35 protein-coding genes (1 of these 35 running past the window's edge) are annotated in these 57,671 nt (G+C 55.8%); 16 read left to right on the top strand and 19 right to left on the bottom strand.

The genetic code is table 11. The features are described from left to right. Positions 1–177 precede the first annotated feature (177 nt). The 9 genes from CHB83_RS20815 to CHB83_RS20855 all read right to left on the bottom strand — a co-directional run bounded on the left by CHB83_RS20815 (position 178) and on the right by CHB83_RS20855 (position 20,451). Positions 178–2,241: a glycoside hydrolase family 65 protein gene (locus CHB83_RS20815; protein ID WP_218823218.1), complete on the bottom strand. Its 2,064-nt coding sequence runs from the start codon at positions 2,239–2,241 to the stop codon at positions 178–180. A gap of 34 nt (positions 2,242–2,275) precedes the next feature. Further along, positions 2,276–4,045, bottom strand: coding sequence for a glycoside hydrolase family 13 protein (locus CHB83_RS20820; RefSeq protein WP_089334102.1), 1,770 nt, complete (start codon positions 4,043–4,045; stop codon positions 2,276–2,278). Positions 4,046–4,150: 105 nt separating this feature from the next. After that, positions 4,151–5,713, bottom strand: a complete 1,563-nt coding sequence (locus CHB83_RS20825; RefSeq protein ID WP_089334103.1) for a RagB/SusD family nutrient uptake outer membrane protein — start codon at positions 5,711–5,713, stop codon at positions 4,151–4,153. A 21-nt stretch (positions 5,714–5,734) separates the two neighbouring features. Next, on the bottom strand, positions 5,735–8,779 hold the full coding sequence (locus tag CHB83_RS20830) for a SusC/RagA family TonB-linked outer membrane protein (protein ID WP_089334104.1): 3,045 nt from the start codon (positions 8,777–8,779) through the stop codon (positions 5,735–5,737). Positions 8,780–9,352: 573 nt separating this feature from the next. Beyond that, positions 9,353–10,228, bottom strand: coding sequence for a carbohydrate kinase family protein (locus tag CHB83_RS20835; protein WP_245855400.1), 876 nt, complete (start codon positions 10,226–10,228; stop codon positions 9,353–9,355). Between the two features lie 159 nt (positions 10,229–10,387). After that, positions 10,388–11,710: a sugar porter family MFS transporter gene (locus CHB83_RS20840; protein WP_089334105.1), complete on the bottom strand. Its 1,323-nt coding sequence runs from the start codon at positions 11,708–11,710 to the stop codon at positions 10,388–10,390. A gap of 204 nt (positions 11,711–11,914) precedes the next feature. Next, the gene (locus CHB83_RS20845; RefSeq protein ID WP_089334106.1) at positions 11,915–14,659 is read right to left on the bottom strand and encodes a hybrid sensor histidine kinase/response regulator transcription factor; all 2,745 of its coding nucleotides are present in this window, start codon (positions 14,657–14,659) and stop codon (positions 11,915–11,917) included. Between the two features lie 520 nt (positions 14,660–15,179). Further along, positions 15,180–17,525, bottom strand: a complete 2,346-nt coding sequence (locus tag CHB83_RS20850) for a sensor histidine kinase (RefSeq protein WP_089334107.1) — start codon at positions 17,523–17,525, stop codon at positions 15,180–15,182. Between the two features lie 199 nt (positions 17,526–17,724). Next, positions 17,725–20,451 (bottom strand): PAS domain-containing hybrid sensor histidine kinase/response regulator, encoded by a 2,727-nt coding sequence (locus tag CHB83_RS20855; RefSeq protein WP_089334108.1) that lies wholly within the window; start codon positions 20,449–20,451, stop codon positions 17,725–17,727. Between the two features lie 629 nt (positions 20,452–21,080). Here CHB83_RS20855 and CHB83_RS20860 point away from each other — a divergent pair. Further along, positions 21,081–21,779: a siderophore-interacting protein gene (locus CHB83_RS20860; RefSeq protein ID WP_179225590.1), complete on the top strand. Its 699-nt coding sequence runs from the start codon at positions 21,081–21,083 to the stop codon at positions 21,777–21,779. 547 nt (positions 21,780–22,326) lie between these two features. Here CHB83_RS20860 and CHB83_RS24330 read toward each other — a convergent pair. The 3 genes from CHB83_RS24330 to CHB83_RS20870 all read right to left on the bottom strand — a co-directional run bounded on the left by CHB83_RS24330 (position 22,327) and on the right by CHB83_RS20870 (position 24,685). Next, entirely contained in the window at positions 22,327–23,151 is an 825-nt protein-coding gene (locus CHB83_RS24330; protein ID WP_317044813.1) for a GH39 family glycosyl hydrolase, read from the bottom strand. Next, on the bottom strand, positions 23,090–24,040 hold the full coding sequence (locus CHB83_RS24335; protein WP_317044814.1) for a GH39 family glycosyl hydrolase: 951 nt from the start codon (positions 24,038–24,040) through the stop codon (positions 23,090–23,092). The genes CHB83_RS24330 and CHB83_RS24335 overlap by 62 nt, the downstream gene beginning before the upstream one ends. Before the next feature lie 174 nt (positions 24,041–24,214). After that, positions 24,215–24,685 (bottom strand): nuclear transport factor 2 family protein, encoded by a 471-nt coding sequence (locus CHB83_RS20870; protein WP_089334110.1) that lies wholly within the window; start codon positions 24,683–24,685, stop codon positions 24,215–24,217. Positions 24,686–25,000: 315 nt separating this feature from the next. On the opposite strand from CHB83_RS20870, the gene CHB83_RS20875 reads away from it, so the two are divergent. Together CHB83_RS20875 and CHB83_RS20880 are read left to right on the top strand one after the other, a co-directional pair. Further along, positions 25,001–25,837, top strand: a complete 837-nt coding sequence (locus CHB83_RS20875; RefSeq protein WP_089334111.1) for a helix-turn-helix domain-containing protein — start codon at positions 25,001–25,003, stop codon at positions 25,835–25,837. Between the two features lie 170 nt (positions 25,838–26,007). Next, positions 26,008–26,742 carry an SDR family oxidoreductase gene (locus CHB83_RS20880; protein WP_089334112.1) on the top strand — a complete coding sequence of 245 codons (735 nt, stop codon included), beginning with the start codon at positions 26,008–26,010 and terminating at the stop codon, positions 26,740–26,742. Between the two features lie 239 nt (positions 26,743–26,981). On the opposite strand, the gene CHB83_RS24425 is transcribed toward CHB83_RS20880, so the two are convergent. Together CHB83_RS24425 and CHB83_RS24260 are read right to left on the bottom strand one after the other, a co-directional pair. Next, positions 26,982–27,254, bottom strand: a complete 273-nt coding sequence (locus tag CHB83_RS24425) for an ATP-binding protein (RefSeq protein WP_089334113.1) — start codon at positions 27,252–27,254, stop codon at positions 26,982–26,984. Between the two features lie 122 nt (positions 27,255–27,376). After that, a complete protein-coding gene (locus CHB83_RS24260; RefSeq protein WP_262490742.1) occupies positions 27,377–27,505 on the bottom strand; it encodes a hypothetical protein in 129 nt (42 codons plus the stop codon). Positions 27,506–27,716: 211 nt separating this feature from the next. Between CHB83_RS24260 and CHB83_RS20890 the strand changes: the two genes are divergently transcribed. Further along, positions 27,717–28,052 (top strand): Dabb family protein, encoded by a 336-nt coding sequence (locus CHB83_RS20890; protein WP_245855401.1) that lies wholly within the window; start codon positions 27,717–27,719, stop codon positions 28,050–28,052. Between the two features lie 622 nt (positions 28,053–28,674). Here the strand turns inward: CHB83_RS20890 and CHB83_RS20895 are convergent. Continuing rightward, on the bottom strand, positions 28,675–29,637 hold the full coding sequence (locus CHB83_RS20895) for a site-specific integrase (RefSeq protein WP_089334115.1): 963 nt from the start codon (positions 29,635–29,637) through the stop codon (positions 28,675–28,677). Between the two features lie 1,346 nt (positions 29,638–30,983). Here CHB83_RS20895 and CHB83_RS20900 point away from each other — a divergent pair. The 3 genes from CHB83_RS20900 (at position 30,984) to CHB83_RS20910 (ending at position 33,626) form a co-directional block, all read left to right on the top strand. After that, entirely contained in the window at positions 30,984–31,748 is a 765-nt protein-coding gene (locus tag CHB83_RS20900; RefSeq protein WP_045689760.1) for a ParA family protein, read from the top strand. Further along, the gene (locus CHB83_RS20905; RefSeq protein WP_089334116.1) at positions 31,745–32,131 is read left to right on the top strand and encodes a hypothetical protein; all 387 of its coding nucleotides are present in this window, start codon (positions 31,745–31,747) and stop codon (positions 32,129–32,131) included. Before CHB83_RS20900 ends, CHB83_RS20905 begins: the two co-directional genes overlap by 4 nt. Positions 32,132–32,444: 313 nt before the next feature. Beyond that, positions 32,445–33,626, top strand: coding sequence for a replication initiation protein (locus CHB83_RS20910; RefSeq protein ID WP_089334117.1), 1,182 nt, complete (start codon positions 32,445–32,447; stop codon positions 33,624–33,626). Positions 33,627–34,008: 382 nt separating this feature from the next. Here the strand turns inward: CHB83_RS20910 and CHB83_RS20915 are convergent, their stop codons facing one another. Then, positions 34,009–34,884, bottom strand: a complete 876-nt coding sequence (locus tag CHB83_RS20915) for a helix-turn-helix domain-containing protein (RefSeq protein WP_045690812.1) — start codon at positions 34,882–34,884, stop codon at positions 34,009–34,011. A 568-nt stretch (positions 34,885–35,452) separates the two neighbouring features. On the opposite strand from CHB83_RS20915, the gene CHB83_RS20920 reads away from it, so the two are divergent. From CHB83_RS20920 to CHB83_RS20960, 9 genes are all read left to right on the top strand, one after another. Further along, positions 35,453–37,285: a sodium:solute symporter family protein gene (locus tag CHB83_RS20920; protein WP_089334118.1), complete on the top strand. Its 1,833-nt coding sequence runs from the start codon at positions 35,453–35,455 to the stop codon at positions 37,283–37,285. A gap of 91 nt (positions 37,286–37,376) precedes the next feature. Further along, entirely contained in the window at positions 37,377–38,603 is a 1,227-nt protein-coding gene (locus CHB83_RS20925; RefSeq protein ID WP_089334119.1) for a glycoside hydrolase family 130 protein, read from the top strand. Positions 38,604–38,669: 66 nt separating this feature from the next. Continuing rightward, on the top strand, positions 38,670–39,869 hold the full coding sequence (locus CHB83_RS20930; RefSeq protein ID WP_089334120.1) for an AGE family epimerase/isomerase: 1,200 nt from the start codon (positions 38,670–38,672) through the stop codon (positions 39,867–39,869). A 1,236-nt stretch (positions 39,870–41,105) separates the two neighbouring features. After that, positions 41,106–44,306, top strand: a complete 3,201-nt coding sequence (locus CHB83_RS20935) for a SusC/RagA family TonB-linked outer membrane protein (RefSeq protein WP_089334121.1) — start codon at positions 41,106–41,108, stop codon at positions 44,304–44,306. Positions 44,307–44,334: 28 nt separating this feature from the next. Beyond that, positions 44,335–46,029 (top strand): RagB/SusD family nutrient uptake outer membrane protein, encoded by a 1,695-nt coding sequence (locus tag CHB83_RS20940; protein WP_089334122.1) that lies wholly within the window; start codon positions 44,335–44,337, stop codon positions 46,027–46,029. An 85-nt stretch (positions 46,030–46,114) separates the two neighbouring features. Continuing rightward, the gene (locus tag CHB83_RS20945; protein ID WP_179225592.1) at positions 46,115–47,239 is read left to right on the top strand and encodes a glycan-binding surface protein; all 1,125 of its coding nucleotides are present in this window, start codon (positions 46,115–46,117) and stop codon (positions 47,237–47,239) included. Between the two features lie 156 nt (positions 47,240–47,395). Then, positions 47,396–48,625, top strand: a complete 1,230-nt coding sequence (locus CHB83_RS20950) for a glycoside hydrolase family 27 protein (RefSeq protein ID WP_089334124.1) — start codon at positions 47,396–47,398, stop codon at positions 48,623–48,625. A gap of 156 nt (positions 48,626–48,781) precedes the next feature. Next, positions 48,782–50,737 carry a glycoside hydrolase gene (locus CHB83_RS20955; RefSeq protein ID WP_089334125.1) on the top strand — a complete coding sequence of 652 codons (1,956 nt, stop codon included), beginning with the start codon at positions 48,782–48,784 and terminating at the stop codon, positions 50,735–50,737. A gap of 105 nt (positions 50,738–50,842) precedes the next feature. After that, positions 50,843–52,597, top strand: a complete 1,755-nt coding sequence (locus CHB83_RS20960; RefSeq protein ID WP_089334126.1) for a glycoside hydrolase family 9 protein — start codon at positions 50,843–50,845, stop codon at positions 52,595–52,597. Positions 52,598–52,733: 136 nt separating this feature from the next. Here the strand turns inward: CHB83_RS20960 and galA are convergent, their stop codons facing one another. From galA to CHB83_RS20975, 3 genes are all read right to left on the bottom strand, one after another. After that, a complete protein-coding gene (galA, locus tag CHB83_RS20965; protein WP_089334127.1) occupies positions 52,734–55,604 on the bottom strand; it encodes a beta-galactosidase GalA in 2,871 nt (956 codons plus the stop codon). A 127-nt stretch (positions 55,605–55,731) separates the two neighbouring features. Beyond that, entirely contained in the window at positions 55,732–56,691 is a 960-nt protein-coding gene (locus CHB83_RS20970; protein ID WP_089334128.1) for an ROK family protein, read from the bottom strand. Between the two features lie 76 nt (positions 56,692–56,767). Continuing rightward, on the bottom strand, positions 56,768–57,671 hold the 3' portion of the coding sequence (locus CHB83_RS20975; RefSeq protein ID WP_089334129.1) for an SGNH/GDSL hydrolase family protein. The gene runs 161 nt beyond the window's last position; only the last 904 of its 1,065 coding nucleotides appear in the window; its start codon lies off the right edge, out of view; its stop codon occupies positions 56,768–56,770.

Consider the following 57,671-nt stretch of genomic DNA (forward strand, 5'->3'; position numbering starts at 1 on the left):
GTATTTTATGCCAAGTACGTTTAAAATAGTGATAGTATACCCTCGGTAGTAGGTGCTGGTACTCACATTGGGCACGTTGCGCTTATTGAGGCTAAAGGGTAGCCGTTTCCTGGCTACTGAACCGAAGCCGCGCAGCAGCACCAGTAGTGCACGTGAGGGGGCCTACCTTAAAATTCCTCAGCGACTTACCGAATAGGTTTTGCGCTGTACGCCCACCCCGGTAATCTTCACGGACTGCCAGCCGGTGGGTAAGGTGGTTTTGCTTTGCACAATGCCGGTGGGCGTGATATTGAGTCCCCCAAAACCCATCAGTACGGCTTGCAGCACTCCGCCTGCACCCGTAGCAAAGTAAGGGTTGGTGCCACCTTTGGTTTCGGCAATGACACGGAAGGGAGGTAGCAGATTGGGTTCGTAGGCATCCTTAAACCAGATTTTAGCCTTTTCAGCATTGCCAAGACGCGCGTAAAGCAAGGCAAAGATGGCCTGGGTCATGGCTGGAGTGCCCGCCGTGGGCACCCGGGTTTCGTAGTACTCTAAGTCTTTCCTGATTTGGGCCGGGGCCGTGACGACGTTCAGGGGGTAGGCCAGCAAGTTTACGTCGCCCTGCTTGATGCCTTCGCCCTGGTAGGTGGCGTGCTCGCGGGTAGTGCCATCCGCCATTTTCAGAATCGGAATGTTCTGGGCTACGTGCAGCCAGTCGGGATTGGCGCGCAAGCCCAGCAGCTTGGCGGCAGCGACGGCGTTGCGCAGGTTTACCTGGGCGGCGGCGTTGGTAAAGGCGTCGTTGTCCACGTTTTCGGCCCATTCATCGGCGGCAACTACGTTGCGAATGTCGTAGCGCCCGGGGCCGTTGCGCTCCACCCGGCTGGCCCAAAAATCGGCCGTAGCGGATAGGATTGGCCAGCCTTTCTCCCGCAGCCAGCCTTGGTCCTGAGTTACACAGTAGTACTGCCAAGCTGCCAGGGCCACGTCGGCCGAAATATGGTGCTCAAAGGGTCCGCTCAGGGCCCACACGGGCGTTTCTTCCACCCCCATATCGGCGCTTTCCCACGGGTACATGGCTCCCTGGTAGCCATGAGAGAAGGCGTTGCGCTGGGCTGGCTCCAGCCGCCGAAACCGGTACTCAAGTAAGGATTTGGCAATTTCAGGGTGCAAGACCAGTAAAGCCGGAAACATCCACACGTCGGTATCCCAAAACACGTGGCCGTTGTAGCCCAGGCCCGAGAGGCCCATGGGCGAAGGCGAGTAATCGGTGCCAGCGCGCGAGAAGCTGTACAAGTGGTAGAGCATGCTGTGTACGTCCTGCTGGGCCTGGGCATCGCCCTGAATCTGAATGTCACTTTTCCACAACTCATCCCAGGCTTTGGCGTGGAAGCTCAATAGGCGCTCCTTGCCCTCAAGGCGGGCAAAAATGGTCAGGCGCTCGGCTTCGTTGAGGGGGTCGGCATGGTGGGCAGAGGTGATGGACGAGCCTGCCACCGCGTAGCTGTAGGTTTGCCCGGCTTTCAGCACCTTGTTGAACTTCATCAGGTGCATGTTGCTGTCCCACATTTCATGAATGACCTTGGGCTCCTGTCCGTGCGGCTCGCTGAAAAGAAAGCTGTTGGAAGCGCACAGCTGGAGCTTGCCCGTGCTGCTGTGCGCCGACGACGTGAGCAGGCTGAGCGTGACGTGCGGACGGTCTATTTCGTTGTAGTAGTTTTGAACCTCGCGCAGAGCGTCAGGGGCGTCCATGACGCTAGCGGCGGTGAGGGACACGTCTTTTTTGGCCGTTATGGTCACGTCCACCAGTACCGTGTAGGGAAGCTGGCGCAGGGCATAATGCGTGTAGCGGATAGTAGCCTTATCGGCGTAATCGAAGGAAGTAGTCAGCCCAGCATGCTGCATATCCAGCTCCTGCCGGAAGTTGCTCACGTCCTTGCCGGAGAGGCGCTGCCCATCTACCTCCAGGTACATGTTCAGTAGGTTGAAGCTGTTGAGGAAGTTGCTCACCCGACCCCGCCCGTACTGGTCATAGGCGCCGGCCAGCACCACGCTTTTCACCTGAAACGGCTCAGGCGAAGAAACCACGCCCAGCATCCCGTTGGCTACCGTGACTCCGTAGTAGTTGCGCGGGTCAACTTGGGCGGCAGTTAGGCGCCAAGGGTCGGGCGTTTGGGCTGCCGCCGGGCGCCACGCAGCCCCTAGGAATAAAGCGAGGGCACAGAGCAGCCTAGGCAAAGTGGGAAAGTGGGTGGTCATGGGAAAGAGGGCGAAAGAACGGGTGGGGTGGGGTTCAGCGCAAGGGTATTACCACGGCCTGCCAGGGCTCCAAGGCTAAGGTAGAGGCGGAAGTAAAGGTAGGGTAGTTATTGAGCCAGGGCATACCGTTGAGAGTCAGACCCGCTGGCACCGGCCACTTGCGCTTTTCCGAAGAGAAGTTGAGCACTACCAAAGCCTTGTCGGGGCCGAGGGTGCGGGTGTAGGCGTAGATGTGGGGGTTGGCTTCGTCCAGCAGGTGGTAGGCCCCGTACACCAGCACCTTGTGCTGCTGCCGCGCAGCCGTGGCCCGCCGGAAGTAATTGAGGACGGAGTTAGGGTCTTTCTCCTGAGCCGCCGCGTTCAGTTGCGGGTAGTTGGGGTTTACCGCAAGCCAGGGCGCACCAGTAGTAAAACCCGCATTGGCCGATGCATTCCACTGGAAAGGTGTGCGCGCATTATCCCGGGCACTGCGCTTAGCTGTGGCTAAGAAGGCCGCTAGGTCGCCGCCTTGCTGTTGCAGGCGCGCATACTCGTTGCGGGTAGCCACGTCGCGGTACTGCTCAATTCGGTCGAAGCGGATATTGGTCATGCCTAGCTCATCGCCATTGTAGTAGTACGGCGTGCCGCGCATGGTCAGGATAAAGGTAGTCAGTAGCTTGGCCGAGGGCTCCCGGAAAGCGGGCCGGTCGTCGCCGAACTTGCTCACCATCCGGGGCACATCATGGTTGGCTAGGAAGATAGAAAGCCAACCCTTCTGAGCAAAAGCACTGTCCCAACGGGTATATACCCGCTTGAAATCCTTGAGCTGGTAGCCCCCGGGGCCATTGCCCAGGTCAACCCCTTCAAAGTGATACGCCATGTTCAACTCGTGGCGCGCGGGGTCTACGAAGCGCATGGCGTCGGTGGGGCCCCGGCCGGCACCCTCGGCCACGGTCATGACGTTGTACTTGCTCAGCACCTCCCGGTTCATTTCCTGGAGGTAGTCATGCAGGTGCGGGCCCTCCCCGTAGTAGGCAATGATGTTTTTCTCGTAGCCTGCCGGTAATACGGGAAAGGTCGTGTCTTTCGACACAAACTGGAACGCATCCATTCGGAAGCCGTCGATGCCCTTGTCCAGCCAAAAACGCATCAACTGGTACACTTCCTGCCGCAACTTGGGATTTTCCCAGTTCAAATCGGGCTGCTTGCGCGAGAAGTAATGCAAGTAGTAGGAGTTGGTGAGCGAGTCATACTTCCAGGCGTCGCTGTTCACGTCAAAAAAACTCCAGCGCGGCGTTGGTTTGCCTTTTTCCGCCGGCCACCAGTGGTAATAGTCTCGGTAGGGATTGGTGCGCGAGCTACGGGCCTGCTTAAACCACTCGTGCTCGTCGCTACTGTGATTAACCACCAGATCCATCACGAGCTTGATGTTGCGCTGATGCAGGCCTTTGAGCAGGGCATCGAAATCCTGCATGGTGCCAAATGCCGGCATAATCTGCCGATAATCGGAAATATCGTAGCCGTTGTCGTCGTTGGGCGAGGCGTAAATTGGATTCAGCCACACCGTACCCACGCCCAGGCTCTTCAGGTAATCTAGCTTGGAAATGATACCGCGCAAGTCGCCCACGCCATCACCATTACTGTCTTGAAAGCTGCGCGGATAAATTTGGTACACAACAGTTTCTTTCCACCACTGGGCATTTTGCTTTTGGCTTGTCGGCTGGGCTCGGGCCGCCGGGCGGTGGTTAGAGGAGACGGATTGCGCCCAGCTGCTGGTTGAAATGAGAAGCAAGGCCACCAGGGCAGTTTGGATGATGTTCTTCATTGCGCAGAAGTAGGGCCCGTTTTCCGCGTGCAGGCTGCTGGCCGCTACTGAGTAGCAGCAACCAGCAGCCTGTTGGTGGGCGCGGTGGCCAGTGAAGTAAAACGATTAGTACCCGGGGTTTTGCGTTAGATTCGGGTTAACGGCCAGCTGTTGATTGGGAATGGGAAAAATCAGATACTTGGCTTCGCTGCTGGTTGGGCCCTGCTCAATGGGCCCCAAGAATTTGCCAAAACGCACCATGTCCTGCCGGCGCCACTGCTCCAGGTACAGCTCCCGCCCCCGCTCGTCGAGAAGGGAGTTTAAATCTAAGCTGGTTAGTGCACCAGCGTTGCGCGACGAATGCGTGCGGATGGAGTTGACCAGCGCCAGCGGGGTAGTGCCGTAAGTACCGGCCGAAGTGGGGGTGCCGCCGCGCAAAATAGCCTCCGCCTTCATCAGCAGAATATCGGGCAGTCGCAGGTGTACCATGTCGTTGTCGGTAGTGCCGGCTCCGTTGTTGGTAAAGTCGGGTGGGTATTTCATTGGGCGAATTCCCGTGACTTCCAGGTTAGCACCGGTTTCAATGATGCGCACTTCCCGGGTGAAAGCCAGGGGGGCTCCCGTGCGGTCAGTCAGGGGGGCGTCGGTTGTTAGGTTGTACTGCTGTCCGAGGAGGAAGCCCACGTTCTGACGCTTGCCGGGATTCAGCGGGCCATTCTTGTAGGTATACACTGTACCCCGTCTGATGTCATTCGCCCCAAACTTGTCGTAGAAGCTGGGTAGCGCAGCCGGCCCGTTGTAGCCACTAGGCGACATGTTGTAGTGGGAAATAAACCGCCACAGGTCAAACTGGGCGCCGCTGCTCACGCCGCCAATGTTTAGCTCCGTAAAAATGTTCTCCGTGCCGATGGCCGTGTTATCGGGGGCGAAGTTGTCAAAGTAGTTGGTGGCAAACTGGTAGCGCCCGGAGTTGATAATCTGGTCGGCCAGGGTAATCACCTGGTTCATGTCGGCGGCGGCAAACGTGGGCGTCTGGCGGTTGGCGTACACGCCCCGGTTGAGGTAGCACTTCATAAGCAAGCCCCGCGCCGCATCCTTATTGGCCCGGTAGGCCGGCCCGTCGGGCAAGTTGGTCAGCACGGCATTCACCTCACTAATAATGAAGTCGAGGGCTTCCGTACCCTTGCGCACACGGGCATTAGCAGCCACACTCTCGCCGGGCTCCCGGTAGGGTACTTGGTCAAATAGGTCCAGCGTCCAGTACATGGCCCAGGCCCGCAGGAAGCGAGCTTCGGCCTGCTGCTGGACAGAGGCACTAAACTCGGGCCGCAGCACGTCGTTGGCGGCAAATACTACCCCGCCCAGGTTGGCAAAGGCGTCGCGAATTTGGCTGTGGTTGGCGTCCCAGGTGTGCAGGTGCAGTTGGCGCCACACGCCGTTGTCGTCCCAGTCGCCGGCCCGGGTAGGCATAATGCGCTCATCGGTGGTTACTTCCGAGAGGGCAAATACCTGAGTAGCGCCCTGAAACGGGCTACGCATGGAGGTGTACACGCCATCGAGTAAAGAAGCCGCGTTACCTGTCCTCACCTGGTCGGGTGTAAGAGAGCCCTGAAATTCTTCGTTTATCTCGCAGCTGCCAGCTAGTTGAAGCACAGTCAGCAAAGCCGCCGCGCTGAGTATCTTTTTCATAAAAAATGGATCAGGGGTGGTTTACAGAGAGAAATTGACGCCGAACGTGAAGGTGCGCGCCGTGGGGTAGCCCGTGTAGTCGATGCCAGCCGAAGGGACCACACCAAATGCCTTATTGGTGTTTACCTCCGGGTCGAAGCCGCGGTACTTGGTAATGACAAAGAGGTTCTGGCCGATGGCATACACGCTGGCACCCTTAAAGGCTTTGCCCAGGTCGCCGAGGGCGTAGGACAGCGTCACGTTGGAGAGGCGCACGAAATTGCCGTTTTCTAAGTAGCGCGTGGAGGGCGTAACGGCATTGGCCAGCGACTCCCTCGTGCCCGACTCGTATTCGGCCAGGGCAATGTTGCGGCCCGCACGAATCTGGCTGACGTTCAGTACGCTGTTAAAAGTGTTGTTATAAATCTTATTGCCGAATACCCCATTGAGATTGGCCGTCAGGGAAAGCTTGGCAAAGCGGGCAGTTGTGCTCAGGCCCGCCAGCGTGGTGGGGTTAGGGTTGCCGGCGTAGCCCGCGGCCCCAAATTCGTTGTACAGCCCTGTGCTGGCGTTGATACCGTTATAGGTGGGCAAGTAGAAGCCGTTCAGCGGAGAGCCGTTCTGAATGGTTTCTATCGTTACGCCCGAGAGGCCCTGCCCGCTAAGCGTACCCGTTTGAATAACCAGGGTAGCTGGCAGCCCCGATACCTCATTTTTTACGAATGTCGCATTGGCCGCAAAGCTCAGCCCGAAGCGTTGCGTGTCGAAGGCCGTGATGCCTGCCAACAGTTCTACCCCCTTGTTAACAATGATGCCGTCGAGGTTGGCCCAGATAACACTGCTCCCACCAGGCGCCGCCGGATACCCGGGAATATTGGGGTAAAGCAGGTCGGTTGTGCGCTTGTAGAAATAGTCAGCCGTCAGCGTCAGGCGGTTGTTGAATAAGGCGAAGTCGAGGCCAGCGTTGTACTGCTCGTCGGCCTGCCACTTTAGGTCCGGGTTTGCGTTGGTAATCTGGCCTAGGCCACCGCTATTGGACAAGAAGGCAAACTGCCCCTGCGCCGAGCCTGCCGGGAACTCCTGGTTGCCGGTGCGGCCGTAGCCTACCCGCGCCTTCAGTTGGTTGATGGCCTCAACGGCAAAGAAGCTTTCCTGGCTGATGTCCCAGGCTGCTGATAAGGAAGGGAAATAGCCGTACCGGTTGTTGGCGCCGAACTTAGTGCTACCATCTGCCCGCAGGGTTGCCGTCAGTAAGTAGCGGTTTTTGTAATTTACAATGGCCCGGCCGAAGTACGACTGCAGTTCGGTTACGGGGTCCACAAACGAGGAAATGTTGCGGGCCGACGGGTTGGAGTATTGTAGGTAGTTGGTGTAATCCAGCCCATAGGTGCCAAAGCCGCCGGCTGGCCCCAGTGCATTGATGGTTGAGCCAGAGTTAGCAAACTTCTGGTACTCGTACCCCAGCAGCGCATTCACGTTGAAGTCGGGGCTGACCTGCCGGTTGAAGCTCAGCGTGTGCGTCATTTGCTGGGTGAGCAGCTCGTTGTTGCCGATAAGCGCAAACCCCCGCCCAACGTAGTCCTCAATGTTGAGGCGCTGGTCGATGGACGTGCGGCGGACCCCAGTGCTATAGTTAGCCGAAATCAGGGCCCGGTATTCCAGCCAATCGGTGAACTTATAGTACGGTGAAATCGAAGCCAACGCAGTGGTTACCCGGGAGTTGTCGTTGTAGTACTCTAGTTGGGCTACTGGGTTGATGATGGTGCCACGCCGGACGAACGGGCTGCCGTCAGAATTGTACAGCGTATCGGTAGGGTTGTACTGCAAAGCCTGGCCGATGAGGCTGCCGCGGAAGTCGCCGTTGTTGGTGATGGGTGCCAGCTGCTCCCGGAATTGGCTCGTAGTCAGGTTTACGTCGGCCCCCAGGCGCTTGCTTTCCAGGAACTTTAGGTTGGTAGAAAGGCTAGCGGTATACTTTTTAAACCCGGTTTTCCGAACAATGCCCTTCTGATCGAGGTAGCCGAGCGAAAGGCGGTAGCGGCCGTTGTCGCTGCCGCCGCTCAGGGCCACGTTGTAGTTCTGGAGGGCTGCCGTGCGCAGAATAGCATCTAGGGGGTCGTTGTTTAAGCCCTTGTCGTTGGTAGTGGGCGCATCGTAGTAGCGCAGGGCCTGCCGGTATTGGTCGGCGTCAAGCACGTCAATCTTGCGCATAATCTGGGAAAAGCCTCCTGAGACGCCCACATCCAGCCGGGGCTCACCCGATTTGCCGCGCTTGGTAGTAATGATGACTACGCCGTAGGCTGCCCGGGACCCGTAAATGGCCGTAGCGGAAGCGTCCTTGAGCACGTCAATGCTTTCAATATCAGCCGGGTTTAGGAAGTTGAGCGGGTTGCTGTCGGGGCTGCCACCCAGGGCGGTGTTCAGGCCGGGCCGGGCCGAGCGACCATCCAGGGGTACGCCATCAATGACGTACAGCGGCTGGCCCGTACCGGTCACGGCCGAGTTACCGCGGATGCGGATGGTAGCGGCGCCGCCGGGCTGCCCGCTGTTCTGAGTTACCTGCACGCCCGAGGCTCGCCCCTGAATCAGTTGGTCGGGTGAGGTGAAGGTTCCCTTGTTAAAGTCTTTGGGGCTCAATGAACTTACGGCTCCGGTGAGGTCTTGCTTACGGGCCGTGCCGTAGCCTACCACCACCACGTCGCCCAGGGCCTGAGCGTCTTCGCGCAGCGTCACTTGCACCGTAGATTTGCCCGTGATGCTGACTTGCTGAGACGCAAAGCCCACAAAGGATACGGTTAGGGTGGTGGCATCAGTGGGTACTTGCAGGGTAAAGCTGCCGTCGCCGCTGGTGCTTGTTCCTACCGACGTGCCGGGCACAACGACCGTCACGCCCGGTAGGCCGTTTGAAGTAGCGTCAACTACTCTGCCCGAAACAGACCGCGTAGCCTGCGCTTGGCTCAGTATAGGAGATAATGCACATAGGCTGGTGAAAACCAGAGCTTTCACTAATGCAGGAATGCTTCGGCCGGATAGCCCGGCGGATGATTGCTCAGCCAATGTGTAGCGTTTGTACCAGTTATTGTCCATGAGTGAAGGAATAGAGTGTGGGAATTCTACAGGCACTTAGCTAAGCGTAAGCCGGCTGCCGCTACTCGGCAGAAAAGCAAGGCAAACGGCTCGGCTTTGCTGAGTGCAACTCGGGAAAGGCACTATGGGTGCAGGCAGTTAGCCACTGAGGAGCAGAGTATTGCGTAATGTTGAGCTGAGGAGAGTTAGGTTGGTAGCATAGGAAAGGAAGGGTTATGTGGGAAGGCAGATAAGATGGAAAAGCATGAAAAGCCAAGTGTGGCCGAAGTCAAGGGCAGGCTAAGATTGGTAAGCTGAGACAGGTGAAATGCAGCCCTTGAAACAGATATGGTGAGTGCGCTATCCTAGGTAGGCTCTACTAGCACTGATCATCCACTGCGGCGGTGCGTACTAGAAGAATCAGGGGCCCATGACCTCTGGCGGCCAATGGTTAGGATGAGGTTGCTAGCCTAGTGCTGCTAGGTTAGGCCCTTGTATTCAGGTGTGCCCTAGCCTAGATATTGGGGTAGTTGGTGTAGAAGGCCATCAGTTTAATTGTCTTGTTTTCATGGGTTGACAGCAGCAAAGGGATGCTCAAACGGCGGCCAACGCCAGCACCTGGGCCTCAGATATGGGTGGGGTAGCGCCCTGGTAGCTGGCTACTAGGGCACCCGCGGCGCAGGCAAAAGCCAAGTAGTTGGGAGGCGCCTGCCTCAGCAGCAACCCCCGAAGCAAAGCAGCAAGAAAAGCGTCGCCGCTACCGATGGTATCTTGCACCTGCACCACTAAGCTTGGGCTGAAATACAGCTGGTGGTCGACCCACAAGACTGCTCCATCGGCTCCCTTCGTGACGCACACGGCTTGCAGATGAAAGCGTTCAGCCAGCCACTGTAGGGCCGTTTCTTCACTCGGGGCCACCCCAAACCACCCCATGATTTCCGTTAACTCGTGGTGGTTTAGTTTTACCACGTCGGCTTGGTTGAGTAGGTAGCTCACTACGTCGCGGGAGTAGTGGGGGGGGCGTAGGTTTACATCAAAGACCTTGAGGCGGGCTTGTTGCAGTAGCCGGTACAACGTTTCGCGGGAGGGTGCGTGGCGGGCCGCGAGGCTGCCATATACGAAGGCCTCGGCCGTTTCTACCAATTCTCGTACCTCGGCCGTGTACTGGATGTAGTCCCAGGCCACGGGCTTCACAATCTGGTAGGTTACTTCCATCGTGTTGCTCACGTTGGCTTTTACCACGCCTGTCAGGTGAGTTTCGCCGTGCTGCACGTAGTGGGTGCTGATGTTCTTTGACTCCACGAAAGCCCGCAACTCGGTACCTAAGTCATCATGACCAATACGGCTGATAATTAGAGCATTCAGACCGAAGTTGTGCAGGTGCACGGCTACATTCAGGGGGGCGCCGCCGGGCTGCCGGCCGGTGGGTAGCATGTCCCATAGCATTTCTCCAAAGCAAGCAATTGGCATGGGATGAGATGGAAAAGAGTTCCTGAAAACACTACCTCGCTACAGCCACCGAAATGCCTTTCAGCCCTACTGCTGGGGGCGCCAGTGGCTGTTTAGGAAATGCTGGTCTGGCTGGTCTAAAGGCGTTATTTTTTACGCCCGACACTAACCGCAGCACCCTTAGTGCATGACCAGCGTGTTCTCCATTTGCTCCAAACTACTACCCTTGGTTTCGGGCATATAGCGCAGCACAAACAGGAGTTGCAGCACCATCATGGCGCAGAAAAAAGAGAATGTATGCCCACCGCCCAAGCGCTCGGCCAGGTAGGGAAAAGAGAAGGCAATAACCGTAGCCATTACCCAGTGGGTAGAGGAGCCCAATGCTTGTCCCTTGGCCCGCACCGCGTTGGGAAATATCTCGGAGATGAACACCCAGATGACGGCTCCTTGCGAGAAAGCAAAGAAGCCGATGTACACGAACAGCAGCACCGGCACGAGGTAACCGCTGAACTGCTGGGTATAAAAGGCTCGCGCTACCAGCGCTAGCGTGGCAATGAGGCCAAAAGACCCTACCAGCATGAGTTTGCGCCGCCCAAACCGGTCGATGACATTGACCCCCAGAAGAGTAAAGGCAAAGTTGACCAGACCAATACCCGCCGACGAGAGCAAGGCCGCGCCCTGACCCAGGCCGGTCATCTCAAAAATGCGCGGGGCATAATAGATGATGGCATTGATGCCCGACACCTGATTGAAAAAGGCAAAGGCCACGGCAAGCAGCACCGGCGTGCGGTACTGAGTTGCCCACAACGACTCCCCGCGGCCGGTGCCAAGAAACTGAGCGTTCAGGATGGCGGCTACATCCTCCTGCACGGTAGCGGGGCTAATAATGCTTAGCACGTCGCGGCCTTCATTCAGGCGGCCATGCAGTAGTAGCCAGCGGGGGCTTTCGGGTACTTGAAATAGGAAGAGCAGGAAGGCCGCCGCTGGCAGAGCCTGCACGCCCAGCATTAGGCGCCAAGAATCTTCACCGGCATTGGCAAGCAGGTAGTTAGAGAGGTAGGCTGCGAGAATGCCAAAGACAATGTTGAACTGAAACAAGCCCACCAGCTTGCCGCGCGAGTTGGCCGGCGAAATTTCAGAAATGTAGAGTGGAGCCGTTACGGAGGAAGCCCCCACGCCCAAACCACCTAAAAAGCGGAACACCATGAAGGGTACCCAACTCGGCGCTAGCGCCGCGCCTACGGCCGACACCAAGTACAGCACCGCAATCCAGCGCAAGGTTTGCCGCCGCCCCAACTGGTCCGAAGGGATACCCCCGAACATAGCACCTAGTACTGTACCAATCAGGGCAATCGAGATAGTAAAGCCGTGCTCGAAAGCCGACAACTGCCAGAGGTGCTGAATGGACCTTTCGGCTCCTGAAATCACGGCCGTGTCAAAGCCAAATAGAAAGCCGCCCAGTGCCGTGACGATTGACCAGAAAAGAACTTTGCGCTGAATCATGGAAAACCGGGGTGAACGTTTCCCAAATCTTGCCTTCCGTTACGGCTACAGTCTGCTGCATTCTTTCAAATGCATGCAAAATTCTTGCAGATCATTATTTGTTACGTAAGATGCTGATAATAAGTAATTTAATAGCGTATATCTAGTTCTTGAACAGGGCTATATCCTTAATAATTCGACAGCACTTGCAGAATTTTGACAGGGTTAGTGGCCTGTGTGCAGAGCTTTAAACTCGGAGGGAGATACTTGGTACTTGCCTTTGAAGAGGGTGGCAAAGTAGGAAGGAGAAGAAAAGCCGGTTTGATAAGCTACCTGAGCAATGGTACTACCTTCCTGAAGCAGCAGTTGCCGGGCCTTGGTAAGGCGTAGGTTTTGGATGCAGTCAATTACACCCGTGCCTAACAGGGCTTTCACTTTGCGGTACAACTGCATCTGCGAAATGCCCATACTGCGCGCAATATCATCCACGCTCAGGCTGGACCGGTCGAGGTTGGCTTCGATGATGGCCATGAGGTCGGCCAAAAACTTTTGGTCTACGCGCTGGGGCGCTACCGTAGCGGTATCCACCGACAGCTCCCGGCGGAAGTGCTCCCGCTGCTGGTCGCGGTTGCGCAGTAGTGTGCGCAGGCTTTCTACTAGGAAGGTGGGGTTGAAAGGTTTGGTCAGGTAGAGGTCGGCCCCGGCCTGCACACCCTCAATCTGCTGTTCGGGGGCATTGCGGGCCGTGAGTAGCACCAGGGGAATGTGGGAGGTGCGCCAGTCGCCTTTCAGGGCGGCCACCACGTCAAGGCCACTGAGCTCCGGCAAGTTTACATCACAAACAACCACATCGGGAATGGTCTCACTGGCCTGGCGTAAGCCGGTAGCGCCATCGGCGGCGGTACTTACCTGGAAGTGAGGTTGGAGCTTCTGCACCAGAAAGTTGCGTACTTCTTCCTGATCTTCAATTATGAGTACGGTAGTGGTTGTGCGGGCCAGCGGGCTCTCGTCGAGCAGAGGCGCGGGCTCGTCGTCGAGCAGGTCATTCGGCGCGTGCGTATTGTGGGCTAGCTCCGCATCCAAGAAAGTAGTAGGCTTCTCCAGGGGCAGCGTCACCGTGAACGTGCTGCCGTGGCCGGGCTGACTCCGAAAGGATAAGGTACCCTCGTGCAAGCGGGTTAGACCGTCGGCCAGGGCGAGCCCCAGCCCCGAGCCGTTGGCAGATGGCTGGCTACCCTGGTAAAACCACCGCATGATGTGCGGCTGATCTGTTTCGGCAATGCCGCGCCCGTTGTCTTCTACGCTTATCTGCACGGTATTGGTGCCGGCATTGCGCTGCATGCTTACCGTAATGTGGCCGCCATCGGGGGTGTACTTGAAGGCGTTGGAAAGTAAGTTGGAAAACACCTTGTCTAGAATGTCGCCGTCGAACCACAGGCTGATAACAGGTTCGGCTGGCAAAAACCGGAAGGTGATGCCCCGGCGCAGCGCGGTTTTCTCGAATACATCCATGAGCTCCCGCACGAAAGCTACCAGGTTGCCCTGGGTAGCGCGCACGGCCATCTTGCCCACGTCGATTTTGCGGAAATCCAACAACTGGTTTACCAACTGTAGTAAGCGCTGGGTGTTGCGGCGCACCAGCTGCAAGTCGTGGCGCTGGGCAGCAGTTAGCTCACTAGGGTTGGTGAGCAAGTCTTCTACTGGGCCCAAAATGAGGGTGAGCGGGGTGCGCAGCTCGTGAGAGAAGTTGGTGAAAAAGCGCAGCTTGGCCTCCGACGACCGACGGGCTTCCTCGGCCAGTTGTGCAATCTGGTTGTGCTGGGCGCTAATTTGGGCGTTCTGCCCCTCTAGTACTTCCCGAATGCGACGGTTCAGGCGCGAGGACCGCCACGCTAGAGCCCCCAGCAGCGTGGCCACCATCAAGCTTGCCAGAAGCAGATAAACTGTGATTTTCTGGCTGGCATAACGGCGCATCTGTTCTTTCAGGCGCAACTGCTGCCGGCGCAGGTCCTGCCGTTGGGCAACCAAGGCCTGTGTTTGGGCGCGCACAGTACCTACGTTCAGCGAGTCAATGACCATCGTGCCCAGTACGTTATCTTTCACGTAGGGCTCATGGCGCAGAATACGCAGGGCCGTGCGGATGGCTTCTTCTCCTCCGGTAGGGTACAGCAGGGTCGCCTTTAGCACGCCATCTTCCACCAACTGCAAGCCATTGCCCGGCCCCGGAAGGCCATCTACCCCAATTATGTGTAGGCGCTCGGCTCGGCCGAGCTGCCGGGCTACTTGGTGGGCCGCCCGCGCCATGGGGTCATTGTGAGCAAAAATCAAATCAACCCCGGGATGCGCCCGCAATACGGACGGCAAGCGGGCTAGTACCGAAGCGGGCTGCCAGTCACCCAGCACCTGGGCAACTACTTGCACGGAGGCGTGGGACGACAAAGCTTGCCGGAAGCCCAGGGTGCGGTCGGTGGCTGGGGAGGAGCCAGGAGTGCCCGTAATTTCGAGCACCTGGCCGCGGCCGCTTAACAATTGGGCAGCGTACTGCCCCGCGGTGCGACCTACCTCTTGGTTGTTGCCGCCCACGTAGGCGGTATAAAGGCGCGAGGTTGTGCGTCGGTCAAGAATGACAACCGGAATGCCTTGATTGTAAGCGGCTTCTGCTATGGCCGTTAAGGGCCCCGACTGATTAGGGGAAATCAATAGTAAGTCTACCTTCTGCCGAATCAGTTCCTGCACCTGCTGGCGTTGCAGGGCGCTATTGTTCTTGGCGTCCAGCATCTGGAACTGCACGTTCGGGTGAAAGCTCAGTTCCTTTTCCATGCCGGCCAGCATGGCTCGGCGCCAGGCGTCGTTGGTGGTACACTGCGAGAAGCCTATGCGGTACACCGGCTCCCGGGTATCCGTCGTGCAGCTGACCAGCAGAGCTAATACACCGAAAGTCAGAAATCGGAACCAGTCATGTTTAGTCACTGAAAAGTTCAAAGGGTGGGAGTATGGTTGGGTAAGGGCAGGTAGGGTCGGCGTGGCACCAGTACCCCGGCGCAAGCGTGGGTGCTTGCTGACGACGGGCACGGATGAGCTTGTAAATTACTACAGAATAATTTGACTTATTTCCTTGATATAGGGAGACTTGTACACCTTCTTATTAGCGCCTACCCAGATGTTACCTACTATTAATAAAGGCGCTGGTGCAGCCGTGTTCTTCCTTAGCAGGGGGAGAAGGTAAGGCACCTACTTGAGGTTGACCACCAATTGCGAGAGCAGGCACAGTAATAATACTATGGTAATCAGACTAGTAACTACTGATTGCCCGAGTGGGGCCAGTAGCCGAGGCTGCTACTTTCAGTTGTAAGGATAAGTCGGGCGCCCGCCTTTCTGAGCCGCGGCACGTCTAGCCTGCTCCCTTGCGCAGCCTTAGCAGGCTAGAAGTGCCGTGCTTCCCCTAGTGCCTAGGCCGAGTAGCAACGTAACGCTCCTACGCCGGAAAGAGCTAGGGTAGGGGAATGCAAATGGTGATGAGCGTCCCCTGACCCAGAGCCGATTCTAGTTGAAGCGTTCCGTTCAGCAGCGTTACCCGGTCTTCAATAATCTTCAGGCCAATACCCGTGAAGGGTGTGCGGGTGACAAGACCAACGCCGTCGTCCTGGGCTTCTATGCAGAGGCCGTGGGCATCGCGAGTTACTTCCAAGCGGGCCCGGGTGGCCTGGGCGTGCTTGATGATATTGTTGATTAGCTCCTGCGCTATGCGGTAGATGGCCGTTTCCAGGTAGGGGGAGAGGCGTTCTGTCAGCCCATGGCACGAAAAGGCAATACCACTACTTGCAAAATGAGAGCAGAAGTCTTTAAGGGCCTTGTCTAAGCCGTATTCCTTCAACAGGATGGGAATCAGTTCGTGCGAAACCCGTCGGGTTTCGGCAATGGCAGTGCCGAGTAGGTGCTCTGTTTTCGCTACCATAGCCGAAAGAGCACCCTCGGGCGCTGGGAGCAGGTGGGCAACCCGGTGAAGGTTTAGCTTGGTGGCGTACAAAAGCTGGCCCACCCCATTGTGTAAAGACTCAGCTATTCGATGGCGCTCTTCTTCCTGAGCATCAAGAATGGCAAACAACAGCTGGTTTTGTTGTTCCAGGCGCAGGCGTAGGTTTTCCTGCTCTAGGCGAATAACTTCACTGACGTCCATATCCACACCCAGCACACGTACGGGCTGCCCGGCCGTATTACGCAGCACCGTGGCTCTTATCTTCAAGGACGTAACGCCCCCCCGAACGTTGATACGCACGGTTTCTTCCATGGCCTGGGGGCTGTGCTGTAACTGGTGCATTAGCCGCTGGGCTAGCTGCCGGTCTTCTGTCAGCACGTAGTCGAGGTAGGTCGTGAGTTGTACGGGTGTACCCACTGGTAAATCGAACAGGCGGTACATGCCCGCCGACCAGCGTAGTGTATCCGTAGCGGGCTCATACTCCCAACTACCTAGCTGCGCCACTTGCTCCGTTTGTTTTAACTGCTGCAAGTTCTGGCGCAACTGCTGCTCGGCCTCTTTGCGCCCCGTAATATCGGCCGTGGTGGTGGCTACGCCATCGTGTAACTTCACGGTAGACTGGTGAAACCAGCCATCGAACTGCTCCTGGGCGTAGTACCGCTCGCTCTGGTCGGGACACCCGGTTTCTACTACCCGCTTGAAGGTGTCGAATATGCCAGCTGCCACCACGCCGGGGTTTTGGGTTAGCAGGAGCTGGCCAATTACGTCGCCGTAGATGTTCTCCGCAGCCTGGTTATTGAGTATCCACCGAAAGTCCACGATTTCGCCTTGCTCGTCGCGTACGGCTTCAAATACCTGCACCATGCTCGGGGAGCTGTCGAGGGTAGCCTGCAGGAGTTCCCGGCTCGTCTGCAACTGCTGCTCGGCTTGTTTGCGGGCGTTGATGTCCTCGGTGTGCATCACAAAGCCGTCGCCCATTTTCACCAGCGTTTGGTGAAACCAGCCATCGAATTGCTCATGGCTATAGTAGTGCTCGTGGTCGACGGGTACGCCGGTATGCGTCACCTGCACAAACTGCTCAAACAGGCCATTAACAACCACACCGGGGTTTTCCGTGAGCAGGCTTTTGCCTACCGGCTCCCCGTAGCGGTCCGTCCAGGCTTTGTTGGCATACACCCACGTAAAGTCCACAATGTGCCCGTTGTCGTCACGTACTGCCTTGAAAGCCTGTACCACATAGAGCGAATTATCCAGGCTCACTTGCAGCTGCTCCTTGGCAGTCAATAGCTCCTGCGCCGCATCCCGCGCTTCCGTTTGGTCTTCTACCACGCTCTCTAGCCGAATGGCCGTGCCGGCAGCATCGCACACTACCCGACCGTGCGAAACCAAGTTGCGCCACTGTCCATCGGGGCGCCGGATGCGGCGGCTGTACCAGTAAGGTTGCCGATTGCGTCGGGCCTGGGCGAGAATCCGCCGGATGGTAGGCACATCGTCTGGGTGAGTTCGGGAATCCATCCACGCCACCGACGGTGTACCCATCTGTGGTGTCTCGCCAAAGAGCTGATACATACCCGCAGAAAACTGCACCGCCCCGCTGCGCAGGTCCAGCTCATAACTACCCAAGTGAGCTATGGCTTCGGCCGCTTGTAGGCGAGCTTCGCTAGTGGCTAGTGTCTGCTGAACAGTGTGCAAGTGCCGATTCTCTTCTAGCAATACTTCCTGCTGGGCTAGCAACGCGGTTAGCAACTCCTGAGCCTCCGCCAAGCTGGTAGGAGGAGCGCTGGCCCGGTGCTTCAACTGCTCCCAAGCAGTAGCAGGACTACTGCTGGCAGGTACATTAGCTGGCAAGATGTTTTCCATGAAGATGAAGGCAAGGGAAATACTCGTGTCGTAGTTAGCCTTCCAGAAAATAGTCGTCAGCCCAAGCAGGTAAGAGAACCTGGTGCCGCCTCAGGTGGCTATGCGCGCATAGAACGGCGCTGCAAGCAACAAGGATAACCAGGTCGCCTCGGTAGGCCAAAAGGCCAGCGCGTTTGGGCAAGCGTGTAGACCAGGCCAGTCAACCGTTTCGTAGAATAGGCTGCGTGAGTTGCAACAGCAATAGGCACAGATCGTCTTCCGCAAATGGCTTGGTCACGCACCCGTTCATGCCGGCCGCCAAGTACGTAGCTTGGTCTGCCTCAAACGCGTTGGCCGTTAAGGCAATAATGGGCATAGTGGTGCGGGTTGGGTTTGGTAGCTGACGGAAAGCCCGGGTTACTTCCAGCCCGCTCATGCCGGGCATTTGAATATCGAGTACCGCCGCGTCGTAGGGCTGCGCCTCAAGCGCAGCCAGTGCTGCTACTCCACTGTCCACCACATCAACGACTACGCCCCGCTGCTCCAAAATCACCCGGGTAATCCATTGGTTGATTAGGTTGTCTTCGGCCAGCAACACCCGCAGGCCCCGTAAGGCCGCGTAGCTTGCCTTCGGCGGTTCGGCTGGTACGAGGGTCGTGGTGTCCTCACTCCGCGGTAGCGTCAGCACAAAGAAAAAAGTGGAGCCTTCGTGCAAGGTGCTACTTAGCCGTAGCACGCCCCCCATCTGCCGCACTAGTTGGTCGCTGATGGCCAGCCCCAGGCCCGTTCCGCCCAAACCGGACGACGAGACCGCGCTACCTTGGCTGAAGGCCTCGAAGATACCTTCCTGTTCCTCGGGGGCAATGCCAATACCCGTATCCTGCACCCAGAAGCGTACGGTCACGTCATCCAGGGTTTGGTTGACCAGCGTGGCACCCAGGTGAATGCTACCCTGCTCCGTAAACTTAAGGGCGTTGCCCAGCAGATTGAGCAGTACTTGGTGGAGGCGGGCCGCGTCGCCGAGCACTGCGAGCCCCTGGAGCGCATCTGCCGCCACGGTTACGGGGAGGCCTTTTAGCGTGGCTAGGGCGCCTACCGTCTGCTGGGCACCTTGCAGGGTACTTAGCACATCGAATGGGGCCTGAACCAAGGGCTGAGGCCGGGAGGTGATTTTAGTTAAATCAAGTACGTCGTTGATCAGCATCAACAGCTGATGACCAGCTTGCTGCATCGTGGTCAGGTAGTCTTGCTGCTGGGTAGTAAGCGGTGTTTTTTCCAGTAGCAGCGCCATACCCAACACCCCGTTCAAGGGCGTTCGGATTTCGTGACTCATGCGCGAGAGAAACATTTCCTTGGCCTGGGCATTTTCTTCGGCCTGCTGCTTGGCGTGCTGGGCCTCCTGCTCAGCCACTACCCGCGCCGTAATGTCGGTGTGCAGCGTTAGTACCTCCAGCCGGCCGTCTGCTCGTTGTAGGGGGCGTTTGTCGGTTTGGAAGTAGCGCACCTGTCCTTCCTCGGTTGTAAGCGAAATTTCACGACGAAGGATTTGCTTGGTTTCGAGCACCTGCCGGTTCCAGGCGCAGAACTGATCATAGTCGCGCTGGTGGTCGGTTCGTTGAGGTCGGTTGAAGCCCCGGCTCTGGAAGAAGTCTCGAAAAGCTACGTTGGCAAACACTACTTCGTTGGTAGAGCTTATCACGCAGAGCATGTTAGGTATCGTGTCTACGATCTGCTGGATGAAATGCTGGTGTTCCTGCAAGGTCATTTCAGCCTGCTGCCGCTCGGTAATATCAATGCCTAGGCTTAGCACCATGCGTAGCGTGCCATTGGGGGCGAACAAGGGACGGAAGCGCCGTAGGTGATACCGCTCCCCCAACTGGGGGTCCCACAAGGTTTCCTCCCACGTAACCTCCTGCCGCTCCCGCAAGGCTTGTTCAAACAGCACCTGGCGGCGCTCTGCCATAGCGCGGGGCCGCCCCCGCTGGGCGCACGATTCAAAGTTGTTCTTGCCAATCAGCCAAGCTCGCGTAGCTGCATCGGGTTCCACTACAGCGTTTACGTACAAATAGCGGTGTTCGGCATCGAAGGCTATGACGCCAGCGGGCGCGTGGGCGAGTATTGTTTCATAGAAGGCCTCCTGCTCACTGAGTTGAAGCTGCGGCCAGCAAACGGCCCGCGCAGTTAGGTACAACGTAAGGTGCGCCTCTCCCAGCCCGGCCACTGCAGTAGCCTGGTAGGAGTTTCCGGCCAGCGTAGCCTCCTGCGGCTGGCCGGTTTGTAAGGCTTGCTGCCCTAGGTGTAGCAGGTGCTGCCCATCTACTTGTTGCACCGCGTCGGGACTGGCCACTAGTAGGGAAGCAGCGGCCGGGTTTGCGTAGCATACCTCACCCGCAGCAGAAAGCTGCATTACAGGTTGTGGATTCTGCTCGAGTAAGCTGGCACGGGCCTGCACTTGGGTCTGGCGCTGGTGGCGCGCGGTAATATCGCGACCCATAATCAGGCGTTCCGAGCCTTCTGATTCTAGTACCAGGTAGTCAAGTTCAATTACTCGACCGTCGGCCAAGGCAAACTCCTGGCAGAGTACTGTTTGCTCTGCTCTGTGAACCGTTTGCAGCCACGTGTGAAAAGTAGCTGGGGTATGAAAAGCCGCCGCAATCCAGTTGATTTCTGCTACCGAAGGCTGGGGGCTGAGAGCGAATAGGCGCTCCGCAGAAAGGCCCAGTAAGGTGCAGAAAGCTACGTTGAGAGCTTGAGTTTGACCGTCCGTGTCAATCAGCCATCCTCCCGTGGGCAGCTGTTGCAGGAAGGCCACCGCAAGGGGACGATTAGCGGAATGTGCTGCCTGCTGCAAGGCAGTAATCTGAACTTGGGCGGCAGCCAGGGCGAGCTGGCACTGCGCCAGTTGATCCGCTAGACTAGCCGTTCCATCTAAGGGGGAAGAGGACATATTAGCAGAGATAATAGGTATTCGTAAGCAAAGTAGAAGATAACGAAGGAGTGCTGCCCTACGCAACAGGTGCCGGGCAGAACTGTCGGTAGTATTTCAGTAACACGTACGGAATAACTAGGCAAAGTACACTTTTTCGGAAGGGGGTGCCTACACCCACCTGCTTGCATCTTTGCGTACTGCTTTAGCTGCTGATAAGTTTGCTGCTGACAATCAAAAACTTAGTATTCATGTAATGCTCCTGGCTTGGCATAGAGGGCCGATAAACGTTGCCGATTCTGTTTGCGCTACTTTATCTCAAGGCCACACGGCCGGGGTGAGCGGGCGTTTGAACATGTGCCGCTCAGTAAGCTGTTCAATAGCAAAGTGAATCTGTTGCCCGCTGAATTTTGCGCGTCTTATGTAATCCGGAGGGTTGCGGCCTATAGCGTGATTAGCAGTTTGGATTCACTTTTAGAACGTCTGCAATTACCCGTGTTCCTACGGTGCTGGTAGCGTACGGCTAGTTTTTGATTTGACTGCTTTATTGGCGCCCGATCCAGCAGAAAATGCTGGATCGGGCGCTTACCTGTTGCGGTGCCGTAAGGTATTTACTAGCCGGGTTCGACTACCTGAGTAAATCTTACCTTATGAGTCTTCTGACTTCTTTAGCGCGGCAGGTCACCCAACACGTTACCGTGGCCCGCGCCGAGCGCATTGCTTCCTATGCCTACCGCATTACCCTCACGGGTCCGACTCTCGCCGGTTGGACCTACACGCCCGGCCAAACGCTGAACGTCTTTTTCGGGCTAGGTGCCACTGGCGCGGCGGCAAGCCTGCGCAAGCGCACGTATTCAGTGTGGGGGTACGACGCTGACCGCCTGGAGTTGGAGCTAGCCATCTGCACATTCTCGGATGGTCCCGGTGCGCGCTGGGCGGCGCAGTGCCGGCCCGGCGACGCGGTCCATTTCTACGGCCCGGGCGGCAAGTTCCTGCTGAATCCAACCGCCCCCGCGCATGTGTTCCTGGGCGACGTTTCCTGCCTTTCCCACTTCTATGCGCTGCGAAGGCAAGTGCCGCCTACCGTGCCCGTGCTCAGCGTCATCCACGCCCATCACCACGACGAGGTATTTGCGGACTTGGACGGTACCCGGCCTTTGCACGTGGAAGCTGCCGATGCGCTTTCTGCCTTGCAGTATCTACAGGCGGCAGAAGTTCAGGGCCTACGGGCCCTGCCGGGGGCGCAGGTGTATTGGGGTGGCTTGGAGGCGACGTGCATTGCCGGCTATAGATTGCTACAACGTGAGTGGCCTACCCTCACTGTCAAGGCCAAACCCTTCTGGAAATAGCCGTAGTAAAGAGGTCCCGTGGCGGGCAGACCACGATGACCAGCTAACGATGCTTGTAGCGCCAGGACCCCCGGTGAGTATTTTGTATAAACTAGGCCCGAGGCCAGAATAGTACGGGCTAGCCATGCCCATGCAGGTTCTTCCTACCCGGCGGGTGAGTGAGAACCTAAGGTGAGTCTGAAATTGCCGACCATCTTGGCATTTCTAAACGCACCGTGGAAAACTAGATTACGACCGCCTTGCCGCATCTGAAGATTTCCTTCAAGAACGATATGGGTTTGCTCTTCCTGCTAGGAAGTCAGTCTTAGTAAAAGTTGAGCGCATACGGGTACAGTAGTGCTTGTTTTTAGGCGCGTGTAAAGCGCGTTGCTCGGATTAGAAATCGTTAGGTGCTACTAATCCTTTCAAGAACTCTTCTCTCTACTAGCTGCGTGCTGCTAGGTGGCATCTCTTCGTCTTAACGACCAGGGCTTAAGCACAAATGCCATTAACGCCGCTATTTTCCTAGCCCATTGGATCACGAATCCTTTACTCCACAAAGTGTGACCTACCAACTGAGCTGAACTAGGGATACGCCTTGGCGCGGCAACGTGAAGTTCAGTTCAGCCTGTCCGTTCCGGAGTTTGAGTTGAGTGGGAGGCGCTAGTTGGGCCAACTGGCCGGCTTGCGCTAAGGCAACTTGCTGGCTTTCGGTAACTTGCTGAGGCGACCCCAGCGCCCGCCAGGCGGTGTAGGCGTTGCTGTGTTGCTCATCAATGCGGTAGTGATGCAGCGTGGCGCGCTTGGCATTGGCAGGTAGGCCGTGCAGAGTCAGGGTCACCTCGGCGGCCGGGGCGGGCAGGTTGTCGTTGTGGTAGTTCCAGACCAGAATGCTAGCCGAGTGGGCGTCGGCCGAGGCCAAGGCGCTAATGTCGGCCCGTTGGCTCTGAGCTTGCGCTCGGATGTCGGCAATGGTAAGGGGCGCAGCATTGCGTACGGTTACGCGGGGGCCGCGCATTCGACCCAGCATCCGAAACACGTTGAGTACGGGCTTGTCTACGCCATGAGTAGCTAAGTCGCGGAAGCCTGCAAACCAAGGCTGGTTTTCAAACTCAAACGACCAACTCACGGCCCCCTCAAGGTTGATGTGGTGCTGCGCGGCTAGCTCGTAAAGGCGGGCGTAGGCCGCGGCCGTGTAGCTTGAGTACATGGTACCGTTGCGGTAGTCGTTTTCGGGATTTGTTTGCACGCCGCAGGCAGCACAGCCCTCGGGGTCGTTTTCGCCGATGATGACGGGTAGGTGGCGCAACGTGGGAAAGGAAGCTACAATCTTAAAGCCTTCTTCCAGGTCGCCAAACTGCGTACCCATATTCATGCGCACATGGCCATCCACGAGCTTGGGGCCACCTTTGGCATGGAAGGAAATAAAATCGAGGCGAGTAACCCGTTTTGCCGGTTACGTAGTTCGTACCAGTAACACAGTGCTGTAGGAAACCGCGCAGATAGTCGGCAGCCTTGTTCCAGCCCGGACCCGTCGTTTCGGGGCCGCCCAGCAGTGCCGCCGGCAGGGCGCGGTGCACGGCTGCCTCGGTATAGTCGTAGAGTTGATTGTATTCCTGCGGGGTGCCTTTCCAGTAGCCAATGTTGGGTTCGTTCCAAAGCTCCCAACGCCAGGTTTTTACTTCAGCCTCTCCATAACGGGCCACGCAGTGTCGCACCCATTGGTACACCAACTCGCCCCATTTTTGGTAATCTTTGGGCGGATAGGCCCATCCGGTGTAAATAGACTCGTAGGGGTCGCCTGGCTTCCAGTAATGGCGGTAGGGTACGGGACGGGTAGAGAGGGCCTTAGGCATGAAGCCTAGCTGGGCAATGGGCTTCATACCACGACTGACGAACGCATCAAAGATGCGGTCCACGATTTTCCAGTCGTATAGCGGGCGGCCCTGGGCATCTTCAGAATAGGCATTGGTAGACCCCCACTTTAGGGCCGCCTCCCCGTTGCCCGTAGTCAGCAGGTTGTGCACCCGTACGTACACGGACGTAGGGCTAAGGGCAGCAAGCTCAGTAAGCAGCTTTTGCCCATCGGGCATGTATGAGTAATTCGGCTCGTCGTACCCGAAATAAGCCCACACTGGCGGCATGGGCCCGATGGGTTGGGCGAGGTCTACGGCTAAAGCTACCGGCTCAGTGGAGGTGGGTGCTGAGGCTGGCCGTTGAGCTTGGCTGGCAGCGGGTAGACCCAACACGCACAGCAAGCCTAGTAAAGGAAGAATACGCATGGGGTAAGTGAAAAGCAGTAGAAAAGGGACGAGGGGTGAGAGTAGGAAGACTGATTACAGGCCTATCCATCTGCGGAATGAAACGAGGCGGAAACCAGCTTTCTAGGCGTGATATGTAGCACATGCCACAAAATCAGCCTGTTCAGAAAGAGGGAATAACGGTAGGCACGTTCCTTACAGCCCTAGTTCCGTCAGTCCGGGATGATCAACGGGCCGCGGCCCTAGCGGCCAGTGAAACTTACGCGCTGCTTCGAGAATAGCCACATCATTGATGCTGGCCTCACGGCGGCGCATCAAGCCCTGGTCATCAAATTCCCACTGCTCATTGCCGTACGCACGAAACCATTGCCCTTGCGCGTCGTGATACTCATACTGAAAGCGCACTGCAATCCGGTTTTCGTGCACGCCCCAGACCTCCTTGATGAGACGGTACTCGTGCTCCTGCTCCCATTTACGCGTGAGGAATGCCACAATGGCCGCCCGGCCCACCAAGAACTCACTACGATTGCGCCAGGAGCTGTCGGGGGTGTACGCCAGGGCAACTCGTTCGGGCATACGGGAATTCCACGCGTCCTCGGCTAGGCGAGCTTTTTGGCGGGCAGTTTCTATAGTATAAGGAGGTAAGGGCGGACGGACGTCGGACATGGAAAGCAACGGAGGTAAAAGGCGGGAAAGGAACGGGAGTTACACAAAAAAACTGACCTGCCATTCCAAACCCTGATCAGCTCCCTCTAAAAACATGCAAAGCCCAGACTACAGCATAAACCTATTGCTGCGTAGCTGCAATGAAGCAGGTTTGGGTAGGGAAATCGGATGAGGGCCAGCGTGTGCTTGGCGTAGTGGCAGACGGTTTAGGTGAGCCATTGAACAAAGCAAATTCGGCCTTTTAAACAAAGTGCCTCGGTTTGGGGTGAACTACTTTTGTTTAAGCAAGCATCCTAACACCCTCGCCCCTTCCCCATGCCCGTTAAGCAAACAAATCCCCATGCGGAGATAGTACTCGTCTGCAACGGCGACCGGCGTTACGGAGGGGAAACAATCTTTGAGGAGAACGTTCTCGTCAGCGTGCTGGCGGGCGAGTTGAAAGTGGTACAGGCTGACCGCACACGCTACTGCGAGGCGGGCACCACGGTGCTGCTACCCCGCAAGCAGCCCGCAACTCTGCTGAAGTATCCTAAAGACGGCGTTGCTTACCAAGCCGTGGTGCTGAAGCTGCCTACGGCCCTCGTGCGAGCTTATTATGCGGCGAATACTCCAGCGCCAGCGCCGCCAGCTTCATCTGGGTTGCTGCTTTTCCCCAAAAGCCCGTTGCTACAGAGCCTTTTTGCTTCGCTGCTGCCCTACTTGGAGCTGGAATACCGCTTACCAGAAAAGCTCTTGCAGGTGAAGGTAGCGGAGGTGATGGAGATCTTGCGCAGCCTCAACCCGCAATGCGACGCGGTGCTGGCCGACTTCACTGAGCCTGGCAAAACCAACTTGGTCGAGTTCATGGAAGCTAACTACATGTTCAACATCTCTTTGGCCAAGTTTAGCTACCTAACCGGCCGCAGCCTGACTACCTTCAAACGAGACTTCAAAAAAGCGTTTCAGCTAAGCCCTCAGCGTTGGCTCACGCAGAAACGGTTGGCACTAGCTCACTATCAGTTGGCGGAGAAAAAGAGGAAGCCAGTGGAGTTGTACTTGGAGGTAGGCTTTGAGAATCTGGCGCACTTTTCCTACGCGTTTAAAAAGCAGTTCGGCTACCCCCCAACGGCCCTGGCTGAGCACACGGCTGACCAGCGGCCGGCCGCTGGCTGAGTCTGTGCGTGGCTAATGCCCAGCTAGCGTTCTGGGCTTCTCTTACTCGGTTGTAAGTACGTGCTCTGGCATCACTAAGTGCCTTAAAGGCCAGGCTATGCCCTTTGTTAAGTGTCCGGCTGAAATGGTTCCGCCGGATTATTACATACGTAATGTCACTAGTTCACCCCATGAAATCAGCATTGGTCACCGGCGCAAATAAGGGCATTGGCCTGGAAGTCGCCAAACAACTCGCCCAGCACGGCTACTTTGTGTACCTCGGTAGCCGCTCCCTAGAAAGTGGCGAGGCTGCTGTTAAACAACTAAACGCCGCGGGGCTCACAACCCTTGAAGCCATTCAGTTAGACGTCACCAATCCCGATTCTATTCGAGCAGCTCGGGCCACCATTGGCGCCAAAACGCCCGTCCTGGATGTGCTCATTAACAACGCCGGTATTTCCGGTGGTCTGACCCAATCGGCCCTAAGTGCTACCCTGGAGCAGTTCCGGTCGGTGTTCGAAACCAACCTGTTTGGTGTAGCCGGAGTTACGCAGGCATTTATCGACCTGCTCCGCCAGTCGCCGCAGCCGCGCATTGTCAACGTGAGCAGCGCCATGGCCTCGCTCGCGCTATACGCCGACCTCGCTAATCCCAGTCTAATTTGGCTTTCAGTGTATCAGTCGTCGAAAACAGCCCTGAATATGTACACCCTCCACTTAGCCCACGAGTTGCGTGACACACCCTTCAAAGTCAATACAGTATGCCCAGGATATACCAAAACAGACTTCACGGGCCATCAAGGCACCAGCACGGTTGAGGAGGCTGGACAACGCCTTGTAAAGTATGCGCTCCTTGGCCCGGACGGGCCTACCGGCAAGTATTTTAGTGAAGAATATTTTCCGGCTCCCGCCACCTGCCCATGGTAAGCCTATTCTAGGAGCTAGGTAAGCCCTTACCGGTAGGAGCTTACGCTATTAGTTTATACCCTACACCGCGCACGTTGAGTATCCGCACGCTAGAGTTGTGGCGAGGGTAGTAGCGCAGTGGGTAATGAATACGTTAAGACTGCGGCCCTTGAAAAACTGTCGTCGCCCCACAGCTCACGCAGCACTACGGTGCGCGTGAGCACCTGGGTCCGGTAGTCTGAATAGACGCTTGAGCAATTCTACCTCCCGGTGGGTAAGAGCAATAGGCTGCTGTCTGCCATCGGCCAATTGGAAGCGCTGCTCCGGGTAATCAAAGCAGTACTTCCACCAGCAAGAATATCGGTATGTTTAACGTGATAAATTCGGTATGGAAGCTGCCCTAGCTTGCTTTGTTCGGGTAGCCAGATGTTAAACTCGCTGCCACGCCCTACTTCGCTGCGTAGGCGGATGCAGCCGCCATGACTGGCTGCCACTTGGCGAACGTAGTACAAACCCAGGCCGAACCCCTTAATTGGGTGCTGGTTACCCGTTGGCGCCCGAAAAACTGATCAAACACCGCCGCCTGATAGGCAGGTGCAATGCCGAAGCCATCATCAGCTAGGGTGAGCTGCCAGCCCGCACCTTGTTGTTGCCCCTAGATACGGATGTGGACGCTCGTGCCCGAATGCTTGAGTGCATTATCGAGTAGGTTGTTGAGCAAGCCAGCCGTGTGCAAGCGGTCTAGCAGCAGCGGCGCAGTTACGGGAATCAGCACGTCAAACACAACGGGCTTGGTTGCTGCAATTCCTAGCCTTTCAACGCCAAGCGTTACAGTTGATGCTAACGGAAGCAGTATAGTTCCTGTAAAGAGTATGGCGCCATATAGTAAAAACGTCAAGGCAGCGCAGATAAATAGTCCTACCTCGTTGGCGAATCAGGCTCGCCTTCTCATATTGTCTCCTAATCGTTTCGCCCTCTCACGTATTCTGAACTGTATGACTGTGCTATCTGCCCCAGCGCTCTTTGTGCATCACGTCTTATTTTATACTCCTGCCACCGCTAGCGAAGCCGACAAAGCCATACTCTTAGAAGGGCTGCAACAACTAGTTCGTATTCCTTCGATAAAGCAGGCCCACATTGGTACGCCCGCGGATACCACCCGCGACGTAATTGAGCGGACTTATACATACTCCTTACTATGCCTCTTCGATGGTGCCGAGCAGGAGGCGCAGTACCAACACCACCCAATTCATGACGAATTTCGCACTCAGTATGCGCGCTATTGGGAGAAAGTTGTGATTTACGACGCAATCGGGCCAGTAGTAGAATAGGGGAAGCAAGCAGGCGTAAAGCACCTATTTCACCCGTTGTTCACCCAAGATGGTACCTCTCAGAGTCTGTATTTTTCAGCCGGTAAAGTGCCGATCATCCAAAAATGATTGGGAATTCTAATTTTCGAGCGCCTAGCGTAGTGAATTAGCGCAATCGAGCTTAGTCTCCAAAAAGGAGGACAAGCAAAGTAACTAGCTTGTTAGGGCCTAAGTTGTATTGGAAGCGTCATAAATGAAATGGGACAGCAAAGGACCTATTGTATTAGCAATACAATAGGTCCTTTGCTGTCCCGTGGGGATTAGGCTACTGCAATAGTTATTCAGAGCCACTAGTGATTTTCTAACTGTCACAATGCAATAATGATGCTGTGAACAATGGCTTCTGTACCGAGTATAAGTTGCTCAGCGAAAGTGCAAGCTATAACCTGCAATAATCGCCTTTTGGATGAGGTGTTTTGTTCACATCCAGCTGGTTGAGCAACTGAATCTCAAGTCCGACTCTATAATTGAGAGGACGCCTCTTTATAGACGCTTGCCAATTAGCGACGCTCTTAATCTGAAGAGTATGGCATGCGCCTTCGTAGTGTGCAACTGAAAGGACCGATAAGTTCGTGAGTTCGCTCTACAAGCCTAATTTCTGCGCGGCATTATGCTGGCGCACATCGTCCAGCCGGGTGTAGCGTCGGATCATGGCCGAGGTCTTGTGCTTGGTCTGGTTCATAATCTCGCTGTCATCGGCCCCGGCCAGCTTGGCCACCGTCACGAAAGAAGCCCGCAAAGAGTGAGCGGAGTAGGTAGGGCCCAGATAGCGCTGCACCACCGCGTTGATACTCTTGTCCGATAGCCGCGCCTGCGTTAACCGTTCGCCCTTGCGCAGGGACACAAACACGGGTCCGGTCTCGCGCTTGAGTTGCCGAAGCCACGCCTGCAGGGAGCGAATAGGACACACCTTGGCTTCGGGAGAATAGAAGATTGCCTTTTCCTCATATTCGCCCAACTGGTTGGTTTTGCTCTTGGCCAGCGACACAATGAGGCAATCCTCCGTGAAGCGCAGCTGCTGCACCGTCAACTCTGAGAGCTCGGACCGCCGGAAGGCCCCCGTAAACCCGAGCAGTAGGATGGCCCGGTCCCGTAATCCAGCTACCGTCTTCGTATCCATGGCGCGCACCAGGCGCTTGAGTTGGGCGAGGGTGAAGGCAGGCGCTTGCTTCTGCCGGACTCCGTGCACGCGGCGGATGCCATCGAGTAGGACCTGAAACTGCTTGTTGTCCGAGGGGCAGTCGAGCCCGCGTAGCACGTGGGCCTTACCAATGGCCGAGAGGTGGCGGTGGATGGTGGCCACCTTCTTGCCCGCATCGGCTAGGTAGGTTACGTAGCCGGCCAGCGTGTCCACCGTAGCCGGCACCGGCTCCAGTCGGTTGGCCTGGCACCAGTGGGTGAAGTGGCGCAGATCCGAGGCGTAGGCCCGGGCCGTATTAGGCGCCCCCTGCAGACCGGCCTCGACGTAGTGGGCGGTCTGCTCCGAGAGGCTCGCGAGCGAGTCGGTGGTCCGAGGAGTCGTTACCAGTTGCGCGTCACTTTTCATGTAGCCTATAGTATAAGGAGTAGCGAGGCAAAAAGAGCTCGAAAGGCGAAGATAATGATAGGTTCCGATAAGTAAAGATTATCGGAACCTATGAAAATGCATGGCTTTCTGTGGTAATCCAAGTGTTTAGTTCGACTACCAATCATTCCACCGGCTAACCCTCCGTCGGGTGTTCTGGCTACGAAAGACATCTCCGAACATCATTACTATCAAAACCTGGAGTTGCACCGGATCCTGAGTGAATAGCCTCGTAGGCCACCAAGTAAATGGACCTTGGTGGGAAGGCATCCGGCCAGCAAGTGACTACGGGCGGGATTGTTTTCCCGGGTGTCCCCATCAAGAATAACCGGTAGAACTCCGGTCCGGCCTCGACCCACCAAGTCTGCCTAAGCCAAACGAAGTACGCAGCAGGATGTTCCTTGTGGGACGAGTGCGGCAAGCCTGACGCCGTTAGTAGAGAATATTATTTCCGAGAAGCGGCAGCCCCTGCTCTTGTTAGTGGGGCTTGAGAACTATAGGGTACCTGCCTCCTATTTTGCCCTTACTCCTCCCCTACCCCTAGTCTTATCGGTCTAATCCCTGGAAACTTGGAGAACAGGAGTTTCTTCTTACGCCGAGCCCGTGCTACCCTCTCGCTCCAGGGTGGGTGGTCTACCCCTATTGAGCTACCTAAAAAGCCATTCGGGTCGTTCACCCTTCGGCTTGCTTTTGCTCGTGTTGGCTGCCTGGGCTAATCTGCTGCCTCAACCAGCTGAGCCGCTGTACCTCACCCCCTGCCACTTTATACGCCGTTCACTAGCGGTCATATCCGCCCAAAGCCTCATTAGCATACGGGTACCAGCGAATGCCGTCGGCAAACTCTTGATAACCCACCTAGATCCCATATCTCGCGTGGTGGCCACCTCGTTAAGTCACGGTAAGGAGCCTCGAATAGCCAAAGTTGTACGCGTGAGCGGAGGTGGGTTCAATCTCCTGTCCCAGGTTCCAAGGCCTTGGTCGGTTGATTAGACTTGTTCGTGCACGTTGCTAAGCCTCTGTCCCATAATATTATAAAAGCCATGATCTCAAAATACATGTAATGTATGTATAGTATGTCAAGCATTTAATATGTGTAAAACATACTATACATCCTTTACACACCCAAAGTAATGGGAATACGACACCGATTCCACTTAATACACGTAATACATACATACATTAAATATCATGTATGTATGTATTACGTGTATTACACATATAAAATACAGTGTATTCAATACGTGTAATGTAGTTCATACATATCATAATTGTATAGTATGTATTGAATGTAATGCGTAATATTGACCCAACCAACGGCCTTAGTCGATATGAAGACCATATGTTTTGCCAACCATAAAGGAGGGGTCGGAAAAACCACTTCCACCCTAAGTGTGGCCCAAGTATTAGCTAGTCGGGGACAGCGCGTGCTCCTAATCGATAGTGATTCGCAAACTAACCTGACAATGTCTTTTGATCGTAAGGGTAACCGGCACTTGGGGGAACTGCTCGAGAGTGACGGCAAGATTTCCCTCACAGAGTTGATGGAGCCAGTAGGGGAGGGGATCCACTTGATTGCCGCTTCCCCTCGGCTGCAGCTAGTGGAGAAGCTGATGGCGGGTAGCTCTGGGCTAGAGTTCATCCTGCGGGAGGGCTTAGAGACCGTCGAGGACCAGTTCGACTATTGCCTCATTGATACCCCACCCTCCCTGGGCGGGATTACCTACTCGGCCCTGATTGCGGCGGATGCCGTGTTCATCCCCATGCAGCCGGAGTATTTCGGCTACAACGGGCTAACCTCCCTCTTGCAGGCCTGCGTCCGGGTGCGTAAGCACTACAATCAAAAACTCAAAGTGGGCGGCATCTTCTTCACCAAGTATTCCCCTAGCTACCGCTCCTCAATGCATCATCAGTATGTTAACCTCATTCATGAGGATGAACAACTGGCTCCCTTGGTAATGAACGTGAGCATCCGTCAGAACAACAAGCTGGGCGAAGCGCAAGCCATGCAGGAAACCATTCTGACGTATGCTCCTGATAGTAACGGAGCGCTGGATTACATCTCTCTCACTGACGAACTGCTAGCCCGGCTATGAGTACTACCCCCAAACGCAACTTCACGGCTAAAACGGCCCGTCCTACGATTGATACGTCCGCGCTGTATGGTATGGACGAAGTAACCGTCCCTGATGCTCGCCTCCCGGCGCCAGCCGCTGAACCAACACCCCCGGCGGCTCCGGCTGCTGCTCCAGTGCCGGAAGATGCGGGGCTGGAATGGGTCCAATTCAGTACCTACCTGCGGCGTAATACCTATCTGCGCCTAAAGCAGGCGGAGTACTGGGAGCCGGGCTTTGTCGTCCGGCAGCAAATAGAGCAAGTCGTCAGCGAGCTGCTGGACAAGTTGGAAACTGCCAACCGGAGTCTACCCGACGAGCATCTGCGTAAACTATTGCAGAAAAATAAAAAGCTCCGATCTTAAGGGTATAAAAAAGCAAAAAATCCGCGTTTTTGAAGCGTAAATGGACTTTTTTTTACTATATCAGCTTACTCTATCTGCTACAAAAAAGACGTTACTCAAAAGCACAACTAGTCTTTTTTTTTATTACTACTCTTATAAGAGTATTATAGGGGCTGTATCTACTTGACTAACAATCGATAATAAGGGGTATCTGCTACAAAAAAGACGTTTGCTGCTACAAAAAAGACGTTGATCTGCTACACAATAGACGTGATTCTGCTACAAAAAAGACGTTTCGCCGTCCTATCTGCTACAAAAAAGACGTTGCCGTCCCATGGAGCCCATTCCTGATAAACGAGTTGCCCAACATAATGCACTCATCAATGCCCGCTTCAGCTTTGTACCGTTGCAGATGCGGCTGTTCGTCGCGTTGCTCTCCCGCATTGATTTTGAGGATGTTGACTTCAAGGAACACTTCATCCCCTTAGATGAACTCGTGTTTGAGCGTCGCGGTGGTTCGGCCTACGAGCAGGTAGATGAGATGTGTAAAGGGCTTGCTTCGTTCACCCTCTACATTGAAGAACTAGAGGAGAAGACCCGCAGACGGCGCCGCAAGCCTAGCTACACGTACATCCCCCTGATGGCCGAAGCGGGCTACCGAGCTGATTTGGGCGGCGTAGTGGCCAGCTTCAACCCCAAAATTATGCCCTACTTGCTGCAACTACGTGAGAGTGGTAACTTCACTACCGCGGAGATCCAACAAGTGCTTAAACTCAAGAGCCCCCAGTCCTTACGCATCTACTGGCTGCTGAAAGAGTATGCCGACTTCGGCAAGCGTACCATCAGCGTGGAAGATTTGCGCTTCGTGCTGGGTATTGAAGAGAATGAGTACCCCCGCTTCTCCAACTTCAAGGCTAGAATACTGGACAAAGCACAGAGCGAGATTGCGGCTACAGACATTCCCTTCACCTATGAACTCGAGCGGGAGGGCAAAACCGTTGCCCGAATCAAGTTCCTGTTCCAGCAACTGGCCGCATCTGCTACAAAAAAGACGTTGCCAGGCGCGGCCGAATGGGCCGAGGCCTTGGCGCAAATCGGCGTAAGTCAGCGCAGCATCACGACCATTGCCCACCAACTGGAAAACAATGAGTACGACGTGGGCTACATTGCTTTCGTCGTGCAGATTGTAGAGGGACAGTTCCAGAAAGGCAAGATCAAGAAACCGGCCGGAGCGATTTATAAGGCCCTCGTCGAAAAGTATCTACTGGACGACTATATCCTGGCCAGCAAGCCTCGAACCGGCGCCAAAAAGGAGTTACCGAAAGCGACGGAACGAAAGCTGGAAGTGGCCTTCCGGTTGAGTGAGGTCCGGGAAATGTACGATAATCCCGGACCCTACGCGCAGCGCCAGAAACGCGCTGACACGTTCGAACAGCACCTGCAGCAGGTGTACCTGCAGGACGGCTTTGCCGTAGAACAGCGGGAAGGGGAGGAGTGGCTCGTGAAGCGAAACTAACTGGTGGTCTTGAGTAGTATGAGCACCGTGCTAGTAGTCAGATTACCCCGGTAATCGAATACACGAAAATTGCCATCGTTCATGCGCAAGCTGTGCATGAACGATGGCCTCAAATTCAGCATCGTTTGCCTGAGCAATTGGTGCGCAGGACAAAGCATTTACTGGCTTGTCCAACACGGAAGGGTACAGCCCAGGTAAGCCTTTGTCATTATCAAGTTCAGCGTACCATCAAGTTGATTTTGCCTCAACATTGCTAACCTCTCATACTTCAACCCGAATGCTTTTTCGACACGAGGAAGAAACTACCACGGGTGTACCGAGATAGTAAGAGTGTCAGGCAGAAAAACTACATCTAGCCGCGTAGTCTGGCGCCTACCCGGCACTAAATAAAGATGCGAGTGCCGGAATAGTTCTCCCGAAACTCAGTAGGCGTGCAACCCTTCTTTTTCTTGAACGTGCGGTTGAAGTTGGAAATATTGTGAAAGCCGCACTTGTATGCTACTTCTGCCACGTTGTGCGTCGTATCGATGAGCATACGTGAGGCGTGCCCAAGCCTGATTTCGTTTAAGCTGTCGACGAACGTGCTACCAATCCGTTTTTTGATAAAACGGCTGAAGGAAGCCTCGGGCATGTCTGCCACCTTTGCTACATCCAGAAGTGTGATGGGTTGGCTGTAGTTGTCATTCATGTACTCAAAGACCTTCTCAATACGTCGGCTATTGTAGTTAAGCTGCTCGTTGTTGGAAGTTGAGTTGGAAAGCGTATGCATGTTGCGCGAGGTAGAAAGATCGTGCAACAACGACATAAGTTCTAATACCGAATCGAAGCCGCTCTTCTGCTCTAGTTGCAGTAAGCGTGGCAGCAGGCGCTCTATCGTTTCGCGGGAAAACAAAATACCGCGCTGTGATTTCTCGAATAAAGTGCGGATAAAGCTAAGTTGGTTTTTACGCAGAAACCGCTCGTCGAACAAGTCCTTGTGAAACTGAATGGTCAGCTCACGAATGTCTTCTGTCTCGCACTTGTGCGTGAACCATGCGTGGTACAGATTCGGCCCAACTAGTACCAGTTCCAAGTCGTCAATCAGGTCAATGTGGTCTCCCACAATACGTTTTGCACCCTTGGCATTGATGATCAGGTTGAGCTCAAACTCCTCATGATAATGCAAAGGGAAATCGAACTTCTTCTTTTTTCGTGAGAAAAGTGTAAAGCAGTCGTTCTGAGTAAGTGGAGTAATCTCCCGCATAATCTCCTGTCTCATGATCAGTTAGAAAGTAAAGATTAGACAAAAATATATTAGTATCATTCTCTACAATAAATGCCTAATAATCAGAATATTAAACCAGATATTTAATTACATTTCTGTTCAAAAGTAGGTAAAATAAAATTTAACACAAGATAAAGTTAAAATAGTATTACTGAGGGATATTGCTAGGTGAATACCTTTGCTTATGTCGGTTATCTGTTTAGACTCATTGAGTAACCTCTGTGCGGCAACAAACCCGAGAACTTCTAGACTAGGTATTTTCTACTTGAATGGAAGACAATGGCTATAGCAGTCCACCTTAACCTGTAGTTGCTTATCTAGCTGTAATCTTTGGTAATATGATTGTGCTGAAACCAAGGGCGCTGCTGTCCTACTTGGCTGGTGCGCAATGGGCGAACAAGGTACTTCGCATCCCGCTCAAGTCACAGGCAAGATATTGAAGTCTTATACTGTACTCCGGGGGCATATTCCAGACCTAGCCAACGCCGCGACACCTCTGTAAAAACCGATAAGACTTGTTTTTTTTCTTCTCCCTAAAACTCTCCGCGCTTACGCCAGCAGCATGAGGCTACACTTAATTGATCTTTTAATAATTGCCGCTTATCTGCTGATAACCGTACTCATTGGCCTATACTATCGCAAAAAAGCTCGCCAGAACAAGGACAGCTACATGCTAGGCGGCCGCTCCATTCCGTGGTACAAGCTCGGGCTGAGCGATGCTTCCGACATGTTCGATATCAGCGGCACGATGTGGATGGTGAGTTTGTGCTTTGTGTATGGCATGAAGAGCATCTGGATTCCGTGGCTATGGCCGGTATTCAACCAAGTGTTTCTAATGATGTATCTCTCACGCTGGCTGCGCCGCTCTAACGCCAGTACCGGCGCCGAGTGGTTGGCCACGCGCTTCGGCAAAACCGGTCCGGGCGTCACCGCATCGCACCAAGTGGTTATAGCTTTTGCGTTGCTGAGTTGTCTGGGCTTTCTGGCCTATGGTTTCGTGGGGCTGGGCAAGTTTATCGAGATTTTTGTTCCCTGGGAGTTGGTGCGCGACTACGTGCCGTTTGTGGTGGCACCGCAGTATGTGCCGCACGTCTACGGCATCGTGTTTACCCTGTTTGCAATGTTCTACTCCATTATTGGGGGAATGCACAGCATTGTACTAGGAGATATGATTAAGTACGCCATCATGACGGTGGCTTGCTTTTCTATTGCAATTATTGCCTATATCCAGCTGCAAGGCAAGCAGTTAGCAGTGCCAGAAGGATGGTTCAATCCTTTCTTCGGTTGGCGGCTAGGCCTTGACTGGTCGCGCCTGATTCCGGAGGTCAACAGCAAGATTGCCAGCGACGGCTACTCCCTGTTTGGCCTGTTCTTCATGATGATGGCCTTCAAGGGTATGTTTGCCTCACTGGCTGGCCCGGCGCCGAACTACGACATGCAGAAGATTCTCTCGACTCGCTCGCCGGAGGAAGCCAGCAAAATGAGCGGCTTCGTGTCCATTATTCTGCTCCCCATCCGCTACTCTCTCATTATTGGCCTCACGGTGCTGGGGTTGCTCTATTACCGCCAGATGAATCTGACGGACTCCACTGGCAGCATCGACTTCGAGCGAATTTTGCCAGCTGCTATCAATAATTTCCTGCCTACTGGCCTGTTAGGGCTGGTGCTCACGGGGTTGCTGGGTGCTTTCATGGGCACGTTCAGCGGCACTGTAAATGCTGCGCAGGCCTACATTGTAAACGATATTTACCTGAAGTACCTCAACCCTACCGCTACTACCCGTCAGATTATTTCCTTAAACTACGTGGTAGGCATACTGGTGGTGGTGGTGGGCGTGGTGTTGGGGTTCTTTGCCAAAGATGTGAACAGCGTGCTGCAATTCATCGTGTCGGCGCTGTATGGGGGGTATATTGCTTCTAACATGTTGAAGTGGTACTGGTGGCGCTTCAATGCCACCGGCTTTTTCTGGGGAATGCTGATAGGCATTGTGGCCGCTATGCTGTTTGGATTTTTCATTCCTGCTGGCAACCTGCTTTACTTTTTTCCACTGCTGTTTGTCATCTCATTAGCCGGATCGGTGGTAGGCTCCTATGCCACGCCCCCCACCGATGCCGCGGTGCTTACCAACTTTTACCGCACGGTACGGCCTTGGGGCTTTTGGGGCCCTGTGCATGCACAGGTAGTAGCTGGGGACCCCTCGTTTCAGCCCAACCGCAACTTTCGGCTGAATATGTTCAATGTGGTGCTGGGCATCATTGCGCAGCTGTGCTTAACTATTCTTCCTATGTACCTGATTCTGATGCAGCAGCTACCGTTGCTTATCACAGTGGGTATACTGGCCGTGCTAGTCGTTATTCTGAAAAAAACCTGGTGGGACCAGCTCAGTGCCTACTAAGGCGCCACTGCCGCTTACCGCTTTGCTACGCCTCCGCAGCAGTCAACTGCTTAAATAGGAAACCGTCCCACTCATTTTCGGTGATAACGCTATGACTACTCTTTTTGACAACCGTTTTCGCGCGCTACACGCCCACCACGAATGCCTACTGTCGGCTGCTAACCTTCCGGAAGAGCTAGGCAACGGCGTTATCAAACGCTACCAGCACCCCGTACTAACAGCAGCCCACACGCCCCTTACCTGGCGCTACGACCTGAATCCTGATACCAACCCATACTGCATGGAACGTATCGGTATCAACGCGGCCTTCAACTCAGGCGCTATCAAGTGGAACGACAAGTATGTGTTAGTAGCGCGGGTAGAGGGTACAGACCGTAAATCGTTCTTCGCAGTGGCCGAAAGCCCCAACGGCGTCGATAATTTTCGGTTTTGGGAGTATCCCATTGTGCTTCCTGAAACCGACGAGCCGGAAACGAACATCTACGACATGCGCCTGACGAGGCACGCAGATGGCTGGATATACGGCCTGTTCTGTACCGAGCGCCGCGACCCCACCGCCCCCACCGCCGACCAGTCGGCTGCCGTGGCGCGTTGCGGTATTGCCCGCACCAAAGATCTGGTAACGTGGGAGCGGCTGGGCGATTTGAAAACCAACTCGGCGCAGCAACGCAACGTGGTGCTACACCCCGAGTTTGTGGAAGGCAAATATGCCTTTTATACGCGCCCACAGGATAGCTTTATTGAGGCAGGTAGGGGTGGCGGCATTGGGTTTGCGCTTTCTGGCTCCATCGAGCAGGCTGAGGTGACGGAGGAAGTCATTATAGACCCAAAACGCTACCATACTGTGTATGAAGCCAAGAATGGCCTAGGGCCTGCCCCCATCAAAACCGAGCAGGGCTGGCTGCACCTCGCCCATGGCGTACGCAATACAGCCGCCGGTCTGCGCTACGTGCTCTACCTGTTCATGACCGATCTACACGACCTTACCCGGATTATTCATAAGCCCGCCGGCTACTTTATTGCGCCGGAAGGGGAGGAGCGCATCGGGGACGTCTCGAACGTGGTGTTCAGCAATGGTTGGATTGCGGATGCTAATGGTCAAGTGTTCATCTACTATGGCTCTTCCGATACTCGTATGCACGTGGCTACCTCCACCATCGATCAACTTGTAGACTACGTGACGAATACACCCGAAGACGGGCTGCAGTCCCATTCTTCGGCACAGGCCATCTGCGAGTTGATCAGCCGTAACAAAGCTTTTCCTCGCGCCAGCCATCCTTTTTCCACTGCTACGCACTATAATGGGGTAGGGCAGTAGGGGCGGCTAGTAGGGCAGCCCTACCGCGCCATATCCAGGGGTTTCTCATTTATTCTGTCTTCTGCCATGCACCTCACCAACTCGTTTCAACGTGAGCTGTCTGCTATTCTTTCCTACTGGAGTACGCACACGCTGGATGAAGAATACGGCGGTTTTCAAGGCAAAATAGATAGCGACAATCGCGTGGTACCCTACGCCCCGAAAGGCTCGGTGCTGCATGCCCGCATTCTATGGACGTTCTCGGCTGCTTACAACGCTACCCATCATGCCGACTACCTGCCGCTGGCCACCCGCGCTTTCGACTACATAACGCAGTATTTTATTGATTCTGAGCATAGCGGTGTGTATTGGACAGTCGATTATCGGGGGCAGCCGCTAGACACTAAAAAGCAAATCTATGCGCTGGCATTTGCGCTCTATGGAGTGTCGGAATACTACCTAGCCAGTGGCAATGTACAAGCCCTGGCGTTGGCGCAGGAGCTGTTTCGTACCATTGAACAACACAGCTACGATGCAGAACATGGAGGATACCTAGAAGCGTTGGCCCGTGACTGGACCCCCCTGAATGATCTGCGCCTGAGCGCTAAAGACGCCAACGAGAAGAAAACTACAAATACGCACCTACACGTGCTGGAAGCGTATGCCAACCTATACCGGGCATGGCCAGAGGCGCTACTAAAGCAGCGAATTGTCGAATTGTTGGCCCTCTTCGCCGACCACATTGTCGACCCCACGACCTACCACATGCACTTGTTTTTTAATGAGCAGTGGGTGGCACGGCCCGATGTTATTTCCTACGGGCACGAAATTGAAGCAGCCTGGCTGCTGTTGGACGCGGCCAAGCTGATAGGGGAGGAGACCTTAATTATTCGTTTTCAGCAATTTGCAGTAGCACTGGCCCGCGCTGCCGCCGAAGGTGTCGCTGCCGACGGTGGGTTAAACTATGAATACGATCCAGCCCAGCAACACATGGTAGCCGAAAAGCACTGGTGGGTGCAGGCCGAGGCCATGGTTGGTTTTCTTAATGCGTTTGAGTTGACGAAAGAGGAGCAGTTTTACGACTACTTCCTGACTACCTGGGAATTTACGCAACGCCATCTCATCGACCACGAACACGGTGAATGGCAATGGGGCATCAACGCCGACCACAGCGTGATGCCAGGACAGGATAAAGCCGGCCTGTGGAAATGCCCCTACCACAACAGCCGCGCCTGTCTGGAGATTCTGAAGCGGCTGGCAAACATGCTTTCATCAACACCTAAGTAGGTAAGTGTTGCCGTTCCTTTAAAACCAGGCGTACAAGTTTATTTCGTTACCGCCAGGGCTATTCTTGTCCCATATAGGTAGTGCGCCCCACCGTGTAGCTCAGATGACCAACCTGTGTGCTAGCAAACAGGTCAAAGTTGACGGTATTATGTATAGGGGCTGCTCGTGTTGAATTGAATGCTAACATGAATGGCAAGAAGTTACCTTGCCTTTTTGCTCACACATACCGCTGCTTAAGTTGATAACTGATGGTGTAAGCCAGAGAACTTGAACGTATCAAACGATGAGCGATACGGAATGGTGTTGGCTGAATAACAAAGGATAGATTATATCTAAAACAAATGAGTTTTATGCCTACAAAAAGCTAAAATAGTATCATATTTTAATTTGGTTATTTGTCTGTCATGCATATGAATATGATAAGGGTATGACAGACCATATACCTATTTGACTTTATGTCTCCTGAAGAGATAACGCAAGGTTCTATTATCTGGAGATAGGCTGCCATTGATGTGCAGAGGCCATAATTGTCCTGCAAATCATTAATTAAAGTCGTATATAAACGGAAGAGTAATTCCTCGTACTAGAAAAATATACTTTTTTTCTGTTGAGATAGAGTTGTGCTATAGGAAGATTTTGAAGCAATACAATAGGTGTAAAATTTTGTCATTTGTTTAAAAATGATAAAGTAGATGTCATAAAAGTATCATAAAAGAAATATGATTTTTTTAGCATAAGAGTATTTATAAGTTAATCCTTGGTGATGCACCATTGTACTTTACAAGTAGCGGGAGAGCTGGTGTGTATTAAGGGTAGATTGTTTGTTGCTTTTTCATTACTAAATCGATTTAGATTTATCGTAAATTTTCATTGCAAACGGTTTCTAGTCCTGTACAGCTGTGTTTAAGTTCACCTAAGCACAAACTCCCTTAGAGATATTTTTTGCTAGCAACGCGTTTACAGTCAATAGTTAATGCTAAGCTGTTTCTGTTTATATGTCATAGAAGCTACGCTCCGTAGCCCTGTCATCGACAGTTATGCGAAGGCTTTAGAGGATAAGTGACTCTCTATCCGTCGACGCAAGGAAGTAAGCGCCAGTAAGTAGCTTGTTTGCATCATTTTGCCTCTTGATGCGAGGTTGTTCTCCTGTTCTCAAAAACTAGGGGCAGAGACTTTCATGCCTTCTGTTTTCTGCACACTACCCCCAAAAATTCCCACAACTACTCATTTCCCTCTATGAAGAAGCCTTTACCTCTTCTCTGTCTACTCATACTGCTGCTAATTTCAGTAGAATCCTGGGCGCAAGCTGTTATAAAAGGAACTGTTACAGGTGTGACAGATAACAGTGGTTTGCCAGGCGTTAGTATAGCTGTAAAAGGCACCAGCACGGGCACTATAACAGATGCTCAGGGAGCCTACTCGCTAACTCTTCCTGCGGGTAGCAACACGCTGGTTTTCTCCTTTATAGGATATGAAACCAAAGAAATAACGGCAAACGCCTCATCTACAGTTAATGTGCGGCTAAAAACCGACCAGAAGGCCCTAGAAGAGGTTGTTGTTATTGGCTACGGCTCAGTAAAAAAGAGCGACGTGACCGGGGCCGTATCATCCGTGAAAACCGAGGACATCCTGAAGACCATTCCTACCAGCATCAACCAAGGGCTGCAAGGACAAGTGGCGGGCGTGCAGGTGAACCGCAGCGACGGAGCCCCCGGCGCGGGTATCAGCCTGACCATTCGTGGTGCAAATTCCTTTACGGGTAGTGAGCCGCTGTATGTGATTGATGGTATTCCGTTTACCTCGCCCACACCTACCGGTTCTTCCGTTGGCGGGGCCAACCCATCGGGCGGGGCAGGGCAGTCGACCAACGCCTTGTCCTACATCAACCCCCAGGATATTGAGTCGATGGAAATCCTGAAGGATGCATCGGCTACCGCCATCTACGGCTCACGCGGGGCCAACGGCGTAGTGCTGATTACTACTAAGAAGGGCAAGACCGACAAAGACCGCATCGAGCTAGTGGCTAACACAAGCGTTTCGGAAATTTCCAAGCGCGTCAACATGCTCAACGCCTATCAGTACGCCCAGTTTCAGAATGAGGCGCAGCGCAACGCTGAAATCTACAACGGCTACGCACCGAACACGCTGCCTTTCCCCGGCATCCAGGGATTCGACCCAACTATTGGCGACTCGACCTACCTGCCAGCCCCAGAAGACTTCCTGAACGGCACGGCCGGCGACTCCTACCCAGACGGCTTCACAGGTACCAACTGGCAGGATCAAATCTTCCGCCGGGCTCTCACCAAGGACTATACCCTGCGCATGTCGGGCGGCAGCGACAAAGGCACCTACTCGGTGTCGGGCAACATGCTGGATCAGCAGGGTATTATCGTCAACTCAGGCTTTAAGCGCTACGGCTTGCAGGCTAACATTGTGCGGAAAGTGCACAAGTGGATTGAGTTAGGTACCAACAACAATATCAGCTTCACAACCTACAACCTGGGCAAAACCAACTCCAACGGCAACGAGGCCAGCATCATCAGCTCGGCGCTGGTGTTCCCGCCTACCTATCCGGTATCCTCCCCCCAGTCGAAAGCACGGGAAGACAATACCTCCTGGTACGCCGCTGCTAACCCCTACAACTACACCCGCACAGCCAAGGACCAGACCCACTCTACAGGTATCTACTCCTCGACATACGCGCAGCTGACGTTTACCGACTATCTCTCTTTCCGGCAGAACCTGGGGGTGAACTACAATGTGAACAACCGGGAAGTGTACTACAGCCGCCGCTTGCAGGAGGCGCGCACCACTAATGGCTACGCCTACTCTGCGGATGATACGTGGCGTGGCATTACGCTGGAATCTATCCTGAATTTCAACCGCACCTTTCACCAGGACCACAGCGTCAATGCCGTAGCAGCCGTAACGCGGGAAACGGGCTACTCCTATTACCGCAACATGTCGGTGCGCGGCTTCCCCGACGACTTGCTGCAAAACAACAATATCAGTGCTGGTCTCAACCAGAAGACCTTGGGCAGTGGCAAGTCGGAAAACGGGTTGTTCTCTATGCTGGGCCGCGTCAACTACAGCTACAAAGGCAAGTACCTGGCTACAGCTTCGTTCCGCCGCGATGGTTCCAGCCGCTTCACCACCCGCAATAAGTACGCAAACTTCTCTTCGTTTGCGCTGGCCTGGAATGCGGGCGACGAAACCTTTGTGCAGGACATGAACCTGTTTAGCACCCTGAAATTTCGGGTGGGCTACGGCCAGACGGGCAACCAGGGCATTGGGTCCTACCGCTCCCTACCCTATTTCGCATTTTCGGCCTACCCCATCAACGGCACATTGCAGCCCGGCTATGCCGACGTAACCTGGCGCGGTCCGGCCGATGTGAACCTGCGGTGGGAAACTACGGACCAAGTAAATGCCGGCGTGGATATGGGCTTTATGCAGAACCGCTTCACGGTGACAGTGGATGTGTACAAGAAAAAGACCCACGACCTGTTGCAGCCCATCCAGATTCCGAACAGCACAGGCTTTACTACCCAACTCACCAACTTCGGCACCGTGGAGAACAAGGGCCTGGAAATCTCCGGCATTGGCGCACTCGTAACGACGCCGCGTTTCAACTGGAATCTCAACGCCAACATCTCTTTCAACCGCAACCAGATGCTGGATCTGCCCGGCGACCAGTTTGCCGGTAGCCTCTACAACAACTTCGACAACTTCTTCCTGCAGCGCAACGGACAGCCCATTGGTACGGTGTACGGCTTCGTGGAAGACGGTTTTTACGACAACTTAGCGGAGGTAGTGGCCGACCCCTACTACGCGGGCCAGTCGGAGGAAGTACAGCGCATGATGATTGGGGAAATCAAGTACAAAAACTTCGATGAAGACCCCGCCATTACGGCCAATGACCGCCGGATCATTGGCAATACGAACGCGAAATACAACTTCGGTGTCACTAACAGCTTCTCGTACCGGAACTTCAACCTGAGCGTGTTCTTCCAGGGCGTACAGGGCAACGACATTGTAAATACCAACCTGTACCAGATTCGGATGGGCAAGGTGGCCAACATCCCCCAGTTTGTGTACGACGGACGGTGGACGCCCGAAAATGCCGCCAACGCTACCTGGCCGAAGGCCCTGGCCGCTGATACGCGCCAGCCACGCCTCTCAGACCGTCTGGTGCAGGATGGCTCCTATGTGCGCCTGAAGAATATCAACGTGGGTTACGTCTTCAAGAACCTAGCCCCCTTCATTGATGCCATTAACGTGTACGCCAGCGTTAGCAACGTGCTGACCTTCACCAAATACAAGTGGTACGATCCGGACGTTAACGCCTTCGGCAGTGATGCTTCCCGCCGTGGTGTTGACATGAATTCCTACCCCAACAGCCGCACCTTCACCCTGGGGGTAAGCGCTGGCTTCTAATCTCAAGACCTAGGTAGTCTCTCATCAGATGAAAAAGATACAAGTACTTGCCCTCCTGTTTGCTGCTTCACTTGCTAGCACTGCTTGCACTGATTTTTTGGAAGAAAAGCCGCTGGATTTCGTTACGCCCGATCAGGTAACTGACGCCAACTTTATTGCCAACGGCGCACTCAACACGCTGGCGTCGGGCTCTATGTTCCGCTACGGGCCGTTTCCGAACCTATGGGACTACGACTCGGACGACGCCACGGGGCCTAGCTGGGCCTTTGGCGACGTGGGCGCTGGCAACTATCAATCCTACTGGGGCATCGACTACGGCTGGAATGGCCCCTATACCCTGATTCACCGTTGCAACTTTGGGATTTCGCAGATTACGTCCATGACGACGGCCGATGAGACGGTGAAACAGAACGCGCTCGGGCAACTGTATTTCCTGCGGGGTTGGGCGTACTTCCTACTCGTGCGGGCCTACGGCGCCGTGCCAGTGTTCGAGAAGGCCGTCACGGAGGGTGCCGATCCGCAACAGCCGCGCACTCCGGTGAAGGATGTATACGCCCTGATCATCGACAACCTGAAGCTGGCCGAAGCCAACCTGAAATCGACCACGAGCGCGGGCTACGAGCCGGGCCGCCCCAGCAAGGGTGCCGCCAGCAGTCTGCTGGCAAAAGTATATCTCACTATGGCTTCGGGCTCGCTATCCAGCGGGCAGGTGACAGTGATGGGCGGTAAGGCCTTTGAATTGGTGAACGGCAAAAAAGTGCTGCTGGCTCCACGCCCCATGACCCACAACAAAATGGTAGTAGCGGGCCTGGAAAGTCTGAACTCAGCCGAGTATTTTAAGCTGGCCCGCGACAAAGCACAGGAAGTGATGAACAGCGGCGAGTATTACCTGTTTCCTTCGCACGCCGAGGTGTGGACCGTAGCCAACCGTAACCGTGGGGAGCATATCTGGGCGCTGCAAAGCGTTTCCGAAAACCCTGATTTTGGCAACGAAATCTCCCTGTTCCGTCGTGGTCGCCTCGACCCCAGCAAGGCTGACCAGCTGGAAGGCGGCTGGATTGGTACTTCTTACCAGTGGTACCACAACTTTGAGGGAAACGACCAGCGCATCACCGACGGCGTGCTGCACCGCTGGAAAATGTGGAGCAACACCCAGTTTCACTACTACCCACTGAGCGACAGCTCCGTGGTGGAAGGGGTAGACAACAGCCCGGCTGCCGTGGCCAAGCGCGCCAAGTACGGCTACCAGCCCACCGACGTATCGGGCCTGGATGATGGCCGGATTGCCCGCCTGCGCAAGTTTGAAGCGGTAGCGAAAAACAACGTGACCCTGGGCGACTTTCATTTCCCACTGCTGCGCTACCCAGATGTGCTCTTGATTTTTGCCGAAGCTGATAACGAAGTGAGCGGTGGCCCAACCGCCGCCGCCAAAAACGCTGTAAATCAGATTCGGCGCCGCAACGGTGCCACGGAGGTAGGCAGCCTCAATCAGCGGGAATTTCGCTCGTTTGTGCTGGAAGAGCGCCGCCGGGAGCTGGCCCTGGAGGGCGACCGGCGCTGGGATCTGATCCGCTGGGGCATCTATCTGCCGGTGATGAACGCCATCGATATTGATGAGAACAACGTGATAAAGCGCCGCCAGCAGAAGCACCTGCTGTACCCGATTCCGATTTCGGAAGTGAATGCCAACAAGCTCATTGGCGGTAACAACCCTGGCTGGTAGCAACTCAGCAGGCACCTTCTGTGGGACTAGTTGGCCCCACAGAAGGTGCCTGCACTTCCCATCCCACTCCCTTCATACAATTCCCATGAACTCGTATACTTCTCTCAGTAAAGCAAGCGCTTTCGCGCTGCTGGCTGCTTCTCTCTTGTTTTCTTCCTGCGAAAAAGAGGACGACAACGTGTGTGGTGGCATGCCTACCGTTAGCCAGGTAAGCGCCCCCACCGACCGTACCTCGAACCTGACCACCGGTAAGCTCGCCGAATGGGTTATCATCCAGGGTAGTAACTTCTGCAACGTGCAGAAAGTGATGTTTAATGACGTGGAAGCCGACTTGAAAGACGCCTACATTACCTCCACGGAAATTACGCTGCGCGTGCCGCGGGCAATACCCAAAGACGTGACCAACAAGGTTAGCGTCACAACGGCCGCAGGCTCCGCCGAAACCCAGTACATGGTGTCTATTCCGGCGCTGGTAATAACGGGCATGAGCAACGAGTATACTCCCGCCGGACAGCGCATGGCCATTGTCGGGAAAAACTTCGACCTCTACGGCGTAACGCCCACCCAGGGCAAGCTGATGTGGGCGGGGGCTCCCGTTACCATCACCAAAGCCACTGCCGATTCCGTTTACTTCACCGTACCGGCCGCTGCCACGAAGGGCGCCACCGTGAAAGTGGTAGACGCCAACGGCATCACCCGCGCCGTGCCCGGTCAGTACAAGGACGACCGCAACATTCTGTTTGGGTATGATACCGGCGGCAGCGTGTGGGGCGGCAACGACTACATCACAGTGGGCCCTACGCCTGCGCCTATCAACGGCAGCTACCTGCGCGTCAACAAATCGATTAATTCCTGGGAATGGACCGAGTTTTCGGCTAGTCACCTTACTATTTCCAAGGACATAGTAGCCAATCCTAGCAACTACATGCTCAAGTTTGAGGTGAATACGCTGAAGCCGTTCAATGCCAACGTCATCAAGTTCCTTATCGATGGCAATGCCGACAAAGTGAACACCTACCAGTGGAAGCCCTCCGTGCCCTTCGATACCCGCGGCAAATGGAGCACCATGGCTATCAAGCTAACCGACGTTATCAACACGCCGTTGGCACCTTCCAAAGCTCAGTATGAGGTTAAGTTCTTATTTCATGGCGACGGTGCGCTGAATGCGGATATAGCGTTCGACAACTTTCGGATAGTACCGAAAGACTAAGTGCAAACACCACAAACTCACTTCTTGTCCCGCGGCTGATTGAGGTCGTACCGATAGGTTTTGTACAGACTCACACACTGCTTACCCCAAGATTGCTGCCCTGGGCTTTTGTCGTTGCCATATCCTTAGGCAGCACAAGTACCTCCCAACCTTTCCATGAAAAAAATAGCACTCTTTCTCCTTGGCCTAGCCTTTTCCTCCTCAGGATTCGGCCAAGGCAACAACTACACCCAGAAGTACACCAAGTACGACGGCCTCGCCCTGACCCCGCCCATGGGCTGGAACAGCTGGAACAAATTTGCCTGCAACGTCGATGAGAAGCTCATCAAAGAAATGGCCGATGCGCTGGTTAGCTCCGGCATGAAAGATGCAGGCTACACCTACATCAACATCGACGACTGCTGGCACGGCGAGCGGGATGCGCAGGGGTTCATCCATCCCAACAAAGACCGTTTTCCCTCCGGCATGAAGGCCCTGGCCGATTATGTGCACAGTAAGGGCCTGAAGCTGGGCATCTACTCCGATGCCGGTTCCCAGACTTGCGGCGGTAGGCCCGGCAGCCGGGGCTACGAGTTTCAGGATGCTCAGCAGTACGCCAGCTGGGGAATCGACTACCTGAAGTACGACTGGTGCAACACAGAGGGGCTGAAGGCTGAGGGCGCCTACAAAACCATGACGGCGGCGCTGCAAAAAGCTGGACGGCCGGTCGTACTCAGCATCTGCGAGTGGGGCAACGATACGCCCTGGATCTGGGGGCAGACGGTAGGGCATCTGTGGCGCACTACCGGCGACATCTACAACTGCTTTGACTGCATTGAGGACCACGGCACGTGGAAGTCGTTTGGGGTGATGGCCATTCTGGATAAGCAGGAAGGACTGCGGCAGTACGCCGGACCCGGCCACTGGAACGACCCAGACATGCTGGAGGTAGGCAACGGCATGCCCGCAAACGAAGACCGGGCGCACTTTACGATGTGGTCGATGCTGGCCGCGCCTCTCATCACGGGCAACGATTTGCGTAAGATGAGCAAGGAAACCGCCGATATCCTCATCAACCGGGAGGTGCTGGCCGTGAACCAGGACAAGCTAGGAGTACAGGGTTTTAAATATGCCAGCAAAGACAGCGTAGAAACCTGGCTGAAGCCTCTAGAGGGCGGCAAGTGGGCGGTTACGTTCCTCAACCGCAGCCGCAAGCCCCAGACCGTTGGCTTCGACTGGAAAACGACGCCCGTCACCGACGACTTATCCAAACAGGAGTTGAACGCCGCCAAAACCACCTACAAAGTGCGCAACCTGTGGACGAAAAAGGACGCCGGCACCACCAAAAAGGCCTTTGCCGCCACCGTGCCCGCCCACGATGTGGTGATGCTACTGCTGACCAAATAACCAGCAGGTGAGTTGAGTACGAAAAAGCAGCCATTAGCCTCGCGCGTGGCTGCTTTTTGTGCTTTTAGCTTTCCTCTCGGCAATTTTTGCTAGGGAGATATCCAACCAAAATAAACCGATAGTATCGTGAATTCTTATTTTTCTGATCGTTACCGCATGTGGAAACCATTGCTGACCGCCAGCGTGCTCCTGCTGGGCGCCAGCGTGCAAAAAGCCGCAGCTCAGGTAGAACTAGCTCCCTGGGGCAACCTCACCGGCATTCGTACCGATGGGCAGCTCCTGGCGTTTGGAACGAGCCTGCGCGTTGTGAAAGCCGATGGCCGGGTGACGGAAACCGGCAAGGAGCGTCAGCGCCCCAAGTACACGCGCGAGGGTAACCAGCAGCTAGTTACAACCCGGCTGGATAGCCTGGATTTTGTAGAAACCGTGCAGGATGCCGGGCCAAACCAGGCTCGTGTGCAGGTGCAGCTTACGGCCCGCGGCAATATGCCCAACAGCAGCGGCGTGTACTTCAGCGTGCTGCCTCCTGCCGCTACCTACCCGGACAGCACCACGGTAGAAGTGTGGGATGCCCGCGGCGCGGTGCTGACCAAGGGCACGCTCGGCAGCCTTACCCTCCCGAGCACCCCCGCCAGTAGCATCCGCCTGGTGGCTCCTACCCGGCAGCTTACCATCAGCTTCGGCGAGCCGATGCCCGTGCTGCTGAAGCAGGAAACGGGCAAGGATGGGCCGCACTACCAGTTTCTCCTGCCTTTGTTGACGGGTAGTGTGCAGCAGGGGCAAACCGCACAGAAAACCTTCACTATCCAAACCACCGGCAGCATTGACCGCGCCCCCATCCGGCTGACGTTGAACCCGGCGCAGCCCGGCCACGTCTTTGCTGGTTTTGGGGGCAATTTTCGCCTGCAAAACCCCAAAAACGACCCACAGGTAATCAACTACGCGCTGCAAAACATGCGCGTAGCCTGGGGCCGGGTAGAGATGCCTTGGCAGTTGTGGCAGCCCAACCAGGCTCAAGACCCCACGGCTGCCGCCTGGCAAGGTCAGCTGCACCCGCACGTGCGCGAGTCGATGGAGATGGCGCAGAAGCTCAGCAAGCGGGATATTCCCATCATTCTCTCGGCGTGGTCGGCGCCGGCGTGGGCCGTGGTGGGTACCCCAGTTAATGGCAGTGGCCCTGGGCCAGATGGCAAGTGGGGCAACCCGCTAAACCCCACCAACCTACAGGCTAGCTACAAGTCCATTGCCGATTACATTCAGTACCTCAAAGACCAGTATGGCGTGGACGTGGCGCTATTTTCCTTCAACGAGTCGGACCTAGGTATCAACATCCGTCAGACTAGCCAGGAACACGCCCAACTTATCAAGGAGCTAGGAGCTTACTTTGCCAGCCGAGGCCTGGAAACCAAGCTGTTGCTGGGCGACAACTCCGATTCGAATAGCTACGAGTTTATGAATTCTGCCTTGCAGGATGCCAGCACGCACCCCTACATCGGGGCCGTGTCGTTTCACTCGTGGCGGGGTTGGGAAACCGAAACCCTGCAAAAGTGGTCGGCCGCCGCCGAGCAGCTCCGCCTCCCGCTGATTGTGGGCGAGGGGAGTATTGATGCGCAAGCCTGGGGCTACCCTAGTATTTTCCTGGAGCCGACCTACGCGCTGGAGGAAATTAGTCTGTATACGCGGCTGCTAGCTGTTTGTCAGCCTCTTACCATTCTGCAATGGCAGCTCACGGCTGACTACTCGCCTATGGCCGGGGGCGGCATCTTCGGCGACAATACCCCGCTGCGGCCCACCCAGCGCTTTTGGAACCTGAAGCAGCTAGCGGCCACCCCCCAAGATGTAATGGCCCTACCTATCACTGCCGACCGCCCCGACGTATCCGCTGCGGCGCTGGGCAACAGCGAGAAAGGCACGTACGTGGTGCACCTCGTGAATAATGGCGCTACCCGTCGCGTGACGCTCACCGGCGTGCCCGCCACGGTAAAAAAGCTGCGCGTGTATACCACCGACAAAGCGCGCGCCATGCAGAAAGGCAAACCCGTACGCGTGCGCAAAGGCACAGTACAGTTCACGCTGGATGCCAGTAGCTACACTACCTTTATGAAGGAGTAGGCGCCATCATTAGCCATGAGGCTTACACAGTGGCCGTGTGCCGGTCCGACGCCGTAGGTGTCGGACCGGCACACGACCAAGCACATTACAATCAAAACAAAAAGCATGTCTTTGTTACCCAGATTCCTACTGCTGCTGAGCGCCGTGCTCCTAGCGCCGCCGCTGGTTGCGCAGCACCTCACCGACAGCATTCGGCTGAACCAAGTAGGCTTTTATCCGGCGGCGCCGAAGGTAGCCGTGGTGGTAGGGGCGGCAGCGGGTCCGTTCTACATCACCACGCCCGACCGGGCTACCGTCGTTTTCACGGGGAAGCTGGGGGAAGCGCGCACGGCCGAGCTGGCGCATCAGCAAACGCGGGTAGCCGACTTTTCGGCGCTTACCCGGCCGGGTACGTTCGTGGTCTGGATTCCAAAGGTGGGCTACTCCTACACGTTTCGCATTCAGCCTAAAGTGCACGAGGGCGTAGCTCAGGCTGCCCTGAAGGGCTACTACTACCAGCGAACCGCCATGGCGCTGCTACCGGCCTACGCGGGCCGCTGGAGCCGCCCGGCCGGCCACCCCGATACGCGGGTGCTGGTGCATGGCTCAGCGGCCAGCGCCGCGCGGCCTGCTGGCACGGTGCTCTCGTCGCCGCGGGGCTGGTACGATGCGGGGGATTACAACAAGTACATTGTCAACTCCGGTATCACCGTCGGCACGCTGCTGTCGTTGTACGAGGACTTTCCGGCCTACTGTGCTCAGTTTAAAGTTAACATTCCTGAAAGCCAAAACGCCCTGCCCGACGTGCTGGACGAGGTGCTTTGGAATCTGCGCTGGATGCTGACTATGCAGGACCCGCACGATGGCGGTGTGTACCACAAGCTAACCAACGCTTCGTTTGACGCCATGGTGATGCCCAACCAGGCCACCACGCCGCGCTATGTGGTGCAGAAAAGCACGGCGGCCACCCTCGACTTTGCCGCCGTGCTGGCCCAGGCCAGCCGGGTGCTACGCCGATTCGATAAGCAATTGCCCGGCCTAGCCGACTCCTGCTTGCGGGCATCGCGGCAGGCGTGGGACTGGGCGCAGGTTCACCCGGCCGTGCTCTACCGGCAAAACGAGATGAACAAGCAGTTTCAGCCGGCCATCGTGACGGGCGCCTACGACGACAACTCCATGCAGGACGAGTTTATCTGGGCGGCTACCGAGCTGTACATCACCACCAAGGACGACCGCTACTACGCGGCCGTGCCGCTGTTTCCGGATGAGCAGGTGCCTGCCCCCGCCTGGAATCAAGTGCGGGCGCTGGCCTACTACTCGCTGGCGCGCAGCAAGGCTATCCTCACGCCCACTGCCCGCCAAGAGGTGCCCAAGCTGGAAGCCCGCCTGATTGCCGCCGCCGATGCCCTACAGCAGAACTACACGGCCCAGGCCTACCAAACGGTGATGGGCAAACGGGCCGCCGACTATACCTGGGGCGGGAGTGCCACAGCAGCCAACCAGGGAATTTTGCTTATTCAAGCCTACCACCTCACCAGCAAGCCGCAATATTTGCAGGCGGCGCTTTCTAACCTCGACTACCTGCTGGGCCGCAATGCCACTGGCTATTCCTTCCTCACGGGTAGCGGCACCAAATCGCCGCAGCACCCGCACCACCGGCCCTCGGAGGCCGATGGCATAGCCGCGCCGGTACCCGGTTTGCTGGTAGGCGGCCCCAACCCCGGTCGCCAGGACAGCTGCGCCTACCCTTCGACGCTGCCCGCCCTAGCCTACTCCGACAACGTGTGCTCCTACGCCTCCAACGAAATTGCCATCAACTGGAATGCACCCCTAGTATATCTGGCAGCGGCGCTGGAAGCATTCCAAACCAAGCTAAAGTAGCTCCGACATCAGGGAAGATTTGTGAAGGGTATATAGGGTAGCGACACAACGTATTGTGTTGCTACTCCATATACAAACTTGAACCTGTTCCAGAAAGTCGAGACGTTGCAGCACGACGGTCAAGCTGACTAGGTAGCTACAGGATGGCGGGACGGGCAGGCGCTTTTTCGGTTTTCAGCTTTAGCGTGGCCATTTTCAGACCCTTTGCCGTGGCGGTGAGGGTGATGGTGCCGGGTTCTTTTGTTGTCTGAACCAACACCTGGGCTAGGCCGTTGAACGTCTTCCGCTGCCAGGGCGCCGCCGGGATAAACACCTGAATGGTGCCGAAATTAGTGTTCACCACATCCCAGTCATGTTCTTTGGTCAGGGGCGTTGCCACTATCTCGATGGTATTCCGACCCGGCTTGAGCAGAGTTGGCGCCAGACGAAACACGTTGCCTTCGGGGCTCTGCTTCAGGTCTTTGGCTATTTCCTGCCCATTGATAAAAAGGTGCTGCTCCCGGCCAATGCTGTTGTAGAACAACGTGACCTGGGCGTTGGCAACCTCAGCGGGTAACTCAAAGGTGCCCCGGTGACGGTAGGCGGGCGCCAGCTTTTTGTAGTCGCGCTGCACGAAGGCGGGCTGCCAGGTAGCAGCTTGGTGCTGCGCCTGCGCCGCTACGCCCGCCGCCAAGCTAGCCACGGGTGCTTCCTCCACTTCCTGGATAGCCACCATCTGGCTGGTTTCCACGAACTTCTCCTTTTCCCGCGACGTAGGGTTGCCGTTGCCAACACCGATAATTCTGCCGGGGCCGTTGATGGAAAAGGTGATGTCCTCGTTGGCGGTTGGTACGGTCAGGTTGCGGCGGTCGGTTACGGCCACGGTTACCACTGCTAGGTCCTCGCCGTCGGCTTGAAGCGCGGTTTTGTGCGGAGTGAGCTGAATGGCGGCGGCCTGGTCCGTAGTTCTGACCACCTCCGTCAGCGTCTTCCGGCCGTTTTTGTAGCCGCGGGCTTCCAGCGTGCCCGGTGCGTAGTTGACTTGCCAGGCTACGTGGGAGTTCAGCGGCACGGCTTTCCTACCAAGGCTTTTCTTGTTCAGGAACAGTTCTACTTCATCGCAGTTGGTGTAGGCCCACACGTTTATGGGCTGGCCCTGGCGGGCGGGCCAATTCCAGTGCGGCAGTAAGTGCAGGGTAGGCTGCTGGCTCCACCACGAGCGGAGGTAGTACACATTGTCCTTGGGAAAGCCGCACAAGTCCATCATCCCGAAGTACGACGTAACCGAGGGCCACTGGTAGGGCGTGGCTTCCCCACGGTAGTCGAAGCCCGTCCAGATAAACAGACCGGCCAAGTAGGGCCGCTCGGCGTAGAAGCGCCACCCTTCCTCAATGCTGTAGAACGAAGGCCGGGGCTTTTGGTCGTAGGCGGCCTGGTAGTGCAGCCGCGGGTCGGTCACGTACACGCCGCGGGTGGCAAACGTGGAGCCTTCCTCCGTGCCCATGCCGGGCTGGTTGGGAAACTGCCGGTGGTGGGCGTCGATATCGCCGTTGCCTAGGTAGTTGTAGCCCATTACTTCCAGCACATCCGAAATGCCGCTCCGGAAGCCCCCGCTGATGCCAGCCGTGCAGAGTCGTGTCGAGTCGAGGCTGTGCGCGTAGGCCTGCATGGTGGTGGCAATGCGCGCGCCCGTCGTGCTGTTTTCGATGCCCCATTCCTCGTTGCCAATCGACCAGCTGATGATACTCGGGTGGTTACGGTCGCGCACAATCATGCCCTTCAGATCTTGCTGCATTTGGTAGTTGGTGCCCATCAGGCGGTTCTCGTCAATCACCAGCATGCCAAGCTGGTCGCAGGCGGCTAGCAGTTCCGGGGTAGGCGGGTGGTGCGAGCAGCGGTAGGCATTCGAGCCCATAGCTTTCAGCGCCCGGATGCGGAAGTACTGCAACTCGTCGGGCAGGGCCGTGCCTACCCCGGCGTGGTCCTGGTGGTTGTTGGTACCCTTGAGCTTTACCGGCTTGTCGTTCAGGAAAAAACCTAGCTTGGCATCAAAGCGAATAGTCCGAATCCCGAACGGCGTGTCGTAGCAGTCTACCTCCCGGTTGCCCACCAGCACGGTGGTGCGCAGCGTGTACAGGTAGGGCGACTCCAAATCCCACCGCCGGGCGTTGGCCACCGGCAACGTCAGCGTGATTTCGCGCTGTTGAAGCGGTGCCAGGGCCACCGCGCCGTGCTGTTTGCTAGCCACCACGTGGCCCTGGGCATCGAGAATGGTTTGCCTCACAACGCAGGTATGCGCGTTCTTGCCTTGGTTCAGGAGGGTGGCGCGGGCCGTCACGTCGGCGGCAGTGCCGGCTACCTGGGTTGTTACCCACGTGCCGTTGGGGGCCACGTGCACGGGATTGGTTTTGGTGAGCCACACGTGCCGGTAAATGCCCGCACCCTCGTAGTACCATCCCTCGGGCATGGTGGCATCTACCCGCACCGCCACCACATTGCGGCCGCCGTAGTTAAGGTAGTCCGTAATATCGTACCGGAAGCTGTTGTAGCCGCTGTGCTCGTTGCCGAGGTAGTGGCCATTCACCCACACCTGGGCATTGCGGTACACGCCGTCAAACTCCAGGGTGAGTTGCCGCCCTAGGTCCTCGGCCGGAACGCGAAACGCTTTGCGGTACCACCCCACGCTGGTAGTGGGGAAGTTGCGCCCAATGGCTTTGTAGCCGTGGCTGTGCTGGGCCGTGCTGTCGAAGGGCAGCTCCACGGCCCAGTCGTGCGGCAGGTTGAGCTGCCGCCAGGCCCGATCATCAAAGGTGAGACTGGCCGCTCCATCGCCGTAGCCGGCCTTGGCGAGGTAGGAAAAGTAGCTGGTGCCGTTGCTGAAATCCTGGTTGGTATTGAAGGGGTGGCCCAGCGCGAAATGCCAGTTGGTATCCATCGAATACCGCTCTCTGCCTGGTTCAGATGGGGTTTGCGCGAAAGAGAAAGGTGCCCAGCACAGCAGCGCAACAAGGAGTTTTCGGTAGAGCATAGCGGTAGAGGCTGCTGACTATTATAGGCGGTTAAAAGATAAGGCTAGGTTAGTTCTAAAAGGCTGGTAGAGTCCGCTGTAGAGACACAACATTCTGTGTCTCTACAGCGGACTCTACCAGCCCGGCTCAGGCCGCGCTTACTGCCGTCGGCACTGGTTCTGCTACCAGGTAGGCGGCGCCAAACACGCCCGCGCTGTCGCCAAGCAGCGGCTTAACGACTGGCGCCTCAAACTGATGGTCAAAAATGTGCTGTTGCACGCTGGCCACGCCGGCCTCGTATAGGCAGTCGATGTTGCCAACCCCGCCGCCAATCACAATCACGTCGGGGTCCAGCAGGTTGACGACGCTGCTCAGGGCGAGGCCGAAAAAGCTGGTGAGGCGCTCCAGGGTCTGAGTAGCTACGGTGTCGTGGCCGTGGGCGGCCCGTTCTACTATTTCGGGCAAGCTGCGCGGCTGCTCGCTGCGGTGGGCGTAGTACTGCTCCAGGGCCGGACCCGCCAGAATACTCTCATTGCAGCCCGTTTTGCCACAAAAGCAAGCGTCGCCTTCCGCCGCGCTTAGGTAGTTGTGGCCCCACTCGCCGGCAATGCCGTGGTAGCCCTCTAGAATCTGCCCGTTCACGACCAGGCCGCCGCCCACACCCGTGCCAAGGATGATACCAAAGACCACTTTAGCGTCGGGAAAGTGCTGCCGCACAACGCCCAGCCGGGTTTCGGCCAAGGCAAAGCAGTTGGCATCGTTGGCCATAACCACGCGCATGCCGAGCAGCTGTTCCAGGTCGGCGCGTACGGGCTGGCCGTTGAGCACGGTTGCGTTGCAGTTTTTCATCAGCCCCGACTTTGGAATGGTGGTGCCTGGCGTGCCAATGCCTATTTGCTCGGCGCGGTAGCCGGCGGCGGCTTCTAAATGCTGCACCAATTGGGCTACCTGCCCTAAGATGTGCGCGTAGCCGTGCGCCACCCCAGTCGGCACGCGGTACCGAAGTAACACCTCGGGTTCTTGCGCCGACTTTAGAATAACGCCTTCTATTTTGGTGCCGCCTAGGTCAATTCCCCATAGGTTGTGCTGTTGGTTGAAGTGTGTCATGTTGATAAGTGCTGATTGTAGAGCCGTTGGAAAACTGCTCCCTCGTATTGTTAGAAAATGAAAACACCCTGCCTGCCTACCACCCTAAGCGGCGTTTTAGGTAGGCCGTGAGTTCGGCGGCAATAAGCTGATGCTCAGCCACGCTAGGATGACTATCGCAGCCGCTGGTATAGCTGCGCGAAAAGAAGAATTTATGCACGGCTGCATCGCCGGCCGCATTAGTTTGGGCAACTATACTTGTCAGGTAGCGCTGCAACACGGCTGTCAGCCGAGCATCGGCCATGGGACTGGTGAGGCACACTAGCTGCGCCTTTGGGTAGTGCCGACGTAGCTTCTGAAGGAACGATAGGTAATTGCGGCAGAACACGGTTGAATCCTGCACGCCGTCGTTCTGGCCCAGGCACACGGTCACCACGTCAGGCTGGTAGCGGCTAAAGTCCCACGGCAGCAGGTTCTCGCGCATGTTAATTTTGTCGTATACCTGGGGCATGACGTAGGGCAAGTTGCAGCAGCTGTGCATCAGGCCAATGCCCGATACGGCCGTGAGTTGCCACTCGGCCCCTAAGGCGCGGGCAGTAGTAGGGCCATAGGCTTGGTAGGCGTTATGCTGATCTTCCCATTTCCCTTTGCCACACGGCACCGACGATTCATCACTACTAGCCCCGCAGGTAATGGAGTTGCCAATGAACTCGATACGCCGCGTAGGACGGGCCACCGGAGGAAGTAGCTTGGCGCAACGCAACCCCACAAACTCCAGGTAGCCGATGTTCGATTCGGTGTTCTTGCACACCGTGAGCGTATGCACCTTGCCGGGTAGGTTCTCGGCCACGGTTATTGTGTTTTCCTTGGCCGTCAGGAGCAGGCGTGTTGGCTTGCCATCCACCACTACTTCCAGGTAGTTGTGCTTGCCCCACAGCATCTCATCATTGACCACTACTGCGCAAGATGGTCCCGAAAACCGGGCGGTAAAATACGCCCCC

Source organism: Hymenobacter mucosus (genome assembly GCF_900188255.1).
Taxonomy (GTDB): Bacteria; Bacteroidota; Bacteroidia; order Cytophagales; family Hymenobacteraceae; genus Hymenobacter; species Hymenobacter mucosus.

Bases quoted from the DNA above. Each gene is read 5' to 3' on its own strand.
- CHB83_RS20815 (WP_218823218.1), bottom strand. From the start codon at position 2,241: ATGACCACCCACTTTCCCACTTTGCCTAGGCTGCTCTGTGCCCTCGCT.
- CHB83_RS20820 (WP_089334102.1), bottom strand. From the start codon at position 4,045: ATGAAGAACATCATCCAAACTGCCCTGGTGGCCTTGCTTCTCATTTCA.
- CHB83_RS20825 (WP_089334103.1), bottom strand. From the start codon at position 5,713: ATGAAAAAGATACTCAGCGCGGCGGCTTTGCTGACTGTGCTTCAACTA.
- CHB83_RS20830 (WP_089334104.1), bottom strand. From the start codon at position 8,779: ATGGACAATAACTGGTACAAACGCTACACATTGGCTGAGCAATCATCC.
- CHB83_RS20835 (WP_245855400.1), bottom strand. From the start codon at position 10,228: ATGCCAATTGCTTGCTTTGGAGAAATGCTATGGGACATGCTACCCACC.
- CHB83_RS20840 (WP_089334105.1), bottom strand. From the start codon at position 11,710: ATGATTCAGCGCAAAGTTCTTTTCTGGTCAATCGTCACGGCACTGGGC.
- CHB83_RS20850 (WP_089334107.1), bottom strand. From the start codon at position 17,525: ATGGAAAACATCTTGCCAGCTAATGTACCTGCCAGCAGTAGTCCTGCT.
- CHB83_RS20855 (WP_089334108.1), bottom strand. From the start codon at position 20,451: ATGTCCTCTTCCCCCTTAGATGGAACGGCTAGTCTAGCGGATCAACTG.
- CHB83_RS20860 (WP_179225590.1), top strand. From the start codon at position 21,081: ATGAGTCTTCTGACTTCTTTAGCGCGGCAGGTCACCCAACACGTTACC.
- CHB83_RS24335 (WP_317044814.1), bottom strand. From the start codon at position 24,040: ATGCGTATTCTTCCTTTACTAGGCTTGCTGTGCGTGTTGGGTCTACCC.
- CHB83_RS20870 (WP_089334110.1), bottom strand. From the start codon at position 24,685: ATGTCCGACGTCCGTCCGCCCTTACCTCCTTATACTATAGAAACTGCC.
- CHB83_RS20875 (WP_089334111.1), top strand. From the start codon at position 25,001: ATGCCCGTTAAGCAAACAAATCCCCATGCGGAGATAGTACTCGTCTGC.
- CHB83_RS20880 (WP_089334112.1), top strand. From the start codon at position 26,008: ATGAAATCAGCATTGGTCACCGGCGCAAATAAGGGCATTGGCCTGGAA.
- CHB83_RS20890 (WP_245855401.1), top strand. From the start codon at position 27,717: ATGACTGTGCTATCTGCCCCAGCGCTCTTTGTGCATCACGTCTTATTT.
- CHB83_RS20895 (WP_089334115.1), bottom strand. From the start codon at position 29,637: ATGAAAAGTGACGCGCAACTGGTAACGACTCCTCGGACCACCGACTCG.
- CHB83_RS20900 (WP_045689760.1), top strand. From the start codon at position 30,984: ATGAAGACCATATGTTTTGCCAACCATAAAGGAGGGGTCGGAAAAACC.
- CHB83_RS20905 (WP_089334116.1), top strand. From the start codon at position 31,745: ATGAGTACTACCCCCAAACGCAACTTCACGGCTAAAACGGCCCGTCCT.
- CHB83_RS20910 (WP_089334117.1), top strand. From the start codon at position 32,445: ATGGAGCCCATTCCTGATAAACGAGTTGCCCAACATAATGCACTCATC.
- CHB83_RS20915 (WP_045690812.1), bottom strand. From the start codon at position 34,884: ATGAGACAGGAGATTATGCGGGAGATTACTCCACTTACTCAGAACGAC.
- CHB83_RS20920 (WP_089334118.1), top strand. From the start codon at position 35,453: ATGAGGCTACACTTAATTGATCTTTTAATAATTGCCGCTTATCTGCTG.
- CHB83_RS20925 (WP_089334119.1), top strand. From the start codon at position 37,377: ATGACTACTCTTTTTGACAACCGTTTTCGCGCGCTACACGCCCACCAC.
- CHB83_RS20930 (WP_089334120.1), top strand. From the start codon at position 38,670: ATGCACCTCACCAACTCGTTTCAACGTGAGCTGTCTGCTATTCTTTCC.
- CHB83_RS20935 (WP_089334121.1), top strand. From the start codon at position 41,106: ATGAAGAAGCCTTTACCTCTTCTCTGTCTACTCATACTGCTGCTAATT.
- CHB83_RS20940 (WP_089334122.1), top strand. From the start codon at position 44,335: ATGAAAAAGATACAAGTACTTGCCCTCCTGTTTGCTGCTTCACTTGCT.
- CHB83_RS20945 (WP_179225592.1), top strand. From the start codon at position 46,115: ATGAACTCGTATACTTCTCTCAGTAAAGCAAGCGCTTTCGCGCTGCTG.
- CHB83_RS20950 (WP_089334124.1), top strand. From the start codon at position 47,396: ATGAAAAAAATAGCACTCTTTCTCCTTGGCCTAGCCTTTTCCTCCTCA.
- CHB83_RS20955 (WP_089334125.1), top strand. From the start codon at position 48,782: ATGTGGAAACCATTGCTGACCGCCAGCGTGCTCCTGCTGGGCGCCAGC.
- CHB83_RS20960 (WP_089334126.1), top strand. From the start codon at position 50,843: ATGTCTTTGTTACCCAGATTCCTACTGCTGCTGAGCGCCGTGCTCCTA.
- galA (WP_089334127.1), bottom strand. From the start codon at position 55,604: ATGCTCTACCGAAAACTCCTTGTTGCGCTGCTGTGCTGGGCACCTTTC.
- CHB83_RS20970 (WP_089334128.1), bottom strand. From the start codon at position 56,691: ATGACACACTTCAACCAACAGCACAACCTATGGGGAATTGACCTAGGC.